General features: G+C 61.8%; 57 protein-coding genes, 1 tRNA gene and 1 pseudogene (1 of these 59 only partly in view). 24 read left to right on the plus strand and 35 right to left on the minus strand.

Annotated elements, in window-relative coordinates:
• The first annotated feature begins 152 nt into the window (after positions 1-152).
• Positions 153-243, plus strand: a tRNA-Ser gene (locus tag AC3A6M_RS19270).
• A 285-nt stretch (positions 244-528) separates the two neighbouring features.
• On the opposite strand, the pseudogene AC3A6M_RS19275 reads toward AC3A6M_RS19270, so the two are convergent.
• Positions 529-708, minus strand: a pseudogene (locus tag AC3A6M_RS19275) (arsenical resistance protein ArsH); the annotation flags it as partial.
• Between the two features lie 268 nt (positions 709-976).
• On the opposite strand from AC3A6M_RS19275, the gene AC3A6M_RS19280 reads away from it, so the two are divergent.
• Positions 977-1,708 (plus strand): cytochrome b/b6 domain-containing protein, encoded by a 732-nt coding sequence (locus AC3A6M_RS19280; RefSeq protein WP_487854341.1) that lies wholly within the window; start codon positions 977-979, stop codon positions 1,706-1,708.
• 54 nt (positions 1,709-1,762) lie between these two features.
• Here AC3A6M_RS19280 and AC3A6M_RS19285 read toward each other — a convergent pair whose 3' ends face one another.
• The 7 genes from AC3A6M_RS19285 to AC3A6M_RS19315 all read right to left on the minus strand — a co-directional run bounded on the left by AC3A6M_RS19285 (position 1,763) and on the right by AC3A6M_RS19315 (position 7,945).
• Positions 1,763-2,452, minus strand: coding sequence for a VIT1/CCC1 transporter family protein (locus tag AC3A6M_RS19285; protein ID WP_487854342.1), 690 nt, complete (start codon positions 2,450-2,452; stop codon positions 1,763-1,765).
• A 51-nt stretch (positions 2,453-2,503) separates the two neighbouring features.
• On the minus strand, positions 2,504-5,041 hold the full coding sequence (locus AC3A6M_RS19290) for a cation-translocating P-type ATPase (RefSeq protein ID WP_487854343.1): 2,538 nt from the start codon (positions 5,039-5,041) through the stop codon (positions 2,504-2,506).
• 103 nt (positions 5,042-5,144) lie between these two features.
• The gene (locus AC3A6M_RS19295; protein WP_487854344.1) at positions 5,145-5,846 is read right to left on the minus strand and encodes an MBL fold metallo-hydrolase; all 702 of its coding nucleotides are present in this window, start codon (positions 5,844-5,846) and stop codon (positions 5,145-5,147) included.
• A gap of 30 nt (positions 5,847-5,876) precedes the next feature.
• Complete coding sequence (locus AC3A6M_RS19300) at positions 5,877-6,671, minus strand: sulfite exporter TauE/SafE family protein (protein WP_487854345.1); 795 nt, start codon at positions 6,669-6,671, stop codon at positions 5,877-5,879.
• A gap of 65 nt (positions 6,672-6,736) precedes the next feature.
• Entirely contained in the window at positions 6,737-7,171 is a 435-nt protein-coding gene (locus AC3A6M_RS19305; RefSeq protein ID WP_487854346.1) for a YeeE/YedE family protein, read from the minus strand.
• Positions 7,172-7,184: 13 nt separating this feature from the next.
• Positions 7,185-7,616 (minus strand): YeeE/YedE family protein, encoded by a 432-nt coding sequence (locus tag AC3A6M_RS19310; protein WP_487854347.1) that lies wholly within the window; start codon positions 7,614-7,616, stop codon positions 7,185-7,187.
• Positions 7,613-7,945, minus strand: a complete 333-nt coding sequence (locus tag AC3A6M_RS19315; protein ID WP_487854348.1) for a metalloregulator ArsR/SmtB family transcription factor — start codon at positions 7,943-7,945, stop codon at positions 7,613-7,615. Before AC3A6M_RS19315 ends, AC3A6M_RS19310 begins: the two co-directional genes overlap by 4 nt.
• A 95-nt stretch (positions 7,946-8,040) precedes the next feature.
• Here AC3A6M_RS19315 and AC3A6M_RS19320 point away from each other — a divergent pair, with 95 nt between their 5' ends.
• Together AC3A6M_RS19320 and AC3A6M_RS19325 are read left to right on the plus strand one after the other, a co-directional pair.
• Entirely contained in the window at positions 8,041-8,394 is a 354-nt protein-coding gene (locus tag AC3A6M_RS19320; RefSeq protein WP_487854349.1) for a protein tyrosine phosphatase family protein, read from the plus strand.
• 122 nt (positions 8,395-8,516) lie between these two features.
• The gene (locus AC3A6M_RS19325; RefSeq protein WP_487854350.1) at positions 8,517-8,813 is read left to right on the plus strand and encodes a hypothetical protein; all 297 of its coding nucleotides are present in this window, start codon (positions 8,517-8,519) and stop codon (positions 8,811-8,813) included.
• Positions 8,814-8,885: 72 nt separating this feature from the next.
• Here AC3A6M_RS19325 and AC3A6M_RS19330 read toward each other — a convergent pair whose 3' ends face one another.
• From AC3A6M_RS19330 to AC3A6M_RS19345, 4 genes are all read right to left on the minus strand, one after another.
• Complete coding sequence (locus AC3A6M_RS19330) at positions 8,886-9,380, minus strand: DUF305 domain-containing protein (RefSeq protein ID WP_487854351.1); 495 nt, start codon at positions 9,378-9,380, stop codon at positions 8,886-8,888.
• Positions 9,381-9,460: 80 nt separating this feature from the next.
• Positions 9,461-9,793, minus strand: coding sequence for a four-helix bundle copper-binding protein (locus AC3A6M_RS19335; protein WP_487854352.1), 333 nt, complete (start codon positions 9,791-9,793; stop codon positions 9,461-9,463).
• Between the two features lie 87 nt (positions 9,794-9,880).
• A complete protein-coding gene (locus AC3A6M_RS19340; protein ID WP_487854353.1) occupies positions 9,881-10,735 on the minus strand; it encodes a copper resistance protein B in 855 nt (284 codons plus the stop codon).
• Between the two features lie 212 nt (positions 10,736-10,947).
• The gene (locus AC3A6M_RS19345) at positions 10,948-12,774 is read right to left on the minus strand and encodes a copper resistance system multicopper oxidase (protein ID WP_487854354.1); all 1,827 of its coding nucleotides are present in this window, start codon (positions 12,772-12,774) and stop codon (positions 10,948-10,950) included.
• A 710-nt stretch (positions 12,775-13,484) separates the two neighbouring features.
• On the opposite strand from AC3A6M_RS19345, the gene AC3A6M_RS19350 reads away from it, so the two are divergent.
• The 9 genes from AC3A6M_RS19350 (at position 13,485) to AC3A6M_RS19390 (ending at position 18,179) form a co-directional block, all read left to right on the plus strand.
• Positions 13,485-13,886: a DUF2946 family protein gene (locus AC3A6M_RS19350; RefSeq protein ID WP_487854355.1), complete on the plus strand. Its 402-nt coding sequence runs from the start codon at positions 13,485-13,487 to the stop codon at positions 13,884-13,886.
• A gap of 151 nt (positions 13,887-14,037) precedes the next feature.
• The gene (locus tag AC3A6M_RS19355) at positions 14,038-14,397 is read left to right on the plus strand and encodes a copper-binding protein (RefSeq protein ID WP_487854356.1); all 360 of its coding nucleotides are present in this window, start codon (positions 14,038-14,040) and stop codon (positions 14,395-14,397) included.
• A 50-nt stretch (positions 14,398-14,447) separates the two neighbouring features.
• Positions 14,448-14,813 (plus strand): copper homeostasis periplasmic binding protein CopC, encoded by a 366-nt coding sequence (copC, locus tag AC3A6M_RS19360; RefSeq protein WP_487854357.1) that lies wholly within the window; start codon positions 14,448-14,450, stop codon positions 14,811-14,813.
• Positions 14,813-15,751 carry a copper resistance D family protein gene (locus AC3A6M_RS19365; RefSeq protein ID WP_487854358.1) on the plus strand — a complete coding sequence of 313 codons (939 nt, stop codon included), beginning with the start codon at positions 14,813-14,815 and terminating at the stop codon, positions 15,749-15,751. The genes copC and AC3A6M_RS19365 overlap by 1 nt, the downstream gene beginning before the upstream one ends.
• 33 nt (positions 15,752-15,784) lie before the next feature.
• Positions 15,785-16,228, plus strand: a complete 444-nt coding sequence (locus tag AC3A6M_RS19370; RefSeq protein ID WP_487854359.1) for a DUF411 domain-containing protein — start codon at positions 15,785-15,787, stop codon at positions 16,226-16,228.
• A 197-nt stretch (positions 16,229-16,425) separates the two neighbouring features.
• Positions 16,426-16,668 carry a DUF2933 domain-containing protein gene (locus AC3A6M_RS19375; RefSeq protein WP_487854442.1) on the plus strand — a complete coding sequence of 81 codons (243 nt, stop codon included), beginning with the start codon at positions 16,426-16,428 and terminating at the stop codon, positions 16,666-16,668.
• Positions 16,655-17,323 (plus strand): methyltransferase family protein, encoded by a 669-nt coding sequence (locus tag AC3A6M_RS19380; RefSeq protein ID WP_487854360.1) that lies wholly within the window; start codon positions 16,655-16,657, stop codon positions 17,321-17,323. Before AC3A6M_RS19375 ends, AC3A6M_RS19380 begins: the two co-directional genes overlap by 14 nt.
• Positions 17,324-17,358: 35 nt before the next feature.
• The gene (locus AC3A6M_RS19385) at positions 17,359-17,790 is read left to right on the plus strand and encodes a hypothetical protein (protein ID WP_487854361.1); all 432 of its coding nucleotides are present in this window, start codon (positions 17,359-17,361) and stop codon (positions 17,788-17,790) included.
• Positions 17,791-17,810: 20 nt separating this feature from the next.
• Positions 17,811-18,179 (plus strand): DUF5676 family membrane protein, encoded by a 369-nt coding sequence (locus tag AC3A6M_RS19390; protein WP_487854362.1) that lies wholly within the window; start codon positions 17,811-17,813, stop codon positions 18,177-18,179.
• A gap of 45 nt (positions 18,180-18,224) precedes the next feature.
• Here AC3A6M_RS19390 and AC3A6M_RS19395 read toward each other — a convergent pair whose 3' ends face one another.
• Entirely contained in the window at positions 18,225-20,597 is a 2,373-nt protein-coding gene (locus AC3A6M_RS19395; protein ID WP_487854363.1) for a heavy metal translocating P-type ATPase, read from the minus strand.
• Between the two features lie 111 nt (positions 20,598-20,708).
• Positions 20,709-21,200, minus strand: a complete 492-nt coding sequence (locus AC3A6M_RS19400) for a cation transporter (RefSeq protein WP_487854364.1) — start codon at positions 21,198-21,200, stop codon at positions 20,709-20,711.
• Positions 21,201-22,199: 999 nt separating this feature from the next.
• On the opposite strand from AC3A6M_RS19400, the gene AC3A6M_RS19405 reads away from it, so the two are divergent.
• A complete protein-coding gene (locus tag AC3A6M_RS19405) occupies positions 22,200-23,087 on the plus strand; it encodes a hypothetical protein (RefSeq protein WP_487854365.1) in 888 nt (295 codons plus the stop codon).
• Between the two features lie 2 nt (positions 23,088-23,089).
• Complete coding sequence (locus tag AC3A6M_RS19410; protein ID WP_487854366.1) at positions 23,090-23,938, plus strand: hypothetical protein; 849 nt, start codon at positions 23,090-23,092, stop codon at positions 23,936-23,938.
• Between the two features lie 93 nt (positions 23,939-24,031).
• On the opposite strand, the gene AC3A6M_RS19415 is transcribed toward AC3A6M_RS19410, so the two are convergent.
• The 8 genes from AC3A6M_RS19415 to AC3A6M_RS19450 form a co-directional block, all read right to left on the minus strand.
• Positions 24,032-24,301 (minus strand): HGGxSTG domain-containing protein, encoded by a 270-nt coding sequence (locus AC3A6M_RS19415; RefSeq protein WP_487854367.1) that lies wholly within the window; start codon positions 24,299-24,301, stop codon positions 24,032-24,034.
• Entirely contained in the window at positions 24,291-24,962 is a 672-nt protein-coding gene (locus tag AC3A6M_RS19420) for a hypothetical protein (protein WP_487854368.1), read from the minus strand. The genes AC3A6M_RS19415 and AC3A6M_RS19420 overlap by 11 nt, the downstream gene beginning before the upstream one ends.
• Entirely contained in the window at positions 24,952-25,545 is a 594-nt protein-coding gene (locus tag AC3A6M_RS19425; RefSeq protein WP_487854369.1) for a hypothetical protein, read from the minus strand. The genes AC3A6M_RS19420 and AC3A6M_RS19425 overlap by 11 nt, the downstream gene beginning before the upstream one ends.
• On the minus strand, positions 25,535-27,685 hold the full coding sequence (locus AC3A6M_RS19430; RefSeq protein ID WP_487854370.1) for a DUF927 domain-containing protein: 2,151 nt from the start codon (positions 27,683-27,685) through the stop codon (positions 25,535-25,537). Before AC3A6M_RS19430 ends, AC3A6M_RS19425 begins: the two co-directional genes overlap by 11 nt.
• The gene (locus AC3A6M_RS19435) at positions 27,682-28,605 is read right to left on the minus strand and encodes a toprim domain-containing protein (protein WP_487854371.1); all 924 of its coding nucleotides are present in this window, start codon (positions 28,603-28,605) and stop codon (positions 27,682-27,684) included. The genes AC3A6M_RS19430 and AC3A6M_RS19435 overlap by 4 nt, the downstream gene beginning before the upstream one ends.
• A gap of 9 nt (positions 28,606-28,614) precedes the next feature.
• Positions 28,615-28,890 (minus strand): helix-turn-helix transcriptional regulator, encoded by a 276-nt coding sequence (locus AC3A6M_RS19440; protein ID WP_487854372.1) that lies wholly within the window; start codon positions 28,888-28,890, stop codon positions 28,615-28,617.
• Between the two features lie 44 nt (positions 28,891-28,934).
• Positions 28,935-29,651, minus strand: coding sequence for a hypothetical protein (locus AC3A6M_RS19445; protein ID WP_487854373.1), 717 nt, complete (start codon positions 29,649-29,651; stop codon positions 28,935-28,937).
• Between the two features lie 71 nt (positions 29,652-29,722).
• A complete protein-coding gene (locus AC3A6M_RS19450) occupies positions 29,723-30,955 on the minus strand; it encodes a tyrosine-type recombinase/integrase (protein ID WP_487854374.1) in 1,233 nt (410 codons plus the stop codon).
• Between the two features lie 294 nt (positions 30,956-31,249).
• On the opposite strand from AC3A6M_RS19450, the gene AC3A6M_RS19455 reads away from it, so the two are divergent.
• Positions 31,250-32,038 carry an HNH endonuclease gene (locus AC3A6M_RS19455; protein WP_487854375.1) on the plus strand — a complete coding sequence of 263 codons (789 nt, stop codon included), beginning with the start codon at positions 31,250-31,252 and terminating at the stop codon, positions 32,036-32,038.
• 14 nt (positions 32,039-32,052) lie between these two features.
• Here the strand turns inward: AC3A6M_RS19455 and AC3A6M_RS19460 are convergent, their stop codons facing one another.
• The 6 genes from AC3A6M_RS19460 to AC3A6M_RS19485 form a co-directional block, all read right to left on the minus strand.
• The gene (locus AC3A6M_RS19460; RefSeq protein WP_487854376.1) at positions 32,053-32,661 is read right to left on the minus strand and encodes a hypothetical protein; all 609 of its coding nucleotides are present in this window, start codon (positions 32,659-32,661) and stop codon (positions 32,053-32,055) included.
• A 178-nt stretch (positions 32,662-32,839) separates the two neighbouring features.
• Positions 32,840-33,859: a tyrosine-type recombinase/integrase gene (locus AC3A6M_RS19465; RefSeq protein WP_487854377.1), complete on the minus strand. Its 1,020-nt coding sequence runs from the start codon at positions 33,857-33,859 to the stop codon at positions 32,840-32,842.
• A gap of 16 nt (positions 33,860-33,875) precedes the next feature.
• Complete coding sequence (locus tag AC3A6M_RS19470; protein ID WP_487854443.1) at positions 33,876-34,100, minus strand: DUF4224 domain-containing protein; 225 nt, start codon at positions 34,098-34,100, stop codon at positions 33,876-33,878.
• Positions 34,101-34,114: 14 nt separating this feature from the next.
• Positions 34,115-35,176 (minus strand): replication initiation factor domain-containing protein, encoded by a 1,062-nt coding sequence (locus AC3A6M_RS19475; RefSeq protein ID WP_487854378.1) that lies wholly within the window; start codon positions 35,174-35,176, stop codon positions 34,115-34,117.
• A 46-nt stretch (positions 35,177-35,222) separates the two neighbouring features.
• Positions 35,223-35,615 (minus strand): hypothetical protein, encoded by a 393-nt coding sequence (locus tag AC3A6M_RS19480; RefSeq protein ID WP_487854379.1) that lies wholly within the window; start codon positions 35,613-35,615, stop codon positions 35,223-35,225.
• Between the two features lie 148 nt (positions 35,616-35,763).
• The gene (locus AC3A6M_RS19485) at positions 35,764-37,245 is read right to left on the minus strand and encodes a DUF4062 domain-containing protein (RefSeq protein WP_487854380.1); all 1,482 of its coding nucleotides are present in this window, start codon (positions 37,243-37,245) and stop codon (positions 35,764-35,766) included.
• A gap of 508 nt (positions 37,246-37,753) precedes the next feature.
• On the opposite strand from AC3A6M_RS19485, the gene AC3A6M_RS19490 reads away from it, so the two are divergent.
• Together AC3A6M_RS19490 and AC3A6M_RS19495 are read left to right on the plus strand one after the other, a co-directional pair.
• Positions 37,754-38,158, plus strand: coding sequence for a BPSL0067 family protein (locus tag AC3A6M_RS19490; protein ID WP_487854381.1), 405 nt, complete (start codon positions 37,754-37,756; stop codon positions 38,156-38,158).
• Positions 38,155-38,559, plus strand: coding sequence for an STY0301 family protein (locus tag AC3A6M_RS19495; protein ID WP_487854382.1), 405 nt, complete (start codon positions 38,155-38,157; stop codon positions 38,557-38,559). Before AC3A6M_RS19490 ends, AC3A6M_RS19495 begins: the two co-directional genes overlap by 4 nt.
• Positions 38,560-38,602: 43 nt before the next feature.
• Here AC3A6M_RS19495 and AC3A6M_RS19500 read toward each other — a convergent pair whose 3' ends face one another.
• Complete coding sequence (locus AC3A6M_RS19500; RefSeq protein ID WP_487854383.1) at positions 38,603-38,962, minus strand: YciI family protein; 360 nt, start codon at positions 38,960-38,962, stop codon at positions 38,603-38,605.
• A 181-nt stretch (positions 38,963-39,143) separates the two neighbouring features.
• Here AC3A6M_RS19500 and AC3A6M_RS19505 point away from each other — a divergent pair, with 181 nt between their 5' ends.
• Entirely contained in the window at positions 39,144-40,427 is a 1,284-nt protein-coding gene (locus AC3A6M_RS19505; protein WP_487854384.1) for a sugar MFS transporter, read from the plus strand.
• Positions 40,427-42,988, plus strand: coding sequence for a family 20 glycosylhydrolase (locus AC3A6M_RS19510; protein WP_487854385.1), 2,562 nt, complete (start codon positions 40,427-40,429; stop codon positions 42,986-42,988). Before AC3A6M_RS19505 ends, AC3A6M_RS19510 begins: the two co-directional genes overlap by 1 nt.
• Here AC3A6M_RS19510 and AC3A6M_RS19515 read toward each other — a convergent pair.
• On the minus strand, positions 42,985-43,497 hold the full coding sequence (locus tag AC3A6M_RS19515) for a response regulator (RefSeq protein ID WP_487854386.1): 513 nt from the start codon (positions 43,495-43,497) through the stop codon (positions 42,985-42,987). The genes AC3A6M_RS19510 and AC3A6M_RS19515 overlap by 4 nt on opposite strands.
• Positions 43,498-43,576: 79 nt before the next feature.
• On the opposite strand from AC3A6M_RS19515, the gene AC3A6M_RS19520 reads away from it, so the two are divergent.
• The gene (locus AC3A6M_RS19520; protein WP_487854387.1) at positions 43,577-45,640 is read left to right on the plus strand and encodes a hybrid sensor histidine kinase/response regulator; all 2,064 of its coding nucleotides are present in this window, start codon (positions 43,577-43,579) and stop codon (positions 45,638-45,640) included.
• A gap of 25 nt (positions 45,641-45,665) precedes the next feature.
• Here AC3A6M_RS19520 and AC3A6M_RS19525 read toward each other — a convergent pair whose 3' ends face one another.
• Together AC3A6M_RS19525 and AC3A6M_RS19530 are read right to left on the minus strand one after the other, a co-directional pair.
• Positions 45,666-46,310, minus strand: coding sequence for a PEP-CTERM sorting domain-containing protein (locus tag AC3A6M_RS19525; RefSeq protein WP_487854388.1), 645 nt, complete (start codon positions 46,308-46,310; stop codon positions 45,666-45,668).
• Positions 46,311-46,482: 172 nt separating this feature from the next.
• Positions 46,483-47,484 carry a GlxA family transcriptional regulator gene (locus AC3A6M_RS19530; RefSeq protein ID WP_487854389.1) on the minus strand — a complete coding sequence of 334 codons (1,002 nt, stop codon included), beginning with the start codon at positions 47,482-47,484 and terminating at the stop codon, positions 46,483-46,485.
• A 94-nt stretch (positions 47,485-47,578) separates the two neighbouring features.
• Here AC3A6M_RS19530 and AC3A6M_RS19535 point away from each other — a divergent pair, with 94 nt between their 5' ends.
• The 3 genes from AC3A6M_RS19535 to AC3A6M_RS19545 all read left to right on the plus strand — a co-directional run bounded on the left by AC3A6M_RS19535 (position 47,579) and on the right by AC3A6M_RS19545 (position 51,195).
• On the plus strand, positions 47,579-48,355 hold the full coding sequence (locus AC3A6M_RS19535; RefSeq protein ID WP_487854390.1) for an MBL fold metallo-hydrolase: 777 nt from the start codon (positions 47,579-47,581) through the stop codon (positions 48,353-48,355).
• A gap of 475 nt (positions 48,356-48,830) precedes the next feature.
• Positions 48,831-50,747 carry a sensor domain-containing diguanylate cyclase gene (locus tag AC3A6M_RS19540; protein WP_487854391.1) on the plus strand — a complete coding sequence of 639 codons (1,917 nt, stop codon included), beginning with the start codon at positions 48,831-48,833 and terminating at the stop codon, positions 50,745-50,747.
• A 10-nt stretch (positions 50,748-50,757) separates the two neighbouring features.
• The gene (locus tag AC3A6M_RS19545) at positions 50,758-51,195 is read left to right on the plus strand and encodes a MarR family winged helix-turn-helix transcriptional regulator (protein ID WP_487854392.1); all 438 of its coding nucleotides are present in this window, start codon (positions 50,758-50,760) and stop codon (positions 51,193-51,195) included.
• Here AC3A6M_RS19545 and AC3A6M_RS19550 read toward each other — a convergent pair.
• The 3 genes from AC3A6M_RS19550 to AC3A6M_RS19560 form a co-directional block, all read right to left on the minus strand.
• Positions 51,192-53,309: a sensor domain-containing protein gene (locus AC3A6M_RS19550; RefSeq protein ID WP_487854393.1), complete on the minus strand. Its 2,118-nt coding sequence runs from the start codon at positions 53,307-53,309 to the stop codon at positions 51,192-51,194. The genes AC3A6M_RS19545 and AC3A6M_RS19550 overlap by 4 nt on opposite strands.
• Before the next feature lie 82 nt (positions 53,310-53,391).
• Positions 53,392-54,180 carry a hypothetical protein gene (locus AC3A6M_RS19555; RefSeq protein ID WP_487854394.1) on the minus strand — a complete coding sequence of 263 codons (789 nt, stop codon included), beginning with the start codon at positions 54,178-54,180 and terminating at the stop codon, positions 53,392-53,394.
• Positions 54,181-54,222: 42 nt separating this feature from the next.
• Positions 54,223-55,260, minus strand: the end of a protein-coding gene (locus tag AC3A6M_RS19560; protein WP_487854395.1) for a CARDB domain-containing protein. It continues 1,041 nt past the right edge of the window; 1,038 of the gene's 2,079 nt are visible here — the last part of the coding sequence; the start codon falls outside the window, past its right edge — the gene reads right to left on this strand; the stop codon is at positions 54,223-54,225.

Below are 55,260 nucleotides of genomic sequence, written 5' to 3' on the forward strand. Positions count from 1 at the left end.
TCCTTTCCTCCCTTCGGACATATCCTAGGGGACATCTCTACTTTGCGGAGACGGGACATTACTACTTAGCACTAACACGTTGGACGGTTGCACTTGTACTGCTGGGAATCCTTGTTATAATAGGCGGCTTCGTAGCAATACGAACACCATCAGGAGAGATGGATGAGTGGTTTAAGTCGCACGCCTGGAAAGCGTGTATAGGTTCATAGCCTATCGGGGGTTCGAATCCCCCTCTCTCCGCCAAGATAAGAGTGAGAAAAGGGTCGTAAAGGAGCTTACCCCCCAAACGTCCCCCCTAAAAAAGTGAGATTGCGTGAGACAAGCGCAGTCCTAAAGCCCGCCCTGTGCGGGCTTTGTTGTTTTAGGGTAGTTGTTCCTGTCGAGCGCAAAGCTTGGCTGGCCGAGCATGGAATCGATACATTCTGACGAGGGAATCCATCGAACGCCCTCAACGCGAACGAGTGCCCAGCGCTGCCTGCCTCGGCCTTGATCGTCTTGGCCGCTACAGGGCTGCCCAGTGTAGCGGCGCTACAGTTTCCTGATCTGCCGGTCGATCGCCTTACGTGCCCGCTCGTTGCGCTCGCTGTAGCGGTCTGTCAGGTAGTCGGCACGGCCACGCAGAAGCAGTGTGAACTTAAACAGCTCTTCCATCACGTCGACCACGCGGTCGTAGTAGGCGGACGGACGCATGCGGCCGGCGTCGTCCCAGATGTCGACAGGTTTCTCCGCCACGCGAACATCAAGATCAGGGCCGCCAGCCCAATGCCAGTAGCCTGCGCGGATGCCCACGCAAACAGCGCTACCACAGGCCAAAAGGCGCGGCGTGGGAGGTACGATTTCATCGTTTTTAAATTTGACTTGGATCAAAGTTTTATACGCCTGTCTTGGACTCTAATTCAAGTATCTGTCTGACATGCGGAGTGCCACCACACCATGGTTGGCTCTAGCACAGGGAAAGTTACTAGGGGAGGTTTCGATGGCCACGAAGCAAATTTTAGGTGCTGAACTTGCTAAAGACCGATCAACAACTCACAAAATTCTCGTTTGGGATGCCCCTGTCCGGGTCTTTCATTGGCTCATGGTTCTAAGCTTCGCCGGAGCGTACATCACTGCCGAGAGAGACGATTGGCGCCTTGTACATGTCACGCTGGGCTATACAATGGCAGGCCTTGTAGTTTTCCGTATCGTCTGGGGTATCTTCGGCACACGCTATGCTCGGTTCACGGATTTTGTTCGTGGCCCAGGTAGCGTCTTGCGTTATTTCCGCGCCCTGTTTCGCGGCCGGCCGGAACATTACACTGGTCACAACCCGGCCGGGGCCGTGGCCATTTTGGCCTTGTTACTCTTGACTATTTTCGTGACCGGATCTGGTTGGGCTACGTACAACGACGTCGCTGGCGAGGCGATGGAGGAACTGCACGAAGTCATTGCTAACGTAATGTTGGCGGTCGTCGGGATCCACGTAGCGGGGGTGCTGCTAGGTAGTTGGAGGCACCGTGAAAACCTGGTTGGAGCTATGATCAGCGGTCGAAAGATCGGCAATCCTCAAGATAGAATACACAGCGAATGGCGCAGTGTAGCCGTCATCTTGCTTATCGCGGTGTTGGGCTTTTGGTGGCTTCAATGGAATAACGCACCAAGTAAAAATTTTTCCGCTGATAAACCTGCTTCCACGGCAAAGTCTAATGACCAGGACCATGACGATTGAGATAGCAGCAATGCTGGCAGTGTGACGTCTCTGGTGTCAACCAAAGTGTTCATGTCATACGCCTACATTGAAAGCGCTGCCGATGGCAACAGTAGATGCCATCGCCAAGGCACTCCAGCACGTGACGCGGATCGCCGCTGGCAGCGCAGGTGCGCCTCCGGTCCTTGCAGCCAGCGCCCCAAGTCCAGCCAGCCCGACAATAGTGGTAACGACCAGCACTGCAATCAACAGCTCGGCGGGGGTAATCGCGGTGATTGCTAAAGGGATAGCGGCACCAGCGGCAAAACTCAACGCAGAAGTGAGGGCGGCCTGTAGCGGGCGCGCCTGAGTGGTTTCGGAAATCCCCAATTCATCGCGGGCGTGGGTGCCGAGGGCGTCGTGCGCCATGAGCTGTATGGCAACCTGCCGTGCCAGATCCGTCTCCAGGCCGCGTTGCACGTAAATGGAAGTCAGTTCGCGCACCTCCGACTCGGGGGCGCGGGCCAACTCGGCTTTTTCCTGCTTGATCGACGCTTTTTCCGTGTCGGCTTGGGACGCCACCGAGACATACTCGCCGGTTGCCATCGACATGCTGCCGGCCACCAGCCCAGCGAACCCTGTCAACAGCATGTTGCTGTGGGAAGCATGGGCTGCAGCAATGCCGACCAGAAGGCTGGAGGTCGAGATGATGCCGTCGTTTGCGCCAAGTACGGCGGCGCGCAGCCACCCGAGGTGTTCGATACGGTGGGTCTCCTGATGCCTCATGCGGTTTTGCTCCCAATTGGAGAGGTGTTTGTATGACAAGACCAAGCTGGTTTAGGTCTCAGGTGCTGTGCTAAGTTGCTGATGGCGAAGTACATATTTCACTGCCTCGAACCAAAGGACGGCGAGTAACGCGCTACCGACGGCGACGACAAGCAGTGAGACCGGAGGTAAGATAAACGAGAAAAGACGCGCAATCGCCGGCGTGGCGAGCACAATGGCGAGCAATGCCACCGTCGCCAGGGCCATCCAGTTGAAGTAGCGATTGCCGGCCCGTTGTCCACGCCATGTAGAGCCATCCCAGGTGCGGTTCACGTAGATTAGGCCGACGTTGGACAGCACCAGCGCAGTGAAAGTCACCGCCCGTGCGACGTCATCAGAGCGCGCCTGGTGGCTACTCCACACATAGACGCCACACAGCAACGCTAGAAGGCCCGTACCCTGTGACAGCCCCCTGACCAGCACGGCGGTGTCGAAGAGCCGGTCGTCCGGTCGGCGCGGCTTGCCGCGCATCGCATCCCGTTCCGGTTCCTCCTCCTCGAACACCAGCGAGCAGCTCGGGTCGATGATCAGCTGAAGGAATAGGATATGGGCCGGCAGAAGCACCAGCGGCCAGCCGAGGATGACCGGCAGGATGGACAGGCCGACGATCGGCACGTGGACGGCGACCACGAACACGATCGCCTTGCGCAGGTTGGCGAAGATGCGCCGGCCATAACGCACTGCCGTCACGAGCGAGGAAAAATCGTCCTTCAGCAGCACTAGGCTGGCTGCCTCGCGGGCGACGTCGGTGCCGCGCGCGCCCATTGCGACCCCGATGTGGGCGGCCTTCAGGGCAGGCGCATCGTTGACGCCGTCGCCGGTCATGGCGACGACTTCCCCCCTGACTTTGAAGGCTTGTACCAGTCGCAGCTTGTGTTCGGGCTGGACGCGGCAGAAGATGTCCGTCGCCGCCAGCCGCTGCGCGAGCGCTTCGTCGTCCAGCAAGGCCAGCTCCGTGCCCGTCATCAGATTCCCGTTCGCGGGCAGCCCGGCCTGACGGGCGATGGACAGGGCGGTCGCCGGGTGGTCCCCAGTGATCATCACGACCCGGATGCCCGCCGCGCGGCATTCGGCGATGGCGGCCGGTACATTGTCGCGCACCGGGTCTTCCAGTCCGACCAAACCGAGGAAGCGGAACTCGAAATCGTGCTGGCTTTCCGGCAGCTCCCGCGCCGGGAACACCGCCCGCGCGACGCCGATGACGCGCAGTCCGCCAGCGGCCATTAGCGCGACCTGTTCGGCGATCCGGGCGGCGTGCCTGGCATCGAGGTGGCACAGGTCGACGATCGCTTCCGGCGCCCCCTTGGCCGCGATCATGCGCTCGGTCGTGTCCGGTGACTGCCATACCCGCGTCATCGCCAGCATCTGGCGCGACAGGGGATAGTCGTCGATCAGGGTCCAGTCCCGGTGCAAATGCTCGGTCTCGGCGAGCAGCACCTGGCCTGTCTCGGTGATGGCCGTTTCCATCGGATCGAAGGCGCGCCGGTGGCTGGCCAGCACGGCGTACTCCAGCAGGCTGTGAAAGGTTTCGGGGAACAGGGCGCCAGACGACCCTGCGGCCTCGTATTCCGCGCCTTCGCACCAGAGCTTGCGGACGATCATATGGTTGGTGGTAAGGGTCCCGGTCTTGTCCACGCACAGCACCGTCGTGGCGCCGAGCAGTTCGACGGCCGGTATGTTCCTGGCCAGCACGTCTTCCCGCGACAGGCGCCACGCGCCCAGTCCGAGGAACAGCGTCAGGACGACCGGCAGCTCCTCGGGAATGACCGCCATCGCCAGCGTCAATCCCGCCAGCAACGCATGCAGCCAGTCCCCACGCAGCGTCCCGTAGCCGAGCGCCAGCAGCGCCGCCAACGCGACGCCTGCCAGGGCCACAAACTTGACGATGCGCCGGGTCTCGAGCTGGATGGGTGTGCTTTCCCCGCCGAGGGCCGCCAGTGAGCGTCCGATCCTGCCGAGGGTGCTGCGCTCGCCGGTGGCGATGACCTCGCCGCGCGCGGTGCCCTGCGTGACCAGGGTCCCCGAGAACACGGCGGCGCCCGCATCCCCGCCTGATCCGGCATGCTTGGCCACCGGCACCGACTCGCCGGTGAGCATCGATTCGTCGACCGTCAGGTTCGACGATTCGCCCAAGCGGATGTCGGCCGGCACCCGGTCGCCTTCGGCAAGCAGGACGATGTCGCCGCGCACCAGTTCGCGGCCGGGAATCCGGCGCGCCCGGCCGCCGCGCAAGACCAGCGCGCGCGGGCTGGACAGGTCGCGCAAGGCGTCCAACGAGCGTTCTGTGCGGCGCTGCTGCACGAAGGTTATGCCCATCACCACAAACACGAAGCCCAGCAGCATCATCGCTTCCTGGCGGTCGCCCAATACCATGTAGATGGCGCCGCAGGCCACCAGCAGCAGAAACATCGGTTCGAGGACGACCTCGCGCAGCAGGCGCAATACGCTGCGCGGCTGCGAGGCCGGAAGCTCGTTGGGGCCATCTTCGCGGAGCCGCCGCCCGGCTTCCTCGTCGGTAAGCCCGGGAGGCTGGCCAGGCAGTGTGTCCATCCTGTTTGCCGGGTTCCCTGGTGTCTGTGCCTCGACACTAGCACGTTCCACAAGTGAGCCGCGTACGATCCTGCTCCACGGGCCGCCCTGGCGGGACGATAAATCAGGCGTCGTGCTGCAGTCCAAGGTTCCGGTTGGCCGGAACCGCGACATCGATCAGTTTCGGCTTGGGCAGGTTCAGTTCTCCCATCAGCCTAACGAAGTCTTCCCGGCTGCGGTTCGCCAGGCGGGCATTGTGGCGCTTTTCCCAGCCGATCGTGGACACCGACTGGCCCTTGTAGTCGTGCCCCGGCCACACGCGGGTGTCGTCGGGCAGAGTAAATAGCTTGCGCGTCACACTGTCGTATAGGGCGTGGGCGCTGCCGCTCTGAAAGTCGGTACGTCCACATCCGTCGATCAGCAGCGTATCGCCCGTGAACACGTTGCCACGCCAGACATAGCTCATGCTGCCGGCGGTATGCCCCGGCGTGTGCAGTACGCGGATTTCCTCGCCAGTCCCGAAGAAGATCACGTCGCCATCCTTCAACTGCACCTCGGCCGGGGCGATGCCGCAACCGCTTGGAACCGCGGCCACTGCACCCGTCAGCTGGCACAGCCTGCCAGCCGAGGTCACGTGATCGGCGTGAGCGTGCGTCTCAAGCACATAACGCAGCTTCAAGCCCAGGCGCTGGAGATGCTGGAGGTCGCGTTCCTGGTGGTGCTCCACGGGATCGATGATGATCGCTTCCTTTTCGCCCGATGCAACCAAGATGTAAGTGAAGGTGGAAGATTCAGTATCGAACAGCTGGATTGGGTTCAGGTTCATCTCGTTCTCCGAAAAGTCCAAGTAATGCAGTCAAGAGAGCAGGGCCTTGGCGACCATGCCGAGCGCGACCAAGGCCGACACCACGGCAAACGCTTTTTGCAAAGCAGGGCCTGCAATTCTGGCTGCGAGCGAACGGCCGCCGAGCATCCCAACGAGGGCACCGCCCGCGAATGGCGCCGCAGTAGACCAATCGATGCCTCCCTGCGCTGCCGAGGTGGCGACCCCGGTGACGGAAATGATGGCGATGACGGCAAGAGAGGTGGTCACCGCCGACTTCACCGTGAGGTCGGTATAGCGTTGTAGGGCAGGTACCACCACGAAGCCACCGCCGACCCCGAGCAGCCCAGAGAGAAGGCCGGCAAGCGAGCCTGACAAGCCCAGCGCCCGCATGCATGGGCGGGTCCAGACGAAGCGGCCAGTCTGTTCGCTGCGCACGCATAGGAGCTTGTCCGGGACTTGCGCTGCCGCCGGTCCAGCGGACTGGCGCCAGGTTCTGAAAGCGACGTAAAGCAGTGTCATGGCAAATAGAAGACTTAGCCAGCGGCCGTCCACCAGGCGCGCTGCCCACAGGCCGATCGGCGACAAGAGCATGCCAGCTGCTGCGATCAGGAGCGCAGCGCGGTAGCGCACCTGTCCATCCCGTAGCCCAAGGACCGCACCCAAGGCGGCTGCCATTCCAACCGCCAGCAGGCCGATCGGCCCGGCCTCGGCGACACTGATCCCGGTTCCAAATACCAGCAGGGGCACGGCAAGAATGCCGCCCCCGGCGCCAGTCAGCGCCAGGATCAGCCCGACGACAAGACCGAGCAGGGGGGGCGTCAGCATGGCGTACTCGCGTACCGCGGCGCGGCGCGGGGTACCTCAAGCTTGTTCGCGTATGCGCCCATGGCTTAGGCGTTCTCAACCGAGCGCTCACTAATTCGCTCGAACATCTCGAACAGGCCCATGCCTGCCAGCATGGCGAGCGCAAAGATCCAAGACTTGGCATCGCCAGTGGCCAGCGAGGCCAGCGCGGGGCCAGGGCAGTATCCTGCCAGGCCCCAGCCGGCACCAAAGGCCAGCGAACCCAGCACGAGGCGCCGGTCGATCCCGGTCACAGTCGGCATGCGCATGGCTTCCCCCAGCAGTGATCGCTCGCGCTTGGCGGCAAAGCGGAATGCGACTAGTCCGACCAAGATTGCACCCCCCATGACAAAGGCCAGTGACGGATCCCAAGTCCCGGCGAGGTCGAGAAAACCAATGACTTTCGCTGGATTGGTCATGCCGGAGACAATCAGGCCGATGCCGAAAGCCAGCCCTACAATCAATGCCGTCAAGATGTTCATATCGATGTCCAGATTAAGCGTTGAGGTGGCGCATCACGAAGACGATGGTGAAGCCAGCGAGCATGAATGCCACGGTGGCGGCCAGTGAACGTGGCGACTGCCGCGACAGGCCGCATACGCCATGCCCGCTGGTACAGCCAGCTCCATAGCGGGTTCCCAAGCCGACCAGCAGTCCGGCCAAGGTCAGGGTCAGGTTGTCAGCTGCGACCGTGGTAACAGGCAGTTCTGCAAACGTTACGTAGGCGAGCGGAGCACCAATCAGGCCTAGCAAGAAAGCCAAACGCCAACCAATGTCACCGCGCGCAGGGCGGAGCAGGCCGCCGAGAATGCCGCTGATGCCGGCGATCCGGCCATTGAACAGCACGAACGCAGCCGCAGCGGCGCCAATGATCAGGCCGCCTGCAAGTGAAGTCCAAGGTGTGAAGTGGGTCCAGTCCATGTTCATGTTTTGACTCCTTGGGTCGGCAGGCAGAACTGCTCGTACAGGACCTGCATGACCGCCAGCGCTTCACTACTGTCGATACGGTAGAAGATTTGCTTTCCTTCGCGGCGCGTACTGACCAGCTTTTCCTCGCGCAGCACGCCAAGCTGCTGGGACAGCGTCGGTTGTGCGATCCCCAGCAAAGTCTCTAGATCGCTGACGCAGTATTCACCTTGCGTCAGCTGGCACAGCAGCATCAGACGGTCGGGATTGCCCAGTACTTTAAGAAGTGCGCAAGCCTGCGCCGCCGCCGCTCGCATTTCGTGCAAATTGAGTTGTTGTGTGTCTGGCATAGCTCACCTCATTTAATCTACTGAGATACATTATATCGACGCACAATATATATTTCAATATACTGTAGTTTTCTATTGATGCACAGGAGAGCACCATGACCATCCGTTACCTCAGCAAAGACTATGCGGTGGGACCACAGATCAGTCCGGCAGATGTCGCCGATTTGAAGGAGCAGGGCTTCGCCGCGCTAGTCTGCAACAGGCCAGATGGCGAGGGTGGCGGTCAGCCGTCGTTCGCGGAGATCGCCGCTGAAGCGCACAAGCACGGCCTGCAGGCGCTGCATCTGCCCGTCATTCCGGGCAAGATCACGTTAGCTGACTGCGATGCCTTTGCCGCGCTGTACGAGGCGGCGCCAAAGCCATTGTTTGGATTCTGCCGAACGGGCATGCGCGCAGAGACGCTCTGGTCCCAAACGCGAAACCGCCTGCAAATCAGCTCGAAAGCTTGACGGTACTGGCCGGTGACGCCTGTTGTACCTTTGGCGTCACGCTGACACCATAGCGCTGAACTGTCGAGCCTTTGTCAACCCTGCCGCCTATTACAGGCGGACAAGGGGGATCGAGGGGCGGTATGGAAATGCCGATCCGCGAAAATACCTTGCCGATGATGACCGGCGAAGGTCCGTTCGGCGGCGTCGAGATGGGCGGCATGTTCACCGTGCTGAAGGTACGCAAGGACCAGAAGCGCGGCGACTACTCCGATTCGGGTTGGTACAAGCACCCGGCGGGAACCATGGCGTACGAGTGGATCGGCCAGCTACCGGAGCCTGCTCGCACCGGGGACGCTGGACGAAGCCTGATGCCACCCAAGCACAAGCTGGACGTGGAGCTGCAGGTCCGCAAGCCTGTGGGCCATCCCGACCGTTAAGACACATCACGGTCGCAGCATATCGGGCGCCAACGCACATGAGCTGTTGGCGCACTCGTCCACATCTAGCACTTAGTGTTTTGCTTCCAGATCATGGATGTAATCCTTCATCTCACCGATCTCTTTTTTTTGTGCGGCGATGATGCCGTCCGCCAGTTTGCGAACCCTTGGGTCGGTAATGTTCGCACGTTCGCTCGTCAGGATGGCGATGGAGTGGTGGGGAATCATGGCCTTCATATATGCCACATCGCCTACCGTCGCTTGGCTGCGCACCAGCCAGAGTGATACGAAAAATACCAGGAGGCTTCCCGCGAGAATTCCGACATTAGTTCCTTTATTCGGATACATCTTCCACATGAACGCGAGCATCACGAAGGCCATTGTGGCGCCCATGATAAGTGCCATGAAGGCCCTCGTTTCACTGAAGAAGACATGGTCGACGGAATAGGTATTCAGGTACATCAGCCCAAACATAATGACGGTTCCAGCCAGGATCATTTGAGCGAATGTCGTATATTTCATTGTTGCCATTCCATGCTCTTTAGTAGGCGCGTGCGATTCTTCCATTGGTTCCCCCTTCCGAACTGATCGATACAAACGGCGCCGAGATACCATGAGTCGGCGCCAGATACCTTACCTGCGAATCCTCAAGCCGCCGCCCCCATTCGCCGACACTCTTCGGCGCAGCGCCGGCAAGCGGCCGCGCAATCCTGGCAATGCTGCGCCTGATGCTTGGCGCATTCGTCACCGCACGCCTGGCACACCTGGGCGCAGAGCTGGCAGAGCGCTCCCGCGAAGTCGCTGCCCCTGGCCATGAAGGCGGCAGCCAGGCGGCAGATCTGGGCGCAGTCCATGTCGAGCGCGATGCAGCGCGCCATCATCTTGACGTCGTCTTCCTGCAGGCAGGCTGTCGAGCACATATCACATGCGTCGGCACAGGCATTGCAGGCATCGATACAGGATTGATACTGTTGTTGCATGATGTTCTCCTTGAATGGTTTGCGAATACCCTTTCAAGACGTCGCCTTGGAAGTCGCAGGGCGGGGCATGGCCGACCTGCTTCGTTATCAGAACCAGAGTCGTACGCCACCCACTACCTGGAAGGTCTTGCTCCGCTCGCCCCTTGCCCTCGCATAGTCAGCGGTGTCTCCGAAATTTCGGACCCAGGTCACACCGATATACGGAGCGAACTGTCGTCGGATTTCGTAGCGCAGGCGCAGGCCAAGTTCAAAGTCGGACCGGCCACTTCCTATCCCTCTTGCCGGATCATTCTTGCTGTACAGGTTCGCCTCGACTTCCGGCTCGAGGATGAGACGCTGGGTGAACAAAAGTTCGTATCGCACGTTGATGCGGGCAGCTAGACCTCCACCGGATCGCAGGTAGGCCGTTGCCGTAGTATCGAACCAGTAAGGCGCCAGTCCGCGGACCCCGAATGCCGCCCAGGTGCGGGAATCACCACCGCCGGTGTCGTGGCGCACGCCGAGTTGGGTGCTCCAGAACGGCGCGATCGCGTGGTCCCATAGGGCTTCCTTGCGCAGCGACTGCAGGTGCCCATCGCTGCGTTCGCCCTCAGTCTTCAGCCATAACTTGTCCCAGTCGTTGCCGTACCAGGCTTCGAGATCGATGTTCTGCCCGTGCTCACCGTCGCCCTTCGCGTATTCGAGCTTGTCGAACAGGACCCGTCCAAAGCGCGCCTCATCGTTCATCTCGTTTCCCGGCAGGTGAGCATGTTTGGTGCCCTCGGCGTAGGCGTCGGGATCCCGTGCGTCAGACGGCGGGCTGCCTCCCTGCATCGGTCCCATCGTCATGCCGTGCGCCATGCCGGCCATCGAGCCGGTGGCGGCGTTGTCCTGCCGGGGTGCAGCAGGCTTTGCGCCCTGGGGCTGGGCACCCGAGGCATGATTCATTTGCGTGTGGTCCATCCCCGAATGGTCCATCCCCGAATGATCCATGCCAGCGTGGTCTGTCTCTTTGGGCTTCCCGTCCTGCTGAGGGCTGGTCTTTGCAGATCCGTGCGAGTGAGCTGTCTCGTCAGTTTTCTGAGGCTCCGCAGTCTGGGCGGATGCGACACCTGCGGTCGTCAAACCAAAAACGAGCAGTGAGGCTGCTGTGCCAAGTGTTGACATTGGCTTTCTCATGACACCACGACCTCCCTGAACATGCCGGCTTCCATGTGATACAGCAGGTGACAGTGGTAGGCCCAGTGACCCAGAGCGTCGGCGGTCACCCTGTAAGTGATGCGCTGGGCAGGTTGCACATTGATTGTGTGTTTTCGGACCAGGAACTCGCCGTCCGGCGATTCCAGCTCGCTCCACATCCCATGCAGGTGGATCGGGTGGTTCATCATCGTGTCGTTGACCAGAACGATACGCAGTCGCTCGCCGTGCCGGAAATGGATCGGCTTCGAGTCCGAGAATTTCTGGCCATCGAAGGACCAGATGAAGCGATCCATATTGCCGGTCAGGTGCAGCTCGATGTCGCGCGTCGGTTCGCGGTCGTCGATCGGACCGCCAATCGTGCGCAGGTCCGCGTAGGTCAGCACTCGTCTTCCATTGTTGCGGAGATTTACCCCAGGATCGTCGAGGTTGGTACGGGGCATGTCCACGTGCATGTCGACGCCGGGACCGTATTCGGTACGGGCGTGTGTGACCTTCGGCGCTGCGCCATGACCGCCGTGCTGCATCTGGCCGTGGTCCATCGCGCCGTGGGACATGCCCGCCATGTCGTGTCCCTGCATGCTGTGCATGTCGTGGGTAGGCGCCTTACCGTCCTGCTCCATGCTGGACATGTTCTTCACGCCCGGCATTGCCATGGCCCCCATCATGTCATGCATGGCCAGCCACTCTGGCGGATCCATCTCCGGTACTGGAGCGGACATGCCGGCGCGCGACGCAAGCGTAGCGCGGACGAAGCCGGACCTTCCGATCGATTGGGCAAAGATGGTGTACGCCTTGTCTTCGACCGGTTCGACCAACACGTCGTAGGTCTCCGCAACCGATATGCGGAACTCGTCGACCGTCACAGGCTCGACATCCTGGCCGTCCGCGGAGATCACGGTCATCTTCAGCCCAGGTATGCGCACGTCGAAGATCGTCGTCGCGGCACCGTTGATAAAACGTAGCCTGAGCTTTTCACCCGGATGGAACAACCCAGTCCAGTTCTTTTCTGCAGTCGCACCATTGATCAGATAGGCCAGCGCCGTGCCAAGGTTGCGGCTGGCGGTGACGTCACTGAAGTCGGTCGGCAGCATACGCATCTGGTTCCACATTTTGCGCTTGTCGAGCGCGGCAGCCAGACCGTTCTTCCGAACGTCGCCTAGGAACTGGCCAACAGTCGGCTGGTTGGTATTGAAGAAGTCACTCATCTTCTTGAGCTTGGCGAACACCTTCGCCGGATCGCCATCGACCCAATCCGACAGCATGACCACATAGTCGCGGTCCGCCTTGACTCGCTCGCCGCCCTTGGGTTCAATCACGATCGGGCCAAACAGTCCGCTCTGCTCCTGAAATGCCGAGTGGCCGTGGTACCAGTAGGTCCCGCTTTGCTTGACCTCGAATCGGTACACGAAGGTCTGGCCCGGCGGAATTCCACTGAAGCTGATGCCGGGAACACCATCCATTTCCGCTGGCACCAGGATGCCGTGCCAGTGGATCGAGCTTGTTACGGCCAGACGGTTGGTCACCCGCAAGGTCACCTTGTCGCCCTCGCGCCAGTACAGGATCGGTGCCGGCACCTGTCCGTTGACCGAAACGGCGACTTGCGGCGCACCGCTGTAATTGACCGGCGCCGGAACTATCTCGAGATCGAATTCCGTACCGCGCAAGATCCTCTGGCTTTCCTGCCCCGCGGCGAACAGCCGTGAAGGCGCGAGACCTGTCAGGGCAGCGGTAGCCCCGGCTCCCAGCAAAAGTCGTCGGCGCCAAGCGTTGACGGCACCGGCGATCGACACGCTGTGTTGCATGACTTCCCCTCAATGATGTATGGATGTGGCTGCTCGATTGCCCCGCTAGTGGCCGCGATCTGATGCATCAGCCGGAACGAGATTGCTCCACGCTTCCTGCGTTCCTCTTGGCATCGGAACCGGCTGGACGACTGGAGGACGTCGACAGCGAACGACGGTGACGGGAGCAGACCTGCCTCAGCCGGTTGGGGAATTACAGGCGCGGCGGCCTTTCTATACGAGAGGGGATCCATCCCGAGAAAGAAGAGACCAGAGAGAGGTAGTCGCTGGCGAAGTGCTCAACCGGGCTATTGGCGGCGGTAACGGGAGGCGGTGCCGACGCTCCAACGCTACAGGCGCTGCAGGCCCGACACGAGGAATGCTTCTGGTGCCCGCCCTGGTCGCAAGGCATCTTGTGATGAGCGACGGCGGCACTGGCATGTTCCTGAGCCAGCGGCTGGGCCGACGACATCATCATCATGTCAACATCCATGACCCCGGCGCCAACGTTTGCTATCGAGGTATGCGCCATCGTACATGAGAACTTGATCGCGGCCGCGATGCCCTGCACGGGCAGCGACGCGATAAGTATCCACAACAAGAGGACTCGGACGAAGGAACGCATATAAATTAATCTAGCACATGCAAAAATGACATAAGGGCACGATACGGCGTCGCAACATACCGAACACCCGGACAAGCGATGCTGTCGCGTATGCTAGAATCGCCGCGTGAAAGCCATCCTGAAAGTCCTGATCGTCTGGATGACGTTGCTGGCGGTGCCGCTCCAAGGTTTCGCTTCTGCAACGATGTCTCTGTGTGCGCCGCCAGCGGCTGCCGCACAGGATCCTCACGACCACGAATCGATGGCAAGCGATACCGATGCGTCTGGTGCTCATGCGCATGATCAGCACGCTGAACCGACCATGCAGGCAGATCATCACCCGGCGGAGCATCATCACACGGGTAAGTGTGCGACCTGTGCCACATGCGGTTCGTGTGTGTCGATGGCGCCTGCGTTCGTTGCCGTCGTTCCTGCATCGGCCTTACCTTCCTCCATTACGGTTCCCTTCGACCAGCAAATCCTGCCATTGGTCTACCTTGCGCTCCCCGAGCGACCTCCACGCGCCTGACCGTTCACACCGCTGAAGCTTCGTTCGTGCCGTGGCACGGACACGCCCGGCCATGCCTCTCATATCTGTAACCGAAAAGGACCGCGTCAGGCCCACAGCGCCTTTGCGCGTCCACAGCAATCAACAATTTTTGAATGTTTTGGAGTTTCAAATGACCCGTATTTCTTCCGTGTTTACCGCCCTCGTCATGTCCGCCGGTCTTGCACTGGCAGCGGCCAATGCATCCGCGCAGATGCACGACCACGCCCAACACAATGCCGCACCTGCCGCCTCGCAGGATGACGCGAATGCGCTGGCCGACGGCGAGGTAAAGAAGGTCGACAAGGACACCGGCAAGCTGACCGTCCAGCATGGTCCGCTGGCCAATCTCGGCATGCCCGGCATGACGATGGTGTTCAAAGTGCAGGAGCTGGCCATGCTCGACCAGGTGAAAGCCGGGGACAAGATCCGGCTGCGTGTCGAGCGCCTCAACGGTACGTACACCGTGACCAAGCTGGAAGCCGCCAACTGAGGCCCAGCCTGATCCGCGCGTCGCCTTCACCAAACAAATCAGGAGTACACATGTCCATCAAACGCTTTCTGGCCGTGACCACCTTTGTGCTTTCAAGCGCCGTTACCTCGTCCGCGTTCGCGCACGCCAAGCTGCAATCGTCCGACCCTCAGGCTGGCAGCATGCTCGATACGGCACCAAAGCAGGTCCGACTCAAGTTCAATGAGGCGCTCGAGCCGGCGTTCAGCAAGATTAAGGTAACCGGCCCTCAGAACAGCGAAATTCCTGTCACCGCTACCACCGTCGACAAGGCAGACCCCACAGTCATGACGGCGCCGTTGCCAGCGCTGTCCAGCGGCGAATACCACATCCAGTGGTCGACGATGACCCATGACGGCCACAAGGTGAAGGGCGAAGTCACGTTCAAGGTCAAGTGATGGGGCTGGGCCTGGAAACAGTCCAGCACCTTCTCACTGCGCTGCTAAACCTGACAATAGCGGTGCTGACGGGGGCGAGCGTGTCGCGCTTGTGGCTCCGCCACGATGCATCCGACTGGTCCGAGGTTCGTCGCCAGCCTGTCCACAGGCTCGGCATCGCCAGCGTCGTGGTGGCGCTGGCCGCAAACGTTGCCTTGCTGTGGGTCGAATCCGCGGCGATGGCCGAAGTCCCTGTCGCGGAAGCGGCCGGCGCCACCTGGTCCATGCTGAGTTCCACGCATCTCGGATTCGCCTGGTCGATCGGGATGATGGGACTGGTCGTTGCCGCTGCTGGCGCAATCATTCGGAGCGAGCGCAGTTCCGGGCCAGCGCTGCTGACCCTGATGGCGCTCGGCGTGTTCTGGTACACACGCAGCATGGTGAGCCATGCGGCAGGCGAGGGCGACTTCAGCGTACGCCTGCTGGCCGATTGGATTCACCTCGGCCTGATCAGCCTGTGGGTCGGGGAGGTGATTTTGTCCGGCGGGGTCATGTTGCGAACAGCAGATAACATGAACACCGCCGACAGGCGCGCCCGGGCAGCTTACGTGGCGTCTTTGTCCAGTTCGGCGACCTTCGCCTTGATCGGCATTTTCATCACCGGCTTGTATGCGAGTTGGCGCAGCTTGGACGGATTCAGCAATCTGTTTGGCAACCCCTATGGCAACACCCTCGTCGCAAAGCTGCTGCTCGTGGGTGCTGCGGCAATGCTGGGCGGCGTTAATCGCTTTATCGTGATGCCGCCATGGCTCGCCAAAGAATCTGCTGGTGAGTCCGCGCCAGAGGTCTTGCCGATGCGGTTCAGGCGCATACTTTGGATCGAAGCACTGGTACTGGTGGTGGTGGTCGTGTTGGCGGCCTGGTTCGCATCGACTTCACCGCCTGGCGAACAGATGTAGGTCGCCCCAATCATTAGCAATCAGGAGAACGACATGTTCATCGAAAAATTCAGAAATCTTGCGGTCGCTGCTCTGATCGGGCTGCCGATGCTGGCGAGCGCCGCAACCCAGGCTGTCGAGGTGTACAAGAGTGCGACCTGCGGCTGCTGTGAAGAGTGGGTCAAGCACCTTCGGGCCAATGGCTTGCAGGTCAATGCGCACAATGTCCCTAACCCGTCCGATACGCGCGAGAAGATGGGCATACCGGATCGGCTTGGCTCATGCCACACCGCGGTGATCGGCGGGTATGCAATCGAAGGGCATGTGCCCGCCGCCGAGATCAAGCGCCTGCTGGCCGAGAAACCCAAGGCGAAGGGTCTGGCCGTGCCGGCGATGCCTGCCGGCTCGCCCGGGATGGAAGGGCCGACGCGCATGCCGTATGACGTGCTGCTGGTCCGCAATGATGGCAGTACTTCGGTGTACAAGCACTACGAGTAAGAACAGAGCGAGGCTGCTACAGCTCGTCGACGCTGCATACGGTCGTCTGTAGCTTCGATGAGCTGTAGCGTTGAATTCCTTGGCAGTTCTGCGACTTGACATCCCCGACGTGGCAAATAAAGTGTAAATATGCGCCATGCATTTGTATCAGGGGGGATGCCATGTATCAAGGAACCCATCACGATCCGGCTTCAAAAATGGCCGGCCGGACCAAATGGGTTCTGGCTGGCTTTGTTGCGATAGCGCTTTTCTTCCTTTTGACCGAACATCGAGCGCACCTGTTCGGGGCGCTTCCTTATTTGTTAGTTTTTGCCTGCCCGCTCATGCATTTGTTCCACGGCCATGGACACCACGGCCACGGCGGGCAGCACACGGACTCTGATCGAAGCGACCTGGATCAGCGACCGCCGGTTCCAGGAGTAGGCCATGAGCCACGGTGACGCGCCTGCATACGGGCTATGGGGCCTGGTCATCATGAATTCGCTGGTATTCATCATCTTTGCGTTCAGTTTCGTGCATCCGCAAAGTGGGCGCGACTGGCGGTCATTCGGCGCCTTCTCGGCCTTTCTTGTCGCCCTGTTCACCGAAATGTATGGCTTCCCCCTGACGATTTACCTCCTGCTGCCCTGGCTGACCCAGCACTTTCCCGGCATCGACTTTCTTTCGCACGACGCCGGGCACCTGTTGGAGACGCTGACGGGATGGAAAATCAATCCACATTTCGGCCCATTCCATATCGCCAGCAACATCCTGATCGTGCTCGGGTTCATGCTGCTCGCGTCTGCGTGGGACGTGCTCTACAAGGCACAGCGTGCGGGCACGCTGGCGGCCAGCGGCCCTTATGCACGGATTCGCCACCCGCAATACGTGGGCTTCGTCATCATCATGGTCGGCTTTCTGCTGCAGTGGACCACCCTCGTGACCTTGGTGCTGTTTCCGGTCCTGGTCGCCATGTATGTGCATCTGGCGCACCGTGAAGAGCAGGATTCGATCGCCGCGTTCGGCAATGCATATCTCCAGTACATGCACGACGTTCCGGCATTCGTGCCGCACCTGCGGCGGCCGGCTGCGGGACAGCGCGAACGTCACGGATAAACAAGCAAGAACAACTCATCGAAAGGAGCACGATCATGCTGAGCAAGACTATCCCTTCAATCCGCATCCTTGCCGGTCTCGCAGTGGCGGCCAGCTTGGTGGCCTGCGCCACGCCGGCTGGCGATCAGGATCAGGATCAGGATCATGTTCAACATCACCCGGCGCAATCCGCCGACGGGGCGACGCCCGCATCGCCTGGCGGGTCCGCCGCCCAAGGTGGAATGGGTAGCGGTGCGATGATGGGCAGCCAGGGTGGCTGCGGAATGATGGGTGCGAACACGACGGGAAACCAGGCCGGCTGCGGGATGCAGCATATGGACAAGGATGCGATGTGCGCAATGTACCGGAACATGCGTGACGCCCCGAATGAGCAGGCTCGGCAAGCGATGATGGACCAGAACATGAAGGCCATGTCACCGGAAATGCGCCAGCAGCATATGGAGATGATGCGGCAGCAGTGTCAATGACGGCGCGGTGAAGGAAGCGCATGCTGCCGGCGGCAGGGCAAACCCGCACGGGCTATCTCTGCTTCATGCGCGCCGTTCTTCCTGAGGGGGAGAAGGAGATGAAACCGCTACAAACCGGCCTGGCGCTGTCAGTGACCGTCGCTGTCTTCTATTCGCTTTGTGCGTTCGTGGAGGCACTCTGGCCCGCGCAGTTCATGGGATTCATGAACGCGCTTTTCCACGGAATGGACTTCCGCCCGCTGCAGACAGCCGAGTTGCACCCCTGGCTCGACTATCTCTATGCATTGGTCGTCATGGCACTATGGGCCTTTGCGATGGGGACGTTCTTTGCGGCCTTGCACAACGCCCTCGCACACCTGCATTTCCACCGCCCGCTCCGGCACGCATAGCCGGCATGCGCTTGCCGCATCCGGGACCAGCCGGTCCCGGACAAATCACTTTGCTGTGCCGCGCAGGCGAAGCGCGTTTGTGATGACGGACACTGAACTCAAGCTCATCGCCAGCGCCGCAATCATCGGCGACAGCAGCCGTCCGGTGAAGGGGTAGAGCAAACCTGCCGCCAGGGGAATCCCGAGCGCGTTGTAGACGAAGGCGAAGGCCAGGTTCTGACGCATGTTGCGCACCGTCTCCAGCGACAGCAGCCGTGCGCGAGCAATGCCGCGCAGGTCGCCCTTGACCAGGGTGACGTGCGCCGAGTTGATGGCGACGTCGGTGCCGGTCCCCATCGCAATGCCGACATTGGCCTTCGCCAACGCCGGCGAATCATTGATGCCATCACCGGCCATGGCGACCATCTTGCCTTGAGCCTGCAGGCGCTCCACCAATGCCAGCTTATCCTGGGGCTTGACCTCGCCATAGACTTGCTCGATGCCGAGTTTTGCGCCGACCGATTTTGCGGTAGTGAGGCCGTCGCCAGTCGCCATGACGACCGTGATCCCGGCCGCTTTCAAGTTGGCCAGGGCTTCTGGCGTGGTTTGCTTGACCGGATCGGATACCGCAACAAGCCCCAAAAGCTGCCGGTCAGCCGCCAGGTACATGACGCTTGCGCCTTCGAGTCGTAGGCCTTCCGCCTGCTCTGCGAGGGGCCTCCAGTCGATCTGCTCGAGATCCATGAGCGCCGTGTTGCCGAGAGCGATACGCTTGCCTTCGACAACGCCACGCACACCGATGCCGCTGGACGACTCGAAGGCCTCCGGCTTTGCCAGTACCAGACCACGACTGCGTGCCTCGGCAACGATCGCATGGGCCAACGGGTGCTCGCTGCCCTGGTCGATGCTTGCGGCAATCCGCAATACTTCCTGGTCGTTCCCGCCTGGAGCTGCGACCGCCGAATGGAAAGCGGGCTTGCCCTCGGTTAGCGTTCCGGTCTTGTCGACGATCAGCGTGTCGATCCTGCGCATGCCCTCGATGGCCGCGGCATCACGGAACAGGATGCCCTGCGTGGCGCCACGGCCGGTCGCCGCCATGATGGACATCGGCGTCGCCAGTCCCAGAGCGCATGGACAGGCGATGATCAGCACCGAGACAGCATTGACGAAACCGTACACCCAGCTCGGCGCCGGCCCGAAGAAGCCCCAGCCCAGCAGCGTCAGCACGGCAAGCAGCACGACAATCGTCACGAAGTAGCCCGCGACCACGTCGGCGAGACGCTGCATCGGTGCGCGCGAGCGCTGTGCCTGGGCGACCATTTGTACTATCTGTGCCAGCATTGTCTGCGATCCGATCTTTTCCGAACGGACGATCAGGCTGCCGCTGGCATTGATGGTCGCGCCGATCACCTTGTCGCCCGGGCGCTTCGTCACGGGCACCGGCTCGCCGGTCAGCATGGACTCGTCCACGGCGCTTTCACCTTCGAGAACGACGCCATCGACGGGTACTTTTTCCCCCGGGCGCACACGCAGCGCATCGCCGACGTGCACATGGGTCAAAGGGACGTCTTCTTCGGTGCCATCGGCATTCATGCGCCGCGCTGTCTTCGGCGCCAGGCCAAGCAGCGACTTGATCGCGGCCGATGTCTGCGACCGCGCCCGTAGCTCCAGGATCTGCCCCAGCAGCGTCAGCGAAATGATGACTGCAGCCGCTTCGTAATAGACCCCGATGCGCCCATGCATGGCGAAGGTTTGGGGAAAGAGTCCTGGCGCGACGGTGGCGACCACGCTGTAGCCATAGGCCGCCGAGACGCCGAGTGAGATCAGAGTCCACATATTGGGGCTGCGGTTCTTGAGCGATTGCACGCCGCGTGTGAAGAAGGGCCACCCGGCCCATAGCACGACCGGGGTGCTCAGCACGAACTCGATCCAGCTTTGCCCCGGCAGTCCAGCCGCGAAAATGCGATGCCCGGCCATCGCAAGCACGGTGACAATGACGGTCAGCGGCAGGGTCCACCAGAAGCGGCGCTTGAAGTCGACCAGCTCAGGGTTTTCTTCTTCCTCCAGCGACGGCAGCACTGGTTCGAGCGCCATGCCGCAAATCGGGCAGTTGCCGGGCTGTGGCTGTCGGATCTCAGGGTGCATCGGGCAGGTGTAGATCGTGCCTTCCGGTGCCGCCGGAGCCGGCTCGGGCTTGGCGTCGACGTACTGCTGGGGCGCCACCCGGAACTTGTCCATGCACCTGGTACTGCAAAAGTGGTAGGTCGTCCCTTCGTGCCGGATCTCCCTGGCGGGGTCGGCACCGACTTTCATCCCGCAGACCGGGTCGGTGAATGGCTTGTCTGCGGTACCGTTGCCGTGGTGGCTGTCGTGGCCAGATCCGTGGTCGTGGTGATGCGACAGGTCGTTCATATTGGAATCTTCCCTGATCTCGTTCATCGAACTTCGCATGCATCTTCGTACGTCTAAGTGCCGCGATTTGACTGATGCCCTAGGGCTGGACAGAGACGAAGTCGAAGTGTGCCGGTGGTGTCCGGCACATACTCTTCCTCAGGCCTTCACTACGTGGCTCGCCGGATACCCGGCGGAAGTAACCGCGCCAACGATCGCATTCGCCGCTTCCGCGCTTTCAACATGGACCAAACGGTCTCTCAGCAGTACTTCAACTTTTGCGTTTGGATCCAGAGCCTGCACGGCACGGGTAACCCGAACGGCGCAACCGCCGCAGGACATCTTTTCTACCTTGAGCGTGTACATAGCGTACCTCCTGTCTGATCGCTTTGAATGTACTCTAGACCTTCCTATTGTTGGAAGGTCAAGCCCAATATGCGATGGCGTCCGGCGCAAGTGTACGCTGCCGAGCATCGGCAACTCCATCGGGTCGAAAATCTTCACCTCGGCGCCGAAGTGCTCGAGGATGCGCGCCGCCTCGTAGGACAGGAAGCGGCCGAAGGAGCGTTCGCGCAAGAAGCCGTACAGCAGCAGGATGCGCGGCGGATGATCCATGTCGCCTGTCGGTGCAAGTTTCTCGACCGTCGCCACGTCCAGCAGCGCCGGCCTGATGTTGGGGCGTCACCGACGCCTCAAGGTGCGCCGCCGGATACAGCCAGCACAACGGCGGCGTTGAGGCGCACCCATGACTGGCACGCGATCCTGATCAACTGCTACGATAAGGCTCAGCATCTCCTGAGTAGCGCCCCGATGCCAGCATAAACATGGCGCGGCAAACCACGATGAGGAATGAAATGATAAATGACCGATATCACGATTTCGATCAAGCACTTCTAGCTCAACTCCGCGCTGGCCGTCGCACTATGCGCGAACTGGACACAGATGCAAGCGGCCTGCGCGAACTCGTATGGCCGCTCTGCACGCGCGGTTTACTGAGCCGGCCGGTGCCGCCCCCGCGCCTCATTCAAGAGCGTTTGGTGGCTCTGCAGGAACAAGGGGTTGTTCGCTTCGACGGACGCGCGTGGGAGGTTATTCGACGCGCGTAGTCCAGCTCACCTGCGGGGGGCTCGTACACATCGAAAAATCATAGCGATCATCGCCTTCGGTCGCGGGCTTTCAATGTGTTGACCAGTTGATCGGCGACCTTGACGTAGCCCATCCATACGATTCGAGCGGGTCAAGTAGACCTCGTCAAGGTTCATGAAGCGGCAAGACGAAATGTCGACGTGTCGACGTGTCGAACGTGTCGAAGAGAAGATCGTGGATCTCTGGTTGTGACCGGCTCAGCATATTAGGTAGGGCCAGATCCCAGTAGCGAAGGAACGTTTGACACATTCGACACTTTCGACACGCTCGACACAGGCTGCTGATAGCGGAAGCAGGCGCGCGAGATGACTTCAGCCGCAATTCATGACCCAGGTCGGTTTCCAGCTACGGTTCAATTGAGGAGCGTAAGAGCCCCGTTGATTAATGAGGCGGCGGGCTTGGGTAATACACGATGATGCGGCATGGGACAATCTTAGCGTATGATCTCAGACGCCATGATGAGTGATGGTTTTAGAAGGCTTCTACGTGCAAAGGACATATTAGATGGCGACTGCTGGCAAGGTTCACGGAAAAGCATCGACTGATCTCGAAGTACTTTCCTTGATCGGCGAAGCCGAACTGCTGCGCGGGAACCATGTGCATCGGGTATGGCGAGGACAAGTCGGCGCCCCCGGTATGGCCCGCGCCAAAACGATGATAATCAAGTGGCTGGACAATCATCTTGCTGTTTGTGCCGAATTCGCGTGCGCCCTTGCTGCCGGAAGTCTTGAACTGCGGGTACCTGCACCGGCCATTATTGTGGCACCCCGCGAATTCGTTCACGGCATTCCGGCGGCTTTCCAGGCCAGTGAAGTCATACTCGTTGGAAGTCAGTACCAGACGCCTGATCCTTTTCTCGCAATGGCTACTCACGGGAACCCTGCGGTGGAAGAGTACGTGTGGAACAAGCTGTGTGCCAGCGACATGGGGCCAGCTGGCGCAGCTTGGGATGAACTCGTGGCAAACGATGACCGCAATTATGCGAATACCATCTTCGATGGATCCGCTTGGTGGCTCTTCGATCATGATCGTGCGTTAATGCAAGCAGGACCTTTCAGCAAGAGTCCGACAGACGCCGCAGTGCGATTGACCCTGAAGGAATACCGCGCGAAATTCAATATTCTCGCGTCTCAGATGGTCAAACGCCTTCAATCGAATCACGGAATTTCGGCCCAACCAGCTGAGTTCGAGCGCAAGAAGGCAGCGCTTTCGATGCTCGCTCAGGCGGCTAGGAAATGGGCTCATCCTGACCCAAGAATACAAGCGATCTTCGACACCACTGCTATACTTATAACGGCGATCGAGTTACGCCTGCCAGCCCTCGCGCTACATATTGAAGCCCGCATTAAAGCACCCAGCGCCGCAGATTTATGGAAACAGGATTCCAAATAAATATGAACGTTCCGAAAGTTAGCGCTCGATTTTCCCCTGTCTTCTGGGAGCCGATGGCAGGTAGCGCTGAGCGGATTACAGCGTTGTTAGCCATAGAGCCGGAGCCAGGCCAAACGCATCTAATACCAGCGGCACACTTGATCCTTCCATTCAAGCGTCTCAAAGGTATCTTTGGTCCAGCTCGCGGAAGTTCAGCGTTCGGCATACTGAACGAGGTAGCAGAATTTATGACATCCCGTTTGGCCGCTGGTCTGACTTTGGAGGAACTCGATGCACCATTTTCTGGGTTCACGGTAGGAAAAGCTCGAACCATTAGAGCCTTCTCGGAAGAACAACTCTTGTCGGGAGCCCTGCAGATGGTGTCGGCCTTCGGTGACATTGACGATATCCTGGAAGACGACACCTTCGTAACACGCTCGACTTCGACGACTTCAGCTTTCTTAAAGCTTGTTCAGAGTGCGTTTTCGCATGATATTAAAGATCGGCGCAGTCGTTTCTTCAAGTCGATAGAGTCAAATGGCGCGAAGCGCGTAATGATCGATTACGCTTACAAGAAATGGCTTGTGCAATTTGCAAGTCTGCCTTCAACCGTTGGTCAGGCACCGTATGTTCAACGTGAGGCGGAGAGTAAAATTCTAGAATTGATCACTGCTCGAGACTTCGTCGAGTCGCCAACGGAAACGATGTTGATTATTAACCGCCAGCCAATTACTCAGGCCAGCGAGGATATTGAAAAAATCGTGGCCGAGGCGAATGAATCATTCCAGTGGTTTGCACATCACTACAAGCTCCACTCGGTCGAAGTCAACTCGACGGCCGCAGCGGTAAACGCTTTGGAGAACCTTTCTTAGCGGCCGCCAATCAACAGATTTGGTCGACCTTGACCAAGGCGGAAATTTATCTATTGTCGTTAGCCGTTGTCTGCCACACTACAGGCGCCCAGCTCAACAGGAGCTGGGTAATTTGTTGATCAGTTCCCTCAACGATTTCAGGATCGCCCGGGCTTCACGCTTTTGAGCCAGGGCTTCCCGCGTGTATGCACCACTTTTGAGAGCCCGCTGATTGCCGAGAGGTGCTCCAAGGCTGGTTCCACCATGCATACGGCAGCGCTTCTTTCCTTGGACGGGCGGTGACTTGCACGGCGCGCCAGACCGCGTTCGCGCGCCACAGCGAGGTGCCTGATCCGATTGCATGGGGTTGATTTCACTTTTCATCTTTACCCCCGGTCGACGAACGGTGACCCCCGGCCTGCACTGAGCCGGCTACGACGGCTTGGTCGGCGTTCACGTTAATGTGCTGCACGGTCACCGTCTGCTGGCCACCGTTCTGCAGCCGGTGCAGCGTTGCCAGCGCCTGCTGGAATACACTCATCATGCGAGCAGCGGAGTTCACCAGTCGCGCGGTCTCGACCGGATTGTCCTGCTCTATGGCGCGGTCCATCAGCTTGAAGGCAGCGGCGTGCGCAAGACCAGCTTGGTGGGCGAGCATCTTCGTCAAGGGATCGCTGGACGCCGTTGCGGCGGCGGCATCGATCCCGAGGGCCAGGACATCGAGACGGCTATGCGCCAGCATCTCGGTGCGTGCCAGCGAGGCAGCCAGGGCCGGCGTGTCCGGGGTCGCAAGGGTATCGCGTACCGCCCAGCCACCGCGATTGTGCGGCAGGTCCGCTTCGTCCGGCACTACCTCGCCCGCGACGATGGACGGCAGTACGGTCGGTTGTAGTTCCACCAGGGCTGCGGCGTCGTGGCAGGTGGCTTCCACTTGAGACATCGACGCCTGTTCCGGGTATCCCGCCGCCTCAGCAGCGGCAGCGGCTTTCTGCGCGATCTGTGCCTCCTGCTGCAGCGAGACCGCGCGCTTCAGGTTATTTTTCATGATGCCCCCGCGAGAACGTCAGCACATCGACGAAGAGCAGCTCGTCCGGGTGCACCGGCTGAGCCACGACCCAATCCGCGGCCGCCTTGGCTGCCGCGTCGAACTCCCATCCTTCGACCGTGATCAGGCGCCACACGACGTTGATGGTACGGCGCAGTTCCTGGGCGCGCTCGTGGTCCCCGGCTCGGGCCATCACATCCACCAGGACTACGTCCGGTTCAAACAGCGCCAAGAGAACTTTCTTCTCCGCCGCGGTGAGCAGGGCGCAGCATTTTCCCTGTGTCGATCGTGTCGATCGTGTCGATTGGGGCGATACGCTCGACGTCGACGCAGTTGGCATGGCGGCGCGTGGTGGTGCCGCCTCAGGAACGTCCCCTTGCGGGGACGATGCGCTGTTGAGGCCAGTATTTTCGGTCAGATCGGGCAGGCGTGAATCGACACGGTCGACACGTTCCGCCACCTGGCCGAAGCGAGCACTGGCCCGGGCAGGGGGCGCGGTCGGGAGGAAGTCGGCACGATCGACACGATCGACACCTGGTTTGGATGTCTTCGTGTCGGCCGGCTTGAACAAATCAGTCCACATGACCGTCCTCCCACATCTTGGCGGTGAACTTGTAGACCCGGGTCTCGCCCATGCCCGGCAAGGATTTCTTCACCAGCGATTTGCCGTCCTTGGCCGCCTCGAGCCAGCCTTCTTCGATCAGTACCTTGGTCGCCGTGCGCGGATTGAAGCCGGCGCACACTTCGCGCTTGTACACTTCCGGCAGGACGTAGTATTCGTCCTGTCCGTTCACCGACTTGCGGAAACCGGCGCGGTTGGAAACTGGGCGTTCGTTGATGTAGTCCACATCTGCGAAGCGCGCCTCGCCATGCGTCTCGAAGTACGCGCGGACTGCGGCCAGGATCATGGTGCATTCGCTGTTCCCGGCGCCTCCACGCTGATCGAGCCAGGCCTTGAAGCAGCCGGCTGCAGCGTGAATTGCTTCACCGGGTTCCCAGCCGGTCACGCGGTACTCGGTGGCCAGCTCGCCAGCGGCTGCCATGATGGCAAAGCGGGCGCAGACGCGGGCGGCCTGGCCGCCAGCACCCTCCGGCAGGTATTCGGCGATGAAGCCATTCATCGCATCCTTGATCTGCTCGGGCAGAACGGCGAGGTCGATGGTCAGGGCTTCGATGTACGCCAGCGCGGCGGTGCCGTAGTATCGTCGCGTCGCGTCCTTGAACGCGTTGGACAGTTGGCCACCGCTCTCGAATCCGTGCACCTCCTCGAAAACGCCATAGCCTGCGCCAGCGTCGGCCGGGAGATCGATCAGACGCACTTCCTGTCCGGCGCGCGCCGTCTTGCCACCCTCGGTCATGTGCTGCGCCAAGCCCACTTCGCCCGAGCTGAGGAACAGCAAGCGCCACGTCTTGCGTGGGCGCGTATCGCCCTGGCGGTCCGAGCGCGCCTTGCCGATGCCGTTGCCGATCATATACGCGATGGTTCCGGCTTCCTTCGGGTCGAGTTCACCCATCTCGTCCAGGACCAGCAGCGTGTCATTGTGCACGGTGGCCAGTCCTTCCAGGCCGTTTCCCGTGGCGCGCCAGGTCTGGATGTAGCTCGGGCCGCCGAAAACGGATGCCGCGACACCGAGCATCGTCGTCTTGCCGATGCTGCTCGGACCGACAAAATGGACCCCGCCAGAGTCCTGCCCAACGAGTTCAAGCAGCGGGGCAGCGAATGCCGCGCTCAGGGAGAGCACGAGTCGGCTGTTGCCTACGCAGAGGCGTGCGACATGCTCCTGCCACTGGCTGAGCGTGCCGAGCTGCGCGTAGTGACGCGAAGCCTGTACCGACTGGTACAGGACCTTTTCGGTGCAGGCGCCCAGGGTACGATCGGGCAGCACGAACACTGACTGGTACCAGCCGGTCTTTTGCAGTACGCGACCACGCGCCGTCGGCTTGCAGCTGGTGATGTAGGCGATCAGGTGGTGGCGAGCCTGCTGGCTTGGGGCGATTTCCAGTCCCTGTTGCGCCAGGTCCTTGCGCAGCTCTACGCCGTCACCGACCACCATGGTCATCGGCATGACCGACTCGTGCACAACACCATCGGCATCCGGGAACTCGAGCACGCAGCCCCAGTTCTCCGAGACAGGATCACGCACCAGCGCGGTGACACACAACTTCGAGCAGACGAACAGCACTTCCGGTTTGGGCTTGTCGACAGAGGCAGGATTGCGCCAGAACACGCCTTTTTCCGTCACGAAATAGTCGCGCGGGATACCGTTGGGCTGAACCATAGACGTGGTGCCGGCTTTTGCCTTCGGCACTTGGGCCTCAGTGATGTTTTCCTCGTGGCCGAGCACCTCGAACTCCGTTTCTTCGCCGTCGATAGCGCTCGTGCTACCGATGCGGTCACGTTCGTTCTCGACCTCGATGTCCAGCATCGCCACGCGGATGTTCAAGCGCTTGGATTCCTTCTTGCGGACCTGCTCATACTCGACCGGCGTCATAGCGGCCAGGCGCTGGACTGCGAGCGCAATGGTCTCCGGTGCTTCCGCGGCATCGGCATCATCGGCGTCATCGGCGGCGTTATCCGACGGCACCTCGGCCAGGGTACCGAAAGAGCCGGTCACGTCGTCCACCGGGACTTCGTCGTTCGCAGCGACCGGCTGCGCCTGCTCGATGCGTTCCTGGATCAATTCAGGATCGCGCAGATCGTTAAAATCGGTGCACGTTTTCATTCGGCGTCTCCGTTGAAAGCTTTCGGGACAGCGATCAGTCCGCCGACCGCGCGTGCGGCTTCCGTAGCTTTGGTGAGTCCGGGGTTGCCGGAAGTGTCGCGGTCATCATCGGCGCACAGGATGATGCGGACCGTGGGGAATTTCGCACGCAGTTCCAAGGCAACGGGCAGCAGGTTGCCGCAGTCGAATGCCACTGCGACGGCGTAGCCGGTTGCTTCGTAGACGCTGACGCCGGTTGCGAAGCCTTCGGTGATGCACAGGGTGTCGACCAAGACACCCATGGCGTAATAGCAGCCACGCTTCCGGCCGCCGGACAAGAAATCCTTACGGCCATCCGGCGCGATCGCCGCGAGGCTCCAGATTTTGCCGGTCGCGTCGCGCATCGGGATGATGAGCGAGGACACCGGCGTGCGATCACGCTCGCCGGTGTCCGGGTCGATGAAACCCTGCGGCCAGGCGATCACACGAGCGCCGTGCGCCGCGATGTCTTTGGTCTCGAGATACGGATGCTCAACGCAGGGCTGGGTCCGCTGCCAGAGCGCCGCCGCACGCAGCGCTGCCTGCTCGTGACGTGCGCGCTCTGCCTCGCCCTGCGCTGCCTTGGAAGCAGCGATATTGGCGCGGAAGGCAGCCACTTCCTCGGGAGTCATCTTGGTCGACGATTTCGCGCTCCACGACTGGGTTTCGCCGGTGACCCAGTTGCCGGCACGGCCAGCCAGCATGCCGTCCGAGTGCAGCACATACCAGCCATTGCGGCGTCCGCGCTTGTCTTTTTCGAGGGGCACGCGATGCAGGATGCCGTCGGGTTCGGCCTTGAAGTCTGCCTGGAAGCCCAGGCCGACCGCCATCAGCTCGAACTGGTCGATGCCGTCGTGGTTCTGGCTGCTGCCGGTTTTCTTCTGTTTGGAGGTGTTCTTCATGGTCACCCCTTAAGCGGCTGCGATCGTCAACGCACGGCGCAGCGCACCCACGTTCCAGGCGGTGACGCGGCCTGCCAAGCGGATCGGTGCCGGGATACGACCGGACTTGACGCCGCGCCAGACGGTGGCGGCCGAGCAGCCGAAGAGGCCCTGCACGACGGGTTGGCGCACGTTGGCCGAGTCGGGCAGGTCGTCGAAGTACTTGAGGGCGGTGGGGATGCGACCCTTATCGGAGCCTTTGTCGGATGCTTCCGACTCGTGAGCCTGGATGACTTTTGCTGCCATGGTGTGTCTCCTTGTGATTGAAAACACCCATGGTCTTCAGAAAATCAGGGTAGCCCGGCTAATCTGATTTTCTTACGGTGCTTGGCGATTTCGTTGGCAAAATGGCGGAATGAAATAGCCTTTTTCTTGTCTACCAGGCAATACTCGTACTTGACCGACTTGGGGTCGGATTTATCCTCTTCGGGATCAAATTGGTTGTCTTCCAGTTCCCCATAAAAAACGGGCCATAGTTCCCTCGCGGTGTATTCCTTGTACTCCCCTGCGTGCGCCAGCTTGAAAATAATCTCGGCGGGTGTCAGTTGGGTCGGATCGACTTCAGCCTTGACACGCGGGTGTTGCGCGCGAGCTGACTGCCGCTGGCGTTCCGCCGCACCATAGTTGAAGTTGGCATGTAATTTTTGTTGGGCGGCGAAATCTTGTTGAGCGGTCAGGCGGAGAATCTGATCCCGTGCATCCGAGAGCCGTTCAAGAGGCGTAGTGGTCGGCTCGGCACGGTCGATCAGCAAAGCCCAGATCTGTTGCTCGCTGATATTGAACTTGGCCGCGACGTTGGTGAGTGCCGTCGGAACCTGCTTGCGGAGGAGGAGCGCGGCCGTGATAGGGTCGCGCGCCTCAGAATCAGGACCGGACAGGAACGGCGCCAGGTCAGCGCAGAGAGCGGCCCAGACCCGCTCGGCGAATCCGGCGTTCCAGCGCAAAAGATATATAGCCACTTCGTTTTGATATTTGCACCACGTCGAATAGTTTTCCATCTCGAGCATTACCTTTGAGGGATGTTTCAGTTAGAACTAGCGCTGGTAGACAGACGCTTGATGCAGGCCGCCAAATTCGTTCAGTTCGGCTGCTGCCCGGGATGCGGACTGGTGTTAACGAACGAGGCCCAGTCTGCCATCATGGAGGTTCGCTTTACGAACAGGTCGTCACGTTGATAAGCGCGCACCGTATCGCTGCCCACGGTGTGCCCGAGCGCCATTTCGCGCACTTCAGAGGGATAGGCAGTAGACGACGCGGCCCAGCTTGAAAACGTCGAGCGGAACCCATGCGGGACCGCCTCAAGGTTCATACCACGCATGAGTTCCGTGAGCGCCATGTCGGATAGTGGCTGATCGTTCTTGCCGGGGAAAATCAGCGTGCCACCTTCGCCCTGCGGTACCGACTTCAGCAAGTTCAGAGCTGGATCAGACAACGGGACACGGAGTGGCCGCTTCATTTTCCGGCCGGGTTCGGCCGGGATGTTCCAGACCTGGTTTTTCCAATCGATCTCATCCCAGGTAGCCAGTCTGGCGGCGCCGGAGCGGCACGCGGTGAGGACGACGAATTCAAGGCAACGTGCACTCATGCTTGTCATGGCCTGCAGGCGGCGCATGAATCCATACATGTCGTCCGCAGGCACTGCGGGATGATGTTCGACCGGCGCGACGTCCGAGGGCTTGGGCAGCAATTTGTCGAGGCAGCCACGCCAGCGTGCAGGGTTGGTTTGTTCACGGTAGCCGTGAACGGCCGCCCAGTCGAGGATCTGCTCGATGCGGTTACGCACTCGGTTGATGGTCTCGTTCTTGGTCGTCCAGTGCGGCTCCACGATCTGCATGATGTGTTCGACGCGGATGTTAGCCACGGCCATGTCGCCGATCAACGGGTAGACGTAGCTGGCGAGTGTGTTCTGCCACTGCTGGGCGTGTTTAGCGTTACGCCATCCGGGTTTCTTCGCCTCGATGAACTTTTCTGCGCAGCGCCGGAAGGTCCAGGCCAAGCGCTTTTCTGCTTCCTGTTGCTCGTGCAGGGCTTGCTTGCTCGACATGCGTTTGGAGACGGGATCAGTGCCGGCAGCGATTTCATCGCGCGTCGCCTGGGCCTTTTCGCGTGCCAACGCTAGAGAAACAGCAGGGTAGGGACCAAGGCCGATCTCACGGCGCTTACTGCCCACGGTCACCCGCAGGAGCCAGGACCGGGTGGCAGACTCCGAGACCTGCAACAGCAGGCCGGGAACGCCGCCGACAAAGTGATAGCCGGGCGTGATCAGGCGGCGGACTTCGAGTGCGCTGAGTTCCTTAGCGATACGTGGCATGATTACCCACCTTCTACCCCCCAAAGGAAAATGTAATCTTATGCTAACGTGTGCGACGTAGTGATTCAAGCGTTTTTGGATTTTTGCTCGCACCTTAGAGGGAGGAAGTCAAAAGGCTGGTCTCAGGACGGATCAAGTCATGTTGGCCCATCGCCAATCCCGGCGGACCCTCTCTCCGCCACAGATTCTACTAAGGCCGCTTTCGAGCGGCCTTTTTCATTTGCGCTATAGATTTGATGTGCGCTATTCGAATCGGTGCTATCTTGCCTGTTCAATATGTATTGAAAGGGCAAGATGGACTTTGCGGCGTGGATGAAATCGACTGGCTTGTCGGATAAATCGATTGGCAGTTACGTTGGGGCGATGAAAGGCGTTTTGACCAACTGGGCACTCAGTCATCAGCTGACAACGAAGCAACTACTAACGATCTCGGATCCTCTAGAGTTTGCTGCCCTAGCTAAGAAGATCAGGCAGACGGAAGAGTTTATGTCCTGGAATAGGACCGGTCACGGCATGTACAAAGCCGCCTTGAAAAACTATCAAAAATATCTTGAAGCCAGCAGTTTTCATCTTAAAGCAGACCCGGCTGAGTATGGACCTTACCAGCAGCAGGTCCAACAATTGCAGTCTGAAGCGGATGAGCCGTTCAATCCGAAAGGGCAAGAAGATGCACGAGCTCGGGTGCTGCGCCAAGTAGTTCAGCGTCAAGGCCAAAGGAAGTTTAGGCAGTCACTTATTGCGGCGTATCGAGGATGCTGTGCAATCACTGGTTGCCCCGTAACGGCCCTGCTGGAAGCCGCGCATATCACGCCCTATCTGGGACCTGACACGAACTCGATAACGAATGGTCTTTTGCTTCGCGCAGACTTACACACCCTCTGGGATCTTGGCCTAATCGCGGTAGAGCCAGGTAAGCGGACGGTTTGGGTAAGCCCAAAGGTGAACGACTCAACTTACCAGGCACTCTCAGGTAGGCTCCTGGCAGAACCTGCCCATCCTAGCCAACGACCAGTGTTCTCGACATTGCAGCAGCAGTGGGACCTCGCGCAAAAGGACGCTTTACTTGTCGGGATAGAGACATGAGGTCCCGCTGTGTATTAGGCTAGATTACTGTGTTTGGGTTCTGTCTTTCCACTCATGTCCAGCACGCCATCGACGGCTAAATCTCGCCAAGGATCGATGAACCTACCGCAGTGCCAGAAGAACATAGGTGCGAAGAAACATCTATCGTTCAACAGAGGTAAGACTTTCGTTGGCGTGGCAGGGACAACGGTGCCTGTATAACGGAAAAGGTGAACGTTCATAAGCCACTCATCGAACTCTTCCTGATACTCAGCTGGATCTCGTGGGATGGCGAGTCTTTCTTCGTCCTCTGCTTCATCATCCTCGCGTTGGTACCAGGCGAGGATATCGGCTTTGACGAACTCGAAGGCTCGAAAGTCATCAACGAATAAGTCGTCAGCTCGCCAATTGTCCATCGCGTCTTTAATGTCGTACGCTACTAACAAACCCGATCGATACGCTGTTTCGGTAATGCGGTTGAGCTTCGCTTCAGTTACAACGTGATGCCAGTTGTCGAACCGATTGATCTTAGCAACTCGGTCGAGTGCCTGAATATGTGACAAGTCACTGGATTTCTTCAATGCTCTTGCCTGCTGTTTCCACTTCCCGAAAGTGGTAGACGAAAAAATAAAATCTGTGTGCATGAGACGCTCCTTCATGCGGTAGCTCTAGCGCCCACTACTAGATCCCGCAGTTCAGAGGATCTCAGAGAGAAGTGAAGATGATCGTCCCGTCCGGGTGCGCAAGGTGGGCTGCCAGGCCTCGATCCGGCCTACATGGATGATATCTGACTGAACGCTCAACTACAACAACTCGGCTGTGTCAGCGAAGCGGGTCTACTAACTCGGGCTTTCGCCGGTAAACCCGATCAGTTAGACGACTGTCGGCATGGGACAGTAAAGCTCTGGCATGTTCCAGGGTCTTCGCATCGCTCGCGCACTTCGCCCGTAAGTCATGCTCTGTAAAGCGTACGCTGACCTTTGTCTCAGCCAGCAGCCGAGACATGAAGCCGCGCCACATCGAATCCCATCCTCCAGCTCGCCCGGTCTCATCGTCGAAGTAGCATTCGCCCTTGCGGGTGCAAAAGAGGTAAGGGGAGTAGCTGTTTGGTCGCACCTCTTTGGCTGACTCGACGGTCTGTCGAAGCTCATCGGACCAACGGATGATCAGACGCTTCCCCGTAGTGCCTTGAGTTTTTCGTGGCGTCACGTGAATCCCATCTTCTTTCAAGTCAGCCACCGCTAGGCGAAGTAGGTCGCCGCGGCGCATACCGGTCAGCAGTTTAAGACGGATGTAAGCTTGGACGGACTTGATGCTGCCCGCGGTTCGCCGAGACGAGAGCGACAGACATTCCACGATCTCCCAGTCCTCCACATATCGCTTGCGTGACTTCTCACCGGTCAACCGGATCTGGCCTTTGAATGGATGGCGGTCGATGTAGCCCCACTCAACGGCTTTGGTAAAAGCGTGCGACAGGATCTCGATCTCGCGTCGCGCCGATGTTTTTGCAGCGCGTTTTTCGATGTACAGGTAGACGTGCCGAGGCTTCAGATCATGCAATCCGACGTCGGCAAATACGCCACGTAACGGCTTAATCGCTACGCGGTTGTGAGCCTGGGTCGATATGCCTTTTGTCGGGACAACCTCAAGCGCGTAGCGGTCCAGGAGCGCACCAATCGTGCTCGCGTGATCAACGCTACCAATGCGGTCCGCCCAAGTTCGGTACGCTTCTGGCAGCGTCTTGCCGAGCCTAAACGTACGTTTACCATCCCAGGCGCCCTCGGCACCGATAGGAACCTGATAGTAGTAGGCGCCATGGTCGAAACGCCAGCGAGAGGGCAAACCTCGGTTCTCAGGTCTACGCGGACGCGGCATGTAGTGCTCCCCAGTTTGGTTCTGTAGGTGATCTAGAAGCGTTGCGATTTTCAACGCCGAAGACTGTCTCGATGTGGCTGCGCATGACCGCAACCGATCCGTCAGGACGTACGCAATGCTGAATGCCCATCGCACGTAAAGTACGGATTTGTGCAGCGTATTGAATCCGATTGGTAAGGGCTTTGAGCTCGTCCTTAGAAAGGAACATAGGATGCAGCACGGTCACGCCTCCTCCTCGCTTTCGCTCTTGCTGTGTGGTGTGATGAAATCGCTATGAGAATCTACGAGCGGATGTTGAAGCCGGCGCGGTATACCAACGCGGAACAACCGATCTAGTACGGCGTCCGGTGCTCCCTCGACTTCAAGCATCACGTTTAGGAGTGGACCATACGCCCGGCTCGCGTACTCGACTAAGTGCTCGTAGCTGATCTGCGTTTGACGCTGAACGGTACGTATGCGCGACATCTCCTCCTGCACCCAATGCAGTGCCTTCGGATAGCTGCCGACAACGTATCGCGCAGGCTCTAGCAGAACATCCCAGGGAATCACGCGGTCAACGTTGTGCAATTCAACCTCCCAACGCACCCAGGGATGCCAACGGTGACCCAACTGCATACCTTTCTCGTAGACGCGGAGCATTTTGCCGTTCTTACGCTTGCCGACGTAGAAGGTTCGGCCTGATCCATCCGGCTGAATCCAGTTTCCGTTCTGATTGCAAGAAGGCGTGTTGCCACCCACATTGAAGTCGCCTCGCCAGTAACAGGCAACAGCGCAATCGACCGAATGCGAGCCTAAGAAATCGTCAACCGCGCCATCCCACCGTGTGATGCGCGACGAGGGAAATGAAGAGAGCAACGCGAGCACTGCTCGCCAATCTTGAATCACAGAGCAAGCTTCGCCTGGCAGGCTCAGGAGGGCCGTGCCTCGTTGCCCACCGTAGGCAAATAGGGCTGATGTGGTCCCCAGCAGAAAGGATTTTTTGTAGCCGATGTGGCCTTTGTCACGCTCGACTACAGGCGCAAACTTCTCACCCAGCACTTCAACAAGCTTGCGGATGAAAATCGGTAGCGCGTCGGCGAAGCTCTCGAACGCAAAGGTGCAGTTCAAGTAGTCAGTAATCGCCGCATAAGGGTGCGTGCCTGGCACCTCTTCAGGTGAAAACTTTCCCCCCGTATTACCAGACGGGGGGAGTTGCGCACCGATCGCACCACCGTCCGCTGGCGCGGCCGCTGCTGCGATCGGCACGCCCTGGGGCGGTACAAAGGAATGTATAGGGGTATCCATGTCCCCTATGCTAGGGGTATTGGGTATCCCTTGTCAAGGGTATTGATTACCCCTTTGTTCCGCTTGGTCCTGCCAGCTCGCGCCGATCCTCGATGGGAATGTCGCCACTCACCACCTTCCAGAAGTTGCCAATTTCTGTCGCGATTCTGTAGCCCAGGGACCGCTGCGCCACTGGTCCTTCTTCCGGGAAGAAGTCACGCACTGAGATGCCGAGTATCTCTTCGTACTTTCTGATCGTTCGCTTGTTATGGATAACTACCAGCACCTTCCAGCCGACGTAGTCACCTAGCATCAGCATGCCGAGCGCTTTCTCTAACTCGTCAACGGTGCCAGAAAAGCGGTTCAATGCATCGTTTGCGATATGGACGAGCTGCTCTGCGCGCTCAGGAGGGTGAACGGTCTGTGCGGGTGGGGTAGGGTATTTGTCTTTGCGTGCCATCTTCGCTCCTTGAAGTTGACAGAATAGACTGGGAAGGGGTTTTCAACAACCCTTGTTCGGTGCACGTGGGCCAGCTACCCACCGCGCCGCTCGCTCCTAACAACTTATAGGCAGCGAGCAACGCCACGGATAACCCTAGATCGCGTTCTTATGGCTCGGTTGCTGGTGCACCAGAGGCCTCTTGATCCTGTTGACCTGATGCATGGATATCTTTAAGGGCGGCAACAATTTGGGCCTTGAGAGACTCTATTACCGGAGATAGATCATCATCTTTCGGAGTCTCATACTTCAAATTAATTGCTTTGCTTATCCCATCCATTGCTTCAGGAAGCACTGAGATATTTACGGAGTCGTCTGTAACATTTATAAGGAATCTCTTGTTTTCACTCTCTGGGGTGGAGTTGAGGAAAATTTTCAGCATATCCTCAATGTAGCTATTTTTTGTAAGTAATATGCGCGAAGGACGTGACGCCGGGGCTGTATCTGAGTCCTGGTCAATTTCTTCGTTCGGGCGCTGAATATTGCCTTCAATATATGGCTCGTCGTAGTGCCGCAGTGAAACGACCGAGCGGCTCTCTCGACTATCTAGCACTGCGTTTAGAATTGCATCTTTAGTATCTGGCCCAAGAGACTGGAACTCGTTCCAATCTTGCGTAAATCGGGGAATCATACGTATCGAATGTCGAGCGCGATAATAGGTATTATCGTCTCGTATTAATATCATTGAGGGGACAAATCTAGCTCTAGATTCATCTGGTTTAATCTCGATAATTCCCAATGCCTTCAGAAGATCATCCCAGGGAGTCGTTGAGCGCAATAACCTCATCGTCTCAATTGGGCGGTACTCGATGCCAATAGATAGCAGGAAATCAAGAACGTGGCGGAAACGGATGGTTCCTTTAGCTGTCTCTTTCAGTTCCCTATTGGAGATTGAGCTTAAGACAGCAGCTTTCAGATCGGCAATTTGGCTACTTAGGTTTTCAATCCTGCGGCCTTCGATTGATTTCGTGCGTTGTTCGTGCAGTAAACGTTGAAACAACCCTGCCCACTGCTTTTTTAGATGAAACTCGATATCTTCGAAGCGCGTAAACTCGTAAACACTATTGTTCTCATTTCTCAGTCTAAGGAAGTTTATGAATTCAAAAATATATGCAGCGGTGTCGGCTTTATCAATGGATGAGAACTCGATCTGGTTAATGATAGGTTTATTTTTATTTTTCTCATATGTCAGATGGTCCCGCATAACCCCTGCATCAACGAAAGCAAAAACAGGAAGTCCAGTTTGTATGGCCTGCAATACTTCAGCTTGAGTAATTGATATTTTGGTTTTGTCTTCGCCAAAGCGTTCTGCTCGACTTAAATCTGTTAGGTGATCAAGATCTACAAGGTCTAATGCTTTTGGAACTGTCGTGCCGCCAAAACGAGAGCCAACCAAAAGTACAAGAACGTCACAGTTTATTACTTCACGTAGGCAGCTCGTGTGTGTATGAATCCGAGGATCATAAATCACATCAGATTGGTCGCTCATAACGGGCTCATATCCAATGTTAACTAACATCCCACGTAGCTGTGCACGGGTAGCATGCAAGTCATAGCAAGTTGAGGATATGAATACTTTAAGGTTGGCCATGTTCGAAGAAAGTTCCCCAGAAGAAGTGCACAGAATGCAACATTTCTAGCAGTACAGTCAAGGAATTTGCGCTAAACAGCGGCCTGAATTGTACTTTCCAAAGCAAAGATTCTTTCACTTCACGCATGCAAATAGCGCTAAAAGCTTCGCTAAGTATTTGAAACTAATGATGAATATTGCTTTTGCCATATTGGTTCATAGCCTATCGGGGGTTCGAATCCCCCTCTCTCCGCCAGAATGCTAAAGCCCTTGATCTTCAAGGGCTTTTTTATTTTCTTCAGTACAGCATCAGCGGCGCCCTCGACCGTCAGGGAACAGAATCCGGTACTGCGATCCTGCTGCCATCCTGGAAGCGCAGGGCGCCAGGTTCGCGCTTCCCCCCGCGTGCTTGCCAAACCCGACCAGCGCCGTGCACGCGCTATTGATCTGCCGCCAGCAACCAGTTGATGGCTGATAAGTCGCCGTACTCCCAGATCAGGAACATGTCCTCTCCAGTTCAGGAGGACATATGCCATTCCTGTACAACGCAGTGCGAAGCCTGGCGGGAAAGCCACTCGTCGACGGCGGAGATTGCGTGGCGCTTGTGAAGGCGCATGCGCCCGGGCTCAAGGGGATTTCGACCACCGCATGGAAGCCGGGTGCGCAGGTTGTGGACGTCGCGCAGACGCTTGCGCCCGGCACGGCGATCGCGACATTCGAAGACGGCCGCTATCCGCAACGAACCACCGGCCAGCACGCTGCCTTCTTCGTATCGTCGGCGGGCGCCGGCATCTGGGTGATGGACCAGTGGAAGAATGACCCGCGAAAGCCCGTGGTATCGCTGCGACACATCCCACGCAGGGGAAAGACCAAGGATGGGAAGTGGATGGACCCGAGCAACAATGCCGAGGCGTTTTCGGTGATAGAGCGATGAGGCGCGTAGTCCTGCTTATAGGGCTGTTTCCAGTCCTTGCGGCGGCCCAGACGGTGACCTGCCCGGAGTCCGTTCCCGAAACGTCGATCCAGGTCATGAGGGCGCCTGCCGGATGGATTGCTACGACTCCCGGCCTTGTGCGGCTGGACGGTGGCGGCGTGCTGAGCGCGAACCCGAAGCAGATGCAGTATCTGGTCCCGGGCAGCTCGAAGAAGGTGAAGGGCGGTTCGGCGTCGACGTGGCGCTTCGACGCCGGCGAGGAGAAGTGGCTGTATTGCACCTACGGGAGAATGGCCGTCCAGTTGTCGAAGCGCATGGACGACAAGGCGACGACTTGCGAGGTAACCGCAAAGCTGGAGAGAAAGGACGTAGTCACATCGATCACGGCGGTTTGCCGGTAGCGCCCGCTGCCCTCAAGTGCGGCAGCAGGCGATCAGGGAGCCCTTACTGGGCCCGCACCGGCATCTCATAAAACGGCCGAACCTCCGCCCCCACCCGGCAAGCCGCCGCCGCCTTCCGCCCCCATTCCAGCGCCTCATCCATATCCTTGCACTCGAGCACCCAGAACCCGCCCACATGCTCCTTGGCCTCCAGGTAAGGTCCATCGGTCAGGACCGAAGAACCATCCCCCCGTAAGCGCACCGACCGCGCCTCCCCAACCGGCCTCAATCCCCCAACAAACACCCTGACGCCGGCCGCGACCATTTCACGGTTGAGCGCACTGATATCCTCCCGCACCGCTTCCCCTTCGCTGGCCGGGTCGAAATCGTCGCGGTGATGAATGGCAACCAGATACTGAGTCATACAAAGTCTCCTTGATTAGATGAGCAGGCGATCCGCGCCGCCTCCTGCTGTCGACGAACGGGCATCCCGGTTTTCGACAACATTTACTAAACAAACCCCATAACAGCCCCATCGATGGACTTGCCTCCAGGCCACTGCTAGCATGACATATCGACTACGAACGAGGTGCCGCAGCATGGAAGTGAGCGCAAATCCAACCGAACAGCACAGCAGCAATTCGATCCGCGAAGTGGTCGTCGGCATGCTGTTCGTGGGACTCCTGTTCTTCATCCTCGGTTTCGTCACCTGGCTGAACGGCTCCCTGATCCCCTTCCTGAAGATCGTCTGCCAGCTGAGTAACTTCCAGGCCCTGTGGGTCACCTTCGCCTTCTATATCGCGTACACCGTGATGGCCCTGCCGTCGGCCGCGGTGCTCAAGCGGACCGGCTACAAGAAGGGGATGACGCTGGGGCTGGGCATCATGGGCGCCGGCGCCTTGCTGTTCATTCCGGCGGCGCAGAGCACGCGCTACGAACTGTTCCTGGCCGCGCTGTTCACGCTGGCCACCGGCATGACCCTGATGCAGACCGCCATCAATCCCTACATCGTCTGTCTCGGCCCGCGCGAGAGCGCCGCCATGCGCATCAGTATCATGGGCCTGTTCAACAAGGGCGCCGGGATCGTCGTGCCGCTCGTCTTCACCAGCCTGATGCTGAAGGATATCGACACCGCTTCGCAAGCCGTCCTGTCGCAGCGCCTGGTGTTCCCGTATGCCTGCATGGGGGCGGTGCTGTTCGCGATCATGGTCTTCATCCATTTTTCGAAGCTGCGCGAGATCCCGCCCGAGCTTGATGATGCCGACAGCCGCGTCGACGCCACGTCGGTGCTGCAGTTCCCGCAGCTGGTGCTGGGCGCGCTGGCGCTGTTCGGTTACGTCGGCGTGGAGGTGATCGCCGGCGACACCATCGGCCTGTACGGCCACGAACTGAAGGTCGCTAACTTCGGCGTGCTGACCTCGTACACGATGGTGTGCATGGTGCTCGGTTACCTGGTCGGCGTCGCCGCGATTCCGCGCTACCTGTCGCAGCAGCGTGCGCTGGTGTTGTCCGGACTGGCCGGCATCCTGCTGACCGTCGGCGTGACGACCGGCTCGACCACCGGCACCGGCCTGTCCCAAGTGCTGCTGGGCTGGACCGGCGCGCCGCTGGTGCCAAACACCGTGATGTGCCTGGCGCTGCTCGGTCTCGCCAACGCGATGGTGTGGCCGGCGATCTGGCCGCTGGCCCTGCAGGGACTGGGTCGCCATACCGCCAGCGGTTCGGCCGTGCTGGTGATGGCGATCGCCGGCGGCGCGCTGCTGCCGCTGCTGTACGGCCACCTGTCGGACGTCGTCACGGCGCGCAGCGCCTACTGGCTGCTGCTGCCTTGCTATGCGCTGATCCTCTGGTACGCCGCCAGCGGGCACAAGATCCGGAGCTGGCGCTGATGGCCGCGCGTGTCCCGCTGACCGCGCTGGCATTGATCGGCGCGCTGCTGGTCCCGGTCGCGCCGGCCCTGGCGGACGCGCCGGCAAAGCAGGCGGCGCCGGCCGCACTGAACGGCGTCGCCAGCGCCGCGAAGCTGCAGCTGCGCTGGGAACTGCAGCGCAACCTGTTCGGTCCGGAGGCGCCGCGCGGGCGCTCGCAGGCGCGCCTGATCCTGAGCAACCGCGACAGCCAGCCCTTGCCGCCGCAGGGCTGGTCGCTGTACTTCAATTGCCTCGACCGCCTGCAGCCCGGCGAACTGGCGAGCGGCCTGGTCCTCGAGCATGTGGCCGGCAGCCTGTTCCGCCTGCGTCCCGGACAGGGTTTCGCCGGCGTGGCGCCGGGCCGGACGCTGGACATCGTCTACACCTACGCGAGCCTGGTCATCAAGCTGGCCAAGGCGCCGATGGGGCCCTACCTGGTGTACGACTCCGCGCCCGACCTCGGCGTGGCGATCGCCGACTTCGCGCTGCTGCCGGTCACCCGTCCGGAACAGCTGGACCGGGGCAGCAGCGGCGCCATGCCGGTGGTGACGCCCGAAGACACCTATCGCCGCAACACCCGCGCAAACCTGCTGCCCGCCGCCGAGGTGCCGCCGGTGCTGCCGACGCCGCTGCAATTGCAGACCGGCGCCGGCAAGCTGAAGATGGCTTCGCGGCCAACGGTGCAAGCGCCGGATGCCTTGAAAAATGAAGCAGCGCTGGCGCGCTCGCTGTTCGCCGCGAACCTGCCTGCGGGCGGCCCGGCGCTCAAACTCGGCATCGGCAAGGTGGAAGGCCAGACCTCGCCCGAAGCCTATCGACTGACCGTCCGCGCCGGCAGCGGCATCGCCATCGTCGGCAACAGCGCGGCCGGCGTGGCCTACGGCCTGCAGACCCTGCGCGACCTGCTGCCGCTGCCCGACGCCAAAGAGCCGGCCCTGGACGAGGTCACCATCGTCGACGCCCCGCGCTTCGGCTACCGCGGCTTCCAGCTCGACGTCGCGCGCAACTTCCACGGCAAGCAGACGGTGTTCAAGTGGCTCGACCTGATGGCGCGCTACAAGCTGAACACCTTGCACTTCCACCTCACCGACGACGAAGGCTGGCGCCTCGAGATCGCCGGCCTGCCGGAACTGACGGCCATCGGCGCCGTGCGCGGCCACAGCGCGAAGCCTGGCGTGCGGCTGCAGCCGGCCTACGGCTCCGGACCGGATCCGAAAGACCCCAATGGCAGCGGCTACTTCAGCCGCGCCGACTACATCGAGATCCTGCGCTACGCGAAAGCCCGCCACATCGAGGTGATCCCGGAAATCGAAATGCCCGGCCACGCGCGCGCCGCCGTGCAGGCGATGGAAGCGCGCTACCGCCGCTTGACGGCGGAAGGGCGCAAGGACGCGGCAAAGTACCTGCTGAACGACTTCGACGACCGCTCGAGCTACAGCTCGGCGCAGTACTACAGCGACAACGTCATCAATCCCGGCCTCGACTCGACCTTCACCTTCATCGACCACGTGGTCGCGCAGATCGCGGCGATGCACCGCGAAGCCGGCGCGCCGCTGCACACGATCCACATGGGCGGCGACGAGCTGCCGAGCGGCGCATGGGAGCGTTCGCCGGCCAGCCTCGCGCGCATGCGCAAGGAGAAGCTGGAGAACACCGCCGACCTGTGGGACTATTTTTATGACCGCGTCGACGGCATCCTGCGCAGGCACGGCCTGTTCGCCTCCGGCTGGGAAGAGCTGGCGGCGCGCCAGACCACGCTGCGCGGCCGTCCGAAGCTGATCCCGAACCCGCGCTTCACGCAGCGCGGCTTCCGGGCCTGGGTGTGGAACAACACGCGCGGCGCCGAGGACTTCGCCAACCGCCTCGCCAACGCCGGCTACGACATCGTGCTGGCGCCGGTCGGCAGCATGTACATGGACATGTCGACGAACCCGAATCCGGATGAGCCGGGCGTGAACTGGAACGATTACGTCGAACTGGACAAGGTGTACGACTTCATCCCCTTCGACATGCTGAAGAACCTCGACGAGGCGGCGCGCATCGGCAAGGATGGCCTGACCGACTACGGCAAGCGCCGCGTGCGCGGGCTGGAGGCGACGCTGTTCACCGAGACGGTCCGCGATCCGGCCCGCATCGATTACCTGGTCATGCCGCGCCTGCTGGCGGTGGCGGAGCGGGCCTGGGCGCCGGATCCGGCCTGGGCCACGGAAGCCGATCCCGCCAGGGCCGAGGCCCTGCATCGCGCCGCATGGTCGGGCTTCGTGAATGCGCTGGGCCGGCGGGTGCTGCCGCGCCTCGACCTGGAGCAGCCGGGGCTGGCCTACCGCATCGCGCCGCCCGGCCTGCTGCTGGACGGAGACCGGGTGCTGGTCAACCACGTCCTGCCCGGCATCGCGCTGCGCTACACGAGCGACGGCAGCGAGCCGACCGTCGCCAGCAAACCGGTGACCGGACCGATCGAAGAACGTGGATTGATCAAGGTGGCCGCCTTCGGCCGCAACGGCAGGCGCGGCCTGGTGGCGAGCATCGACCGCCGCTAGCGCGGCCGCGTGCGCCGCTGCCCCTGGCGCCGCCGCTCGCCTTGTTCGGTCGCGTGGACCGCGTAGGACGGCATCGCGCCGTTGCCGTCGATGCCGAAATCGATGACCCGGCGCAGCGAGCGCAGGGTGACCGGCTTGGCCAGCACCGTGCTCCGGCCTGCATGGTAGTGGGGGATGTGGCCTTGCTCGTCGAGCAGCAGGATGACCGGGGCCTGCGGCGCCAGCCGGGTGATTTCGCCGATGAAGGAGCGGCGGTCGTCGGCGTTGAAGGTGGTGTAGGTGAGGACCAGGTCGAAGCGCACCGTCTGGGCTGTATTCAGGGCCGCGCGCGGGCTGTCGGTGGTGGCCACGATATAGCCGAGCGACTTCAGCAGAACGGAAATCTCTCTGCAGGCCATGGGGTCATGTTCTACAAGCAGTGCACATCGCATTGGCAATCCTCCTGTAAGGTGGATGATGACGGCCGTCGCTAGTTCAATCGGAAAGTTGTAACAATCTTTCTCATCCATTCACCTGCGGCGACTGCATGTCATGACGTGTCGCTGTGCTACAGTCTTGTTTTACCGAAATCGCCGATGCAGTCCTGAAATGAGCCAAGAGCTGGTCACCAACAATTGGACTGAAGAACAACGCCTGGTGGCGCTCGAACGCTATGGCATCCTCGACACGCCGCCGGAACAGGCCATCGACGACCTGGTGCGGCTGGCGGCGGAATTGCTGGAAGCGCCGATCGCGGCGGTCAACCTCATCGATACGCATCGCCAGTGGTTCAAGTCCGAGATCGGCCTGGGCGTGCGCGAGATACCGCTCGACGATTCGATCTGCAAGCATGCGCTGCTGGGCGAAGGCATGATGGTCGTGCCCGACGCCACCGAGGATCCGCGCTTCGCCTGCAACCCGCTGGTGACCGCCGCCTCCGGACTGCGCTTCTACGCCGGGGCGCTGCTGACCACGCCCGAAGGCCTGCCGCTCGGGACCCTGTGCGTGCTCGACAGGACCGCGCGCCCGCAAGGACTGAGCGCCAGCCAGCGCTTCGCCCTGCAGACCCTGGCCGGACAGGTGATGGCCCAGTTCGAACTGCAGCGCCAGGCCGGGATCGAGCGCCGCCTGCGTTCCAGCGAATCGGCCCGGCTGCGCGGCGAGCAGCGCTACCGCACCGTCCTCGATTCGATCGACGTCGGCTTCTGCATCATCGAGATGATCCATGACGCCCAGGGCGAGCCGTGGGACTACCGCATCCTCGAAGTGAACCCGGCCTTCGTCAAGCACACCGGCCTGGAGGATGCGGTCGGGCATACCATCCGCGAGCTGGTCCCGGCCCACGACATACGCTGGTCGCGCATCTACGGGCGCGTGGCCAGGACCGGGCTGCCGGTACGCATCCAGCAGCACACGGCCAACCTGGACCGCTGGCTGGACGTCTACGCGGCCCGCCTCGGCGATCCGGACAGCCGGCAGGTGGCCGTGTTCCTGCGCGACGTTACCGAGGAACGCGAACGCGGCGAAGCGCTGCAGCGGCTGGCCGACGACCTGGCGGACGCCAACCGCCGCCAGTCCGAATTCCTGGCCACGCTGGCGCACGAGCTGCGCAATCCGCTGGCGCCGATGCGCGCCGGCCTCGACCTGTTGCGCATCGGCGCCGACAAGCCCGCCCTGCTGGCCAAGGTCAGGCCGATGATGGAACGCCAGGTCAACCACCTGGTGCACCTGGTCGACGACCTGCTCGACCTGGCCCGCATCAGCAGCGGCAAGGTCGAGCTCAAGATGACCGAGGTGGCGCTGAAGGACGTGCTGCAGCGCGCGGTCGAGATGACCCTGCCTGGCATCGAAGCCAGGCGCCACGCCTTCCGCATGGAGATCGCCGACGACGGCATGGTGGTGCATGCGGACGCGACCCGGCTCGCCCAGGTGGTCGGCAACCTGCTGTCGAACGCGGCCAAGTACACCATGGAAGGCGGGTCCATCGTCCTCGAAGCGCGCCGGGAGCAGAAGGGCGGCGGGCAGGCGAAAATCGTCGTGCGCGACAGCGGGATCGGGATCCCGGCCGAGGCGCTGCCGAACATCTTCGACATGTTCACCCAGGTGGGGCGCCATCCGGAGCAGGAGTCCGGCGGCCTTGGCATCGGCCTGCACCTCGTCAAGCAGATGACCGAACTGCACGGCGGCAGCGTGCGTGCCGAAAGCGCGGGCCCGGGGCAGGGCAGCGTCTTCACGATCGAACTGCCGCTGGCGCAGGCACGCGGCCGCATGGACGGCGTCGGCGCCGGCGCCCCGGTCCGCGCCGGCAGGGGCCCGCTGCGGATCCTGCTGGCGGACGACAATGTGGATGCGGTCGAGCTGCTGCGCGACCTGCTCGAACTCGAAGGACACCAGGTCGAAGTGGCGGCCAACGGACTGGCCGCGATCGAGACGGCAGAAAGCTTCCTGCCCGACGTCGCCTTCCTCGACATCGGCATGCCGGGCCTGAACGGCTACGAAGTCGCGCGCCGCCTGCGCGCCACGCCAGCGCTGGCGCAGGCCAGGCTGGTCGCGGTGACGGGTTGGGGCACGCAGGAAGACCGCGCGCGCTCGGAAGCGGCCGGCTTCGACGCCCACCTGACCAAGCCGGTCGAGCTGGGCGCCCTGCACGAGATCATCGCTTCATGCGGCTGAACGCGCGTCCAGCCTCGCGATCGAACTAAACGGCGCGGCGGCGGCGCGCAATCCAGCCGGCCAGTGCGCCGATCGCCAGGGTAGCCATGCCGGCCGGCTCCGGCAGCGGCTGGTCCTGTTCCTGGGCTCTGCCATGCATCTGGCCAAACTCGAGGACGCGCAGCATGCCGCGGTCGCCCCCGCAGGACGGATGGGCGAAGCCGCAGCCGAATTCCTCGTCGCTGTGCGCCGCCAGCAGGGTGAAGAAGGGGCCATCGCTCGCCATGCTGAAATCGGAGAAGCCGCTGTTGGCATCGATCGTGCCCTTCAGGCGGCCGCCCGGCAGGAAGTCCAGCGCCAGCGACAGGCGCTGCAGGCCGGGAAGCAGTTCGTCGCCGAGGCGGTAGTCGATCATGTTCCATTGCTGGTTGCCGTCGGCGCCGGCAAACCAGTAGCGCAGCGACAGCAGGCTGTCCTGCTGCTGCACGCAATTGCCGTAATTGCACATGTTCACGACATTCAGGTCGACCGAGCCCTGGGCCACGGCGGCGTCGGTGAAGACGAGTTCGAGGTGCAGCCCGTCCGGCGTGGAAGGCGAGTGTTTCACCTGATTCCAGGTATAGACCACGTCCGCCGAGGCGGCGTGGGTGAAGAGGGCGGTAGCGGCCAGGCAGAGAATCTTGCGCAACATTTGTGTCTCCAGGAAAGGTCGCATTTAACAAGCAAGGATTGCGCCTGCCTGCGCATGTATTTGATTTAACAAAGAATTTAACAAATCTGGCCGCCAAGGGACTTGCACTTTGTAAAGCGTGCCGACAGTGCTCAACCGTACATAAGGCGCCGGCGCATGGCCCGCGCGAGGCTCAGGTCGGCGCCGCAGCCGGGGGCGAAGCCCGGGAGGACGTTCTGAACTGCCTGCGGTAGGCGGCCGGCGAGGTCTGCAGGGTCGCCCTGAAATGCTGGCGCAGCGAAAGCGCGGAGCCGAAGCCGGCCTGCTGCGCCACCAGCTCGACCGGGACGTCGCTGCCCTCGAGCAGGGTGCGCGCATGCTGCAGGCGCTGCTCCAGCAGCCACTGCTTGAACGACATGCCGGTGGCCTGGCGGAAGTGGCGGGTGAAGTTCCGCCGGCTCATGGCGGCGCGCCCGGCCAGCGTGTCGAGGTCGTGCTGGACGTCGAGGTGGCGACCGACCCACTCCAGCACCCGCGCCAGCCGGCCGTCGCTCGGCGACACCGGCAGCGGCCGCTCGATGAACTGGGCCTGGCCGCCCTGGCGGTGCGGGGCCACCACCAGCCGGCGCGCGACCGCGTTGGCGGCATCGGCCCCGCACAGGCGGCGCAGCAGGTGCAGGCAGCAGTCGATGCCGGCCGCCACGCCGGCCGAACTGAGGACGTCGCCCTCGTCGACGTACAGCACTTCCGCGTCCACCTTCACCTTCGGATAGCGGCGCGCCAGCTCGCCCGCCGCCGCCCAGTGGGTGGTCGCCGCGCGGCCGTCCAGCAGGCCGGCCTCGGCCACCGGAAAGGCGCCCAGGCACAGCGCCACCACGCAGGCCCCGCGGGCTTTGGCCTGGCGCAGCGCATCCAGCAGCGCCGGCGGGGCGGGGCGGCAGTCGTCGTGCCAGGCCGGCATGACGACGATGTCGGCGTCCGCCAGGGCATCGAGACCGTGGCCGGGCTGGATGCCGAAGCCGGCGCTGGTGCCCAGCGTTTCTCCGGCGTCTCCGCCCAGCCCGCACACGCGCAGCGAAAACGCCGCCTGCGCGCCCAGGCTGCTGCCGAACACCAGGCAGGGGACCGACAAGTGGAAGGGCGTCATGCCGTCGAAGGCGATGACGGCGACTGCAAGGGGGCGTGGATTGTGCATGGCCCGATTCTATCGCATGCTGGCTTGCGGGCCACTATCGGCCCGGCCGGCTGCCCAGCACAATGCTCCCACTTTCAATTCATCAGGAGCCGACATGCACGTCCAGCAGATCCGCAACGCCACCCTCGTCATCGACTTCGCCGGAAAACGCTTCCTGGTCGACCCGCTGCTCGCCGACCAGGGCGCCTATCCGGGCTTTGCCGGCACCGCCAACAGCCACCTGGCCAATCCGCTGGTCGGCCTGCCGGTCTCCATCGACGAGCTGCTGGACGTCGACGCGGTCGTCGTCACCCACCTGCACGCCGACCACTGGGACGACGCCGCGCGCCGCCTGGTGCCACGTGGCCTGCCGCTGTTCGCCCAGAACGAGGCCGATGCGGCGGCCTTGCGCGCCGACGGCTTCGCGGACGTGCGCCTGATCGACGGCGCAGTGTTCGAGGGAATTACCCTGCGCAGGACCGGCGGCCAGCACGGCAGCGACCAGGTGATGGCGGTGATCGGCGAGCGCATGGGGGAGGTGAGCGGCGTGGTGTTCAGCCACCCGATTGAACCGACCCTGTACGTGGCCGGCGACACGGTGTGGAACCGCCATGTCGAGGACAGCCTGGCTGCCTGGCGGCCGGCGGTGGTGGTGCTGAACTGCGGCGACGCCCAGGTGCCCGGCCTGGGCGCCATCATCATGGACCAGCACGACCTGGCCAGGGTGGCGCGGGCGGCGCCGCAGGCGACCATCATCGCCAGCCACCTGGAGGCGGTGAACCACTGCGTGCTGTCGCGCGCGGCGCTGCGCGCGTTCCTCGACAAGGAGGGCCTGCGCGGGCGGGTGCTGGTGCCGGAGGATGGGGAGGTTTGTGCGTTTGCCCGTGAATGACGTCGTTCGCGCGAATAGCCGTCGTTCCCGCGAAGGCGGGAACCCAGGTTTGTATGCGTTTCGTTAGCTCAAGCAGAACTTGGGTCCCCGCCTTCGCGGGTGCTTTCTTGGAGAAGGCCTCCACCTTACGAGGCCGGCAATGCCATCTCGGTTAGATGACACACACAATGAATGTTGTGTAGACCCCACTCATCAGCGAAGCCGGACAGGCCGCGACGCCCCGGCCGGCCGGAGGGACGGCCGCTGCCGTCGACAGCGCCTTTACTCTTGTGAACAGGAAAAATATTGAAATCTCACAAATATTTTCGTTATACAATTCATCATCCGTGTTGAATCCGTACTAACGGTTTCCTCATGGAAATAAGAAAGGCAATGCTGCACAGCTCGTCTGGAATGCAATAGAATCGCCAGTCCCCGACCACCGGCCTCGATCCTGCCGGTTCTTTTCTTGGCCGCGCCGCGGCAAGGATGATTCATGCTCAGTCAACAAGAACTCGCAGAACAGGAGCGCGTCAAGGCCTTGCGCGCCCTGGCAGTGCTCGACACCCCCCAGGAAGACCGCTTCGACCGCTTTACCCGCATCGCCGCCGCCGCCTTCGGCGCGCCGATCGCGCTGGTCTCGCTGGTCGACGCGCAGCGCCAATGGTTCAAGTCGCGCATCGGCCTCGAGCCGGGCGAAACCCCGCGCTCGCTGGCCTTCTGCAGCCATGCGGTGGCGCTGGACGACTTGCTGGTGGTGCCCGACACCCATCTCGACGAACGCTTCGTCGACAATCCGCTGGTGGTGGGCGCGCCGTTCATCCGCTTCTACGCGGGCCAGCCGGTGCGCAGCGTCGACGGCCAGCCGCTGGGCACCCTGTGCATCCTCGACCGCCAGCCGCGCCAGTTCGGCGATGCCGACAAGCGCATGCTGCGCGACCTGGCGCAGATGGTGCAGGACGAATTGAACCGCGGCGTGCTGGTGGCCGCGCGCGACGCCGCCCAGATGGCGCTGCGCGAGCTGAACGTGCAGCTGGAACGCCGCGTCGAGGAACGCACCCGCGAACTGCACGCCAAGAACCGGCTGCTCGAGCAGGAGGCGCAGCAGCGCCAGCAGGTCCAGCAAATCCTGGTGCAGAAGCAGGAGATGCTCGACGCCGTGCTCGAATCGGTGGACGTCGGCGTGGTCGCCTGCGGCGCCGACGGCGCGCTGACCCTGTTCAACCGCGCCGCGCGCGACCTGCACGGCATGGACGTCGAGCGCCTCAAGGTGCAGGAATGGGCGCAGCACTACCGTCTGTTCGAGGAAGACGGCCTGACGCCGCTGGACGAAGCCCGCATTCCGCTGGCGCGCGCGCTGCGCGGCGAGCATGTCAAGGATGCGCCGATGACGGTCGTGCACGAGCAGGGCGGCACCCGCCGCGTGCTGGCCAGCGGCCGCGCGCTCAAGGGCCCGCACGGCGAGGCGCTGGGCGCGGTGGTGGCGATGAAGGACGTCACCGAGCTGGCCGAGTCGCGCGCCCGCATCGTCGAGAGCGAGGAATGGCTGCGCACCATCGCCGACAACGTGCCGGCCCTGATCGCCTACGTCGACACCGGCCTGTGCTACCGCTTCGCCAACCAGCGCTACCAGGAATGGTTCGGCGTGAAGAGCGCCGACATGCTCGGCAAGACCGTGCCCGAAGCGATGGGCGAAGCCTTCTTCGCGCCGCGCCGCGAGGCGCTGGAACGCTGCCTGGAAGGCCACGCCTCGGCCCTCGAGATCGAGGAGGAGCGCCGCGGGCGCCGCCGCGTGATCAGCACCACCTACCTGCCGCACCTGCGCGACGGCGCGGTGCAGGGCATCTACGTGCTGTCCACCGACGCCACCTCCGCGCGCGAATACGAGCGCCAGCTGCACGCGCTGGCGCATTCGGACCACCTGACCGGCCTGCCGAACCGCCGCAGCTACGAAGAGCGCCTGGTGCAGGCGATCGCGCGCTCGCGCCGCAGCGCGATGGCGATGGCCCTGGTCTACCTCGACGTCGACCACTTCAAGCAGATCAACGACAGCCTCGGCCACGCCAGCGGCGACGCCGTGCTGCGCGAATTCGCCCGGCGCCTGTCGGCCACGGTGCGCACCAGCGACACGGTGGCGCGCCTGGCCGGCGACGAGTTCGTGATCGTGCTGGAGCAGGTCGGCTCGGCGCGCGAATGCGGCCGCATCGCCGACAAGCTGCTCGAAGCGCTGCGCGCCGACTTCCTGGTCGACGGCCAGCCGCGCCGGGTCACGGCCAGCATCGGCATCGCCTGGTCCGCCCATCCGGAACAGGCCGCGCTGGCGCATGCGGCCGACGAGGCCCTGTACCAGTCCAAGCGGGAAGGGCGCGACACGGCCACGGTGCTGACCACCGGCGGTGGGCACCGGGAGTAGGATGCCTGCCATGGAACCGACCACGACCCCCTTGCTGGACGACCAGCTGTGCTTCGCGCTGTACTCGACCGGGCTGGCGATGAACAAGGTGTACCGCAAGCTGCTGCGCAAGCTCGGCCTGACCTATCCGCAATACCTGGCGATGCTGGTGCTGTGGGAGCGCGACGGGGTGACCGTGTCCGACATCGGCGCGCGGCTATTCCTGGATTCGGCGACCTTGACGCCGCTGCTCAAGCGCCTGGAAACGGCCGGCCTGGTCACGCGCACCCGCTCGAACGCCGACGAACGCCAGGTCGTGGTCGGCCTGACCGACGCCGGCCGTGCGCTGGCCAGGGAAGCTTCGGCGATCCAGCAGCAGGTGCAGTGCGCGGCGGCGTGCGCGCCGGGCGACCTGCTGGTCCTCAAGCGCCAGCTCGAGCTTTTACGTAGCAAGTTGTCGGCGGCCTAGCCGGCGTCCGTGTCCGGCTGCGAGCACCCCGGATCCGCCTGCTGCGGCGTCGTGCGCTGGGCCAGCAGCAGGGCCTGGAACTCGCTGGCCCGCATCGGCTTGCCGATCAGGTAGCCCTGCAGCACGTCGCATGCGGTCGAGCGGATCGCGCTGGCCTGCGCCTCGGTCTCGATCCCTTCGCAGATCACGGCCAGCTTGAGCGACTTGGCGAAGGCGATCACGCCGTTGACGATGTCCAGGCAGCGCCGGTCCTGTTCGATCTCCTGCACGAAGGAGCGGTCGATCTTGATCGTCGTGATCGGAAACTGGCGCAGGTAGGACAGGTTCGAGTAGCCGGTGCCGAAATCGTCGAGCGCGATCCGGAAGCCTTCCTGCTGCAGCGAGCGCAGCACCGATGCGGCCTTCTCGATGTCCTGGGTCAGCATGCTCTCCGTGACTTCCAGCTTGATGCATTCCGTGCTCAGGCCGTAGTGCGCCACCAGGTTCTTCAGCAGCAGCGGCAGGTTCTCGTCGGTCAGCTGGCGCGGCGAGACGTTCACCGCCACCTGCAGCCGGTAGCCGAGCAGCTCCCATTCGCGCGCCTGGCGGCAGGCTTCCTCGCAGACCCAGGCCCCGACCGCCGTGATCGCGGGCGAATCCTCGAGCATGGACAGGAAGGCGCCCGGAGCGAGTATGCCCAGGCGCGGATGGTCCCAGCGCAGCAGGGCCTCGGCGCCGACCACGGCGCCGTTGGCGGCGCTGATCTGCGGCTGGTAGTAGAGCACGAACTGGCGCCGTTCGAGCGCGGAAAACACTTCCTGGCGCAGCTGCAGGCGCTCCTTGATCATGCGGGCCGACTGCGGCGAGAACAGGCTGAAGGTATGGCGGCCGTTGTCCTTGGCCGCGTACATGGCGGCGTCGGCATTGTTGAGCAGCTCGTCCGCCGTCACCTCGCCGGGCTTGCCGAGCGCGATCCCGATGCTGGCGCCGACCGTGACCTTCAGGTGGCCGACCGCGATCGGTTCGGCCATCCGCCGCAGCACCGACGCCGCCAGCGCCTTCGCCGATGCCGCATCGGCATTCGTGAGCATGAACACGAATTCGTCGCCGCTGATGCGCGCCACCATGGTGTCGTCGTCCTCGAAGCCGGCCAGGCGCCGCCCGATTTCCTGCAGGGCCAGGTCGCCGGAATGGTGGCCATGGGCGTCGTTGACTTCCTTGAAGTGGTCGAGGTCGACGAACAGCACGCCGATCATGCTGTCGCGCGCCAGCGCCTCGTCGATCGCGCGCAGGCAGCTGAAGCGGTTGTGCAGGCCGGTCAGGCTGTCGTGGGTGGCCAGGTGGACCAGGCGCTGCTCGGCTTCCTTGCGCTCGGTGATGTTGGCGAAGAACACCGTGAGACCATTTTTCGAAGGATAGGCGCGCACCTCGATCCAGATCCCCAGCGGCTCGTAGAAGTTCTCGCAGCTGGCGAATGCCTGGCTCGCGAGCGCGCGCCGGTAGGTGTCGTCGAACGGGCCGCCGACGCCTTCCGGGAATTCCTCCCACATGTTCTTGCCGAGCAGGTCGGCGGGCTGGCGTCCCAGCAGGGCCGCGCCGCGCGCGTTAATGTAGGTAAACCGCCAGTCGCAGTCGACCGAGAAGCAGCCATCCGAAATGTTTTCGAGCACCGTGACGAAACGCGCGTGGGCGGCGGCCTCGGCTTGCTGGGCATGGATGGTTGCGCTGACGTCTTCCAGGAAAGCGGCGAAATTCGTAATGACGCCAGCGCCGTCCAGCACCGGGAACAGGTGCATGCGGTTCCAGAACGGGGTGCCGTCCTTGCGGTAGTTGTGCAGGGTGCAGGTGCAGGGCAGGCCGGCCGCGATGGCCTCGCGCAGTCCGTCCAGCTCCGGCTGGCTGCGCTCGTCGTTCTGCAGGAAACGGCAGTTGCGGCCGATCACCTCCGCCAGCGTGTAGCCGGTCATCGCCTCGAAGGCCGGATTGGCCCAGGCGATCGGGTTATCTTCGCGCCGCGCATCGGTGATCACGATGGCCGTGCTGCTGGCCCGGATCAAGCCCTTGAAGAAGGCGGCGGGCTTGTCCTCGAGGTTCACGAGGGTGAGCTGGTTGTAGTCCCACGGGTGCGTTGACATGGTCGGCTGTTCAAGAACTTGACGGCCCCAGTGTAATCGCGCCCGCCGATACGTGGAGCACGCAAGCGGACCCGTCGGCAGGTCAGCGGCGCATGCCGAGGGCCGCCATTTTCGCGCGCAGGGCGCGGCGGTCAGCGTCGATCTGGTCGCCGTTCGTGCGGCTCGACAGGGCGCTTTTCTCCTTGCGGCCAAGGAAGTAGGCGATGCGCTCCGCATTCGCTCCGGACGGGTGGGGAATCCCGTGCAGGATGCGTTCCTCGTCCAGGACCCCGCGGCGCGCCAGCCAGGACAGCGCCTGGCCGACCCTGGGGCCGAGCGGTACATACACGGCGTCGGGCAACTGCGCCGCTTCAAGCGCGAAATAGTCCAGCAGCTGCGACTGCAGCAGCGGCGTGGTGACCATGTTCGGGTTCGCGCCGTTGTAATTCACGCCATTCACGAACACCGGGTGGCGCAGCGCCGCCGTCACGTGCATCAGGTGGGCGTCCATACCGAACAGGGTCGCGCAGCTGGCGATGCCGAGCCAGCGCTGCAGGCCGACGCTGTCGAGCAGGGCCACCAGGTTGGGGCGGATCGCGCCGCTGAAGGCGCCGGTGTACTTGGCGGCGCGCAGCAGCTCGTGCTCGGGTGCGCCCAGGGCGAGCTGGCGCCGCGCCTCGCGCACCGCGTTCTTCCATTGCGCGAAACCCGGCGTGATCCCGACCACGACCACGCGCGCCTGGAGGTTGACGTAATCGAAGGGGATGTAGTGCGTGCTCAGCGGACCGGCGCCGGCCAGCAGGAAGGAAGAGGGAATCCCGACCGGAGCGCCGATGGCGTCCGGGTCGGTGTCGAGGATGATGTCGCGGAAGCGGTCGAAGGTGGCAGGCATGCGGCATTCTGCCACGCCTCGACCTCTCCCTACGTCACGGCCTTACTTGATATACACGCTGGCCTGCGTCTTGTTGTTCGACTCGTTCGATTCGGCGACGCTGTTGTCCGGATCGGCGATGGCGGTCAGCACATGCGTGCCGCGCGTGCGGGTGGTCGGCCAGACCAGGCTGACGTCCGCACTGGCGCCCGGGGCCAGGCTTACCGGCGCGCTGCTGCCGACGACCGAGGTGTCCTCCAGGAACTTCACCACGACGCCGCTGGCGGCGCTGGTGCCCTTGTTGGCGACGGTGGCGACCAGGGTGGCCTTCGAGTTCACCTGCACCGCGCGTACCGAGGTCACGACCAGGTCGGGCTGGTCGAAGCGGGCGAACAGGCGCCTGCCGTCGGCCTGGCGGGCGATCGTGGCGAGCTCGCTGTGGTAGCCGTTGGCCGGATCGTCGGCGGGCGACGGGCTGGCGGCGCAGGCGAGGGTGCAGCCGTCCGCATAGCCGACCAGCAGGCGGCCCTCGGCATCGACCGTCGCGTCCATGAAGTCGAGCAGGTTACGGCAGGGATTCGAGCCGCCGCCCAGCCAGACGCAGCCCGCCTGCACCGGATCGGTCGGCGTCGCGTCGGTCGTGACCCAGCTCTTGCCGCCGTCGTAGCTGTGGGCGATGTACAGGTGCCACTGGCCGGTGAAGCCGGCGTCCTGGTAGTTGCCGGCGGTCGGCGTGCCGAGGTAGGCGAAGGCGGCGCGGTCGGCGTCGCCCGCGACCACGGCCGGGAACACCGTGTTCTGGATGCCGAACGGGGCGCTGAGGTCCTGGTCGTCGGTCCAGGTCATGCCGCGGTCGCGCGTCACGGCCACGCGCGGATGGCCGTCGCCGTTCTGGTAGCCGAAATAGACGGTGCCGTCGGCGCCGATGCCGACCGAGGGATCGCTGTCGCCGGCGGTGCTGCCCGGGACCTTGCGGATGGTCCAGGTCATGCCGTTGTCGGTCGATACCGCGAAGCCCTGCTGGCCGCCGCAGTTCTTGTTCGGCAGGTAGACCGTGCCGTCGGGCGCCACCTTCACGTGGCCGTGCAGGCCGCCGCAATC

Source organism: Telluria sp. Soil_C_11 (assembly GCF_057657395.1).

Coding starts and splice junctions, on each gene's coding strand:
- AC3A6M_RS19280 (WP_487854341.1), top strand. CDS start 977: ATGGCCACGAAGCAAATTTTAGGTGCTGAACTTGCTAAAGACCGATCA.
- AC3A6M_RS19285 (WP_487854342.1), bottom strand. CDS start 2,452: ATGAGGCATCAGGAGACCCACCGTATCGAACACCTCGGGTGGCTGCGC.
- AC3A6M_RS19290 (WP_487854343.1), bottom strand. CDS start 5,041: ATGGACACACTGCCTGGCCAGCCTCCCGGGCTTACCGACGAGGAAGCC.
- AC3A6M_RS19295 (WP_487854344.1), bottom strand. CDS start 5,846: ATGAACCTGAACCCAATCCAGCTGTTCGATACTGAATCTTCCACCTTC.
- AC3A6M_RS19300 (WP_487854345.1), bottom strand. CDS start 6,671: ATGCTGACGCCCCCCCTGCTCGGTCTTGTCGTCGGGCTGATCCTGGCG.
- AC3A6M_RS19305 (WP_487854346.1), bottom strand. CDS start 7,171: ATGAACATCTTGACGGCATTGATTGTAGGGCTGGCTTTCGGCATCGGC.
- AC3A6M_RS19310 (WP_487854347.1), bottom strand. CDS start 7,616: ATGAACATGGACTGGACCCACTTCACACCTTGGACTTCACTTGCAGGC.
- AC3A6M_RS19315 (WP_487854348.1), bottom strand. CDS start 7,945: ATGCCAGACACACAACAACTCAATTTGCACGAAATGCGAGCGGCGGCG.
- AC3A6M_RS19320 (WP_487854349.1), top strand. CDS start 8,041: ATGACCATCCGTTACCTCAGCAAAGACTATGCGGTGGGACCACAGATC.
- AC3A6M_RS19325 (WP_487854350.1), top strand. CDS start 8,517: ATGGAAATGCCGATCCGCGAAAATACCTTGCCGATGATGACCGGCGAA.
- AC3A6M_RS19330 (WP_487854351.1), bottom strand. CDS start 9,380: ATGGAAGAATCGCACGCGCCTACTAAAGAGCATGGAATGGCAACAATG.
- AC3A6M_RS19335 (WP_487854352.1), bottom strand. CDS start 9,793: ATGCAACAACAGTATCAATCCTGTATCGATGCCTGCAATGCCTGTGCC.
- AC3A6M_RS19340 (WP_487854353.1), bottom strand. CDS start 10,735: ATGGACCACACGCAAATGAATCATGCCTCGGGTGCCCAGCCCCAGGGC.
- AC3A6M_RS19345 (WP_487854354.1), bottom strand. CDS start 12,774: ATGCAACACAGCGTGTCGATCGCCGGTGCCGTCAACGCTTGGCGCCGA.
- AC3A6M_RS19355 (WP_487854356.1), top strand. CDS start 14,038: ATGACCCGTATTTCTTCCGTGTTTACCGCCCTCGTCATGTCCGCCGGT.
- copC (WP_487854357.1), top strand. CDS start 14,448: ATGTCCATCAAACGCTTTCTGGCCGTGACCACCTTTGTGCTTTCAAGC.
- AC3A6M_RS19365 (WP_487854358.1), top strand. CDS start 14,813: ATGGGGCTGGGCCTGGAAACAGTCCAGCACCTTCTCACTGCGCTGCTA.
- AC3A6M_RS19370 (WP_487854359.1), top strand. CDS start 15,785: ATGTTCATCGAAAAATTCAGAAATCTTGCGGTCGCTGCTCTGATCGGG.
- AC3A6M_RS19375 (WP_487854442.1), top strand. CDS start 16,426: ATGGCCGGCCGGACCAAATGGGTTCTGGCTGGCTTTGTTGCGATAGCG.
- AC3A6M_RS19380 (WP_487854360.1), top strand. CDS start 16,655: ATGAGCCACGGTGACGCGCCTGCATACGGGCTATGGGGCCTGGTCATC.
- AC3A6M_RS19385 (WP_487854361.1), top strand. CDS start 17,359: ATGCTGAGCAAGACTATCCCTTCAATCCGCATCCTTGCCGGTCTCGCA.
- AC3A6M_RS19390 (WP_487854362.1), top strand. CDS start 17,811: ATGCTGCCGGCGGCAGGGCAAACCCGCACGGGCTATCTCTGCTTCATG.
- AC3A6M_RS19395 (WP_487854363.1), bottom strand. CDS start 20,597: ATGAACGAGATCAGGGAAGATTCCAATATGAACGACCTGTCGCATCAC.
- AC3A6M_RS19405 (WP_487854365.1), top strand. CDS start 22,200: ATGGCGACTGCTGGCAAGGTTCACGGAAAAGCATCGACTGATCTCGAA.
- AC3A6M_RS19410 (WP_487854366.1), top strand. CDS start 23,090: ATGAACGTTCCGAAAGTTAGCGCTCGATTTTCCCCTGTCTTCTGGGAG.
- AC3A6M_RS19415 (WP_487854367.1), bottom strand. CDS start 24,301: ATGAAAAGTGAAATCAACCCCATGCAATCGGATCAGGCACCTCGCTGT.
- AC3A6M_RS19420 (WP_487854368.1), bottom strand. CDS start 24,962: ATGAAAAATAACCTGAAGCGCGCGGTCTCGCTGCAGCAGGAGGCACAG.
- AC3A6M_RS19425 (WP_487854369.1), bottom strand. CDS start 25,545: ATGTGGACTGATTTGTTCAAGCCGGCCGACACGAAGACATCCAAACCA.
- AC3A6M_RS19430 (WP_487854370.1), bottom strand. CDS start 27,685: ATGAAAACGTGCACCGATTTTAACGATCTGCGCGATCCTGAATTGATC.
- AC3A6M_RS19435 (WP_487854371.1), bottom strand. CDS start 28,605: ATGAAGAACACCTCCAAACAGAAGAAAACCGGCAGCAGCCAGAACCAC.
- AC3A6M_RS19440 (WP_487854372.1), bottom strand. CDS start 28,890: ATGGCAGCAAAAGTCATCCAGGCTCACGAGTCGGAAGCATCCGACAAA.
- AC3A6M_RS19445 (WP_487854373.1), bottom strand. CDS start 29,651: ATGCTCGAGATGGAAAACTATTCGACGTGGTGCAAATATCAAAACGAA.
- AC3A6M_RS19450 (WP_487854374.1), bottom strand. CDS start 30,955: ATGCCACGTATCGCTAAGGAACTCAGCGCACTCGAAGTCCGCCGCCTG.
- AC3A6M_RS19455 (WP_487854375.1), top strand. CDS start 31,250: ATGGACTTTGCGGCGTGGATGAAATCGACTGGCTTGTCGGATAAATCG.
- AC3A6M_RS19460 (WP_487854376.1), bottom strand. CDS start 32,661: ATGCACACAGATTTTATTTTTTCGTCTACCACTTTCGGGAAGTGGAAA.
- AC3A6M_RS19470 (WP_487854443.1), bottom strand. CDS start 34,100: ATGTTCCTTTCTAAGGACGAGCTCAAAGCCCTTACCAATCGGATTCAA.
- AC3A6M_RS19475 (WP_487854378.1), bottom strand. CDS start 35,176: ATGGATACCCCTATACATTCCTTTGTACCGCCCCAGGGCGTGCCGATC.
- AC3A6M_RS19480 (WP_487854379.1), bottom strand. CDS start 35,615: ATGGCACGCAAAGACAAATACCCTACCCCACCCGCACAGACCGTTCAC.
- AC3A6M_RS19485 (WP_487854380.1), bottom strand. CDS start 37,245: ATGGCCAACCTTAAAGTATTCATATCCTCAACTTGCTATGACTTGCAT.
- AC3A6M_RS19490 (WP_487854381.1), top strand. CDS start 37,754: ATGCCATTCCTGTACAACGCAGTGCGAAGCCTGGCGGGAAAGCCACTC.
- AC3A6M_RS19495 (WP_487854382.1), top strand. CDS start 38,155: ATGAGGCGCGTAGTCCTGCTTATAGGGCTGTTTCCAGTCCTTGCGGCG.
- AC3A6M_RS19500 (WP_487854383.1), bottom strand. CDS start 38,962: ATGACTCAGTATCTGGTTGCCATTCATCACCGCGACGATTTCGACCCG.
- AC3A6M_RS19510 (WP_487854385.1), top strand. CDS start 40,427: ATGGCCGCGCGTGTCCCGCTGACCGCGCTGGCATTGATCGGCGCGCTG.
- AC3A6M_RS19515 (WP_487854386.1), bottom strand. CDS start 43,497: ATGGATGAGAAAGATTGTTACAACTTTCCGATTGAACTAGCGACGGCC.
- AC3A6M_RS19520 (WP_487854387.1), top strand. CDS start 43,577: ATGAGCCAAGAGCTGGTCACCAACAATTGGACTGAAGAACAACGCCTG.
- AC3A6M_RS19525 (WP_487854388.1), bottom strand. CDS start 46,310: ATGTTGCGCAAGATTCTCTGCCTGGCCGCTACCGCCCTCTTCACCCAC.
- AC3A6M_RS19530 (WP_487854389.1), bottom strand. CDS start 47,484: ATGCACAATCCACGCCCCCTTGCAGTCGCCGTCATCGCCTTCGACGGC.
- AC3A6M_RS19535 (WP_487854390.1), top strand. CDS start 47,579: ATGCACGTCCAGCAGATCCGCAACGCCACCCTCGTCATCGACTTCGCC.
- AC3A6M_RS19540 (WP_487854391.1), top strand. CDS start 48,831: ATGCTCAGTCAACAAGAACTCGCAGAACAGGAGCGCGTCAAGGCCTTG.
- AC3A6M_RS19545 (WP_487854392.1), top strand. CDS start 50,758: ATGGAACCGACCACGACCCCCTTGCTGGACGACCAGCTGTGCTTCGCG.
- AC3A6M_RS19550 (WP_487854393.1), bottom strand. CDS start 53,309: ATGTCAACGCACCCGTGGGACTACAACCAGCTCACCCTCGTGAACCTC.
- AC3A6M_RS19555 (WP_487854394.1), bottom strand. CDS start 54,180: ATGCCTGCCACCTTCGACCGCTTCCGCGACATCATCCTCGACACCGAC.